Below are 57671 nucleotides of genomic sequence, written 5' to 3' on the forward strand. Positions count from 1 at the left end.
GGTATTTACGTCACCGATAGCGAAGGGAAAGAGGGGTTTACCGAGCTGACTTTGCGCACGCTGGAGAGCCGAACGCCGCTGCTGCGCTGTCATCGCCAGTATCTGGTCAATATGGCCCACCTTAAGGAGATCCGCCTGGAGGAGAACGGCCAGGCGGAGCTGCTGATGCGCGCCGGGCAAACGGTGCCGGTCAGCCGCCGCTATCTGAAAAGCCTGAAAGAGGCGATTGGGCTGTAAAACGGCGGAATCGTGGTAGACTTAGCGCCAGAATTTTTCATCATGAAGGCATTATGATCAGTAACGATATCTTACGTAGCCTGCGCTACATCCTGAAAACCAACAATAACGGCCTGGTGCGCATTTTTACTCTGGCAGATGCGCCGGTGAGTGCAGAGCAACTGGTACCGTGGCTGAAAAAAGAAGACGAAGAAGGGTTTGCGCGCTGCCCGGACATCGTGCTGGCGAACTTCCTCAATGGCCTGATTTACGACAAACGCGGTAAAGATGAATCCGCACCGCCGCTGGCGGTTGAGCGCCGGGTGAATAATAACATCGTGCTGAAAAAACTGCGTATCGCCTTCTCCCTGAAGACTGATGACATTCTCGCTATCCTTACCCAGCAGAAATTCCGCGTTTCAATGCCGGAGATCACCGCCATGATGCGCGCGCCGGACCATAAAAACTACCGCGAATGCGGTGACCAGTTCCTGCGTTACTTCCTGCGCGGCCTGACCGAACGCGCGCACGCGAAATCCTGATATGCTTCCCCGGCACAGCCCACCGGGAAGAAACGGCCCCGATGCATCAACCTGGCGCATTCCCCGGAGGCGGCGCTTGCCGCGCCTGTCCGGGCTACCCGGCCCGCAGACAACTGTGAGCCTGTAGCCCGGTCAACGCAGCGCCACCGGGAAGAAACGGCTCCTATGCATCAACCTGGCGCATTCCCCGGAGGCGGCGTTTGCCGCGCCTGTCCGGGCTACCGGCCCGCAGACAACTGTAAACCTGTAGCCCGGCTCAGCGCAGCGCAAGCCGGGAATTGACGTTATTTCACCTCTTTAAATCCCTGCGACGTCAGCATTTTTTCCGACTCGCTAAGCGAAATAAACTTTTGCGCGCAATCGGTAAAACTAGCACCCGGCAGTTTGCACAGGTCGCTGATTTTGACCTGATTAAAGTCGATGGAGAGATGCTCCTGTGCGTAGCTCTCCTTATAGTCCACCTTGTGCGTGACGCCTTTAATGCTGCCGTAAGCCGCACCGATGGGGTCGATAATCTTGCGCGCCTGCTCTTCGTTAGTCACCCCGAGTGATTTATAAGGAATGGTGTTGTCCGCATCCTGACGCGTCACGATGTCCCCTTTGTAGTGATAGGTGAACGTCAGCTCAACGCCGTTCATGGTGTTGCTAAAGGCTTTAACCTCGTCTTTTTTGTTATCGCAGCCGACCAGCGCCGTCAGCAACACGGTTGCGCTCAGGATAGTGACGATCTTGCGGTTGAATTGCATAACGATTCCCTTTGTTTAATATTGTGCCATTTGCAGCTGTAGATAGAGTAAAGCTAACGTATTCAATGTGTTGTCTGGTGTGGCTGATTTATTCTCATGCAGCTGGCGCAGCAAACGAGCCAACTGGTTAAAGCCTTGCTCCGCCAGTTCATCGGCCAGCGTACTCGCTTCGCGAAAAAGGTTCTGTTGTTGGTAGCGTAGACCATTATGCAGGAGTTGGATTAACACCTCCTGGCAACGCTGTAAAAGCAATCCTGTCTGAGATATCGATGTTGATAAATCGGCGGCGGGCAACGGCCCTGCGGGGTGCGGTTCGGCATCCAGCGCCCAGGCCCGCGAGCGGGTCATCATCACCAGCGGTTCCAGGGTGAGCTGTCCATGACTAAACGTGACCATCCCGGAAACCATCACCACCGGATCGTCTTCTTGCCCCAGCAGCACCGCCATTCGCTCAACAGCATAAGGCGCGCTGGCGGAAGCGGGGAGCGACAGATGCAGAAGATTATCTTGCCCCTCGCCGCTGATAACCTGCGCATCCAGCGTTTGCCGCGCCGCATCCCAGCCCACGGCAAGGCACGCCTCAATCGGCAAAATAAATAAATTATCCACCTGGTTGAGCGGACGTACGCAGGCCGGGGCGCGCTGGTGCAGATATTCGCGCAGCGCCGCCACGCCCGGCTGGCGCAGTGGCGCATTGAGCATAAGCCAGGCGTCCGGGGTGAGCGGAACGTTGCTGCTCAGGCGGTGGCGTGTGCCCAGCAGCAGTTCGCCATTGGCATTACGCCGCGCCGATTGGGAAATGATTTGCCCGCCCGCCAGCGCCCCAGCCTGAAAAGTAAACAGGCGACGCTGCCATGCCGGGCTTTGCACCCGTTCAGCCAGCGGCCAGCTGCGCGATAAATGCAGGATGCTGCCGGTGTCCGGATCGCTAAACCAGATGCGTAAACCATACTGGCGATTATCCTGCCAGCTGCGCATGCCTAAAGAGATAAGCCGCACGTGGTCGAGCTGTGCCTCACCGGCAACGCCCAGACCGACGATAGTGCGCCACGGCAGAGGCGGAACGGCAAGTTGCGCCATGTGCCCGGCGCTCTCAAGGCGGGCGTTAAGACCGGCGAGCTGAGCGAGTAGCTGCGCGGGGTGATAATAGCTGGCACGCTGCTGGAACGCATCGACGCTCTGGCGAACCTCGTCAAGCGCCCCGACGACCCAGCGCCAGTTGGCTGCATGCGCTGCACGCTGTGCGCGGGTAAACGCGGCGTCAAGATTGATCGGCGGCTGGCTGATACCGCCTTGCCACAGAAGATGGCTTAGCTGCTGGAGGCTATGCCGGCAGGCTTCGCCCTCCGGGGTATCAAACGGACCCCCGCTGGCGGCCACCTTGTGGCTGTGGGTTTGCCAGACCAGATGAGTAAAGCCGGGCTGCTGGGCTTCGGCGTCGGTAAATGCCTGTACCGCCAGCGCCACATGTTCGCATAGCGATCCTTCCACACAATCGCAGCGGGCAAAGCGGATGCTGCTGCGGGAGTAAAAACGCACATCGCTCATCGGCAGCTTTGCCGAAGGAATCTCGCCAGGTAAGCAAAACAGCTCCACAGCTAACCCTTTATCCGCTAACTGCTGCGCCCGCTTACGGACGGCGTCGGGTAGGGTCGCCAGCTCTTCCTGCCACAATCCAGGATGCCAGCGCTCGGTATTTTCCGCCGCCTCTTCGGGTACGTCGTCGCTGACATTGGCACGCTGATAGCTCAGCACCAGCATCACGCGATGGCGGCACATGCTGCTGGCGCCGCAGGTGCAGCTGGACTCTTTCAGCGCCTGGTCCTTTGCCAGTCGGGTGCGGACTCCATCGTTAAACAGAGCGGTGAGCGCACCAGCATCATCCTGCTCCAGCTCGGGAATATTACCGCTATCCAGCTCTTTGATACTGCGTTTAACGAATCCGGCATTGCTCAGCGCCATCAGCGCCTGCTGCGTAAGCTCGAGTAATTCAGGGCGTAAAGGCATCATGATTGCAAATTCTCCGCCAGCCAGGCAGCCAGTTCACCGGGGGTCATCGCGGCGATTTGCGCCCCAACATTAACCAGAGACTGAGCCATCTCGTGGTCATAACAGGGCGATGCCGTATTGTCTAAGGCCGCCAGCCCGAGGACTTTGATACCGCTTTGTACGCTCTGCTTCACCTGGTGAATCAACAGGGATGTCGCACCGCCTTCAAAAAAATCGCTCACCAGCACGATGACGCTTTTTTGCGGCTGTTCAATGAGCTGCCGGGCATACTCTACCGCCTGGGCGATGTTGGTACCGCCGCCAAGCTGGACTTTCATCAACAACTCGACCGGGTCGGCGACGTCGGCGGTGAGATCTACCACGCTGGTATCAAAGGCCACCAGGTGAGTGCGGATACCCGGTAGTTGCCACAAACAGGCCGCCATGACGGCGGAATGAATAACGGAATCCACCATCGAACCGCTCTGATCGACCAGCAAAACCAACTGCCATTTTTCGCTATGGCGCTTAATGCGGCTGATAAACTTCGGTGATTCAATGTACAGTTTGCCGCGCTGCGGGTCCCAGTGCTTCAGGTTAGCGCGCAGGGTGTTTTTGAAGTCGAAATTGCGCGCCAGCGGGATGCGCGAGGGACGCTGACGGTCGCGTACGCCGGAAAAAGCCTGGCGAACCTCTTTTGCCAGCCGGGCCATGATTTGCTCGACCACCTGACGCACCAGCTTGCGGGCGGCGTTTAGAACATCCGGGTTCATCAAATGTTTGGTATGCAGCACTGCACGCAGCAGGCTTTCGGAAGGTTCGATGCGTTCCAGCACCTCCAGATTAGTCACTACCTCATCAATGCCGTAGCGCAGCACCGCATCACTCTCGAGTCGTTCGATGACCTGTTGCGGAAAAAGCGTATGGATGGCGTTGATCCACTCGGGCGTCGTCAGGTTCGAGCCCTCCAGCCCGCCCTGGCGTTCGCCGCGCTGTAGGCGTTCAGGGTCGCGGCCATATAGCCACTCCAGCGCCTGGTCCATTTGGCAGGCGCGTTCATCGAGCCCGCCAAGGCTGTTTTCGGCGGCTTCGCCTAAAATCAGCCGCCAGCGCTGGAGTTCACGGGTGGTCAGAAGATCGGATAGCGTATGCATTAGCGAATTCCCCAGTGCTGCAGTGCTGCCAGCGCCTGCTGTTCTAGCTGCTGATGACGAGTAAAGCGTTCCGGCGAACAGGGGATCGGTGCCTGAAGCACCTGCGTCGGCAGCATGGTCATGTGATAGTGATCGAGTACCTGACGCGCCAGCGCACCGCGTTCGCGTGGTGGCAGCCAGGCCATCGCCGCGCGTAAATCCGGCAGGGCGAGAATGAACTCATCTTCTGCCAACCGAGAAAGCAATTCGCTGAATCCGGCGATAAACGCGGGCTGGCAGGTCAACTGATGGCGGGCTAGCGCCAGCATGCCGTGTACAGCTTCCCCCAGCCGCTGCGACGGCAACTGCGCCAATAACGTCAGGGCCGCTTCAGCAGTTGCAGCGGGATGCTCAAGGCGAAGCAGTGCGCCGAGCGCCGCGCCGCGGTCGAGCGGGGCGGCATCGAACGCTCTCATACGCCGTTCAAATAAGGCCAGGGCGGCACTGAGCGACACCCCGGGTAAAACGCTGCCGTTTGGCATATCGCGCAGAATATGGCACAGCGTCTGCCAGCTATGTAGATGGGCATGAAACTGCGCCTCTTCGGCAACGCCGCTGGACTCGCAGAGCCATAGCGTCCTGTCAAGCGCCGCGCAGAGCGTAGTTTGCAGCACCACGGCATCTTGCATACCGCTGATATCGTCCAGACGCCACAGCGCGTAAAGCACCTCCAGCGCCGGGCCCATTTCGGCGAACTGGCTCTCCCCGGCAATAAGCTGCGCCAGCTGATCCAGCATCTGCTGGCTGAAGGTAGATAGCCCTGCCAGTGCCGCCTGGTTCAGGCTGGCGGCCAGGCTACGGATGCCGATGGAATCCAGCATGTCTACCTCAAGCCGCTGGCGCGCGGCCTCTGCCAGGGAGGCACCGTAACAGGCGGCCTCAATCAGCGCGGCATGCTGTTCCAGCGGACGAAAAAGCGACCAGCACTCTTCGCCGTCGCCGGAAAGCGTCATTGCGCTGCCCTGTCGCCGCTGGATCCCTGGAATATCGAGGATGGCCAGCCGATGCAGTACCTGACTTTTCGCAAGCTCGCCGGGTTCAAAGCGGTTGAGGGTCAGGCTACCGGACAGGGTAATACCGACCCGGGCCAGCTCGCGCTCCACATCCAGCGGCAGTGGGGGCAGCGGTGTTCCCGACGCCAGCTTGCCGAAGCCAGAACCTGCCAGCGCATCGACCATTGTCAGCAGGATCGGGTCGGTATCCGGATGAATCACGCCGCGATAGCTCCATGGCAGCCGGGCGTTCAGCGCTTCTTTAATCAGCGACCCCGCCAGCGCATCAAGCCAGTCGCAACGTAGCGGCTGGGCGTGACCGCGAAGCTGCGCCAGCGCCATGGCGCGTAGATGGGCGGCGGCGAGATCGGCCGTGGAGGCGGGCAGGCGACGCTGGCGTAAACGGGTGAGCAGGGTTTTCAGCAACTGTTCACCAGCCTGCTGCTGGCCGAGCTGCCAGCACCATTTCTGCCACACTGGCGCGGGCATCCCGGAAAGATAACCTGCCAGCACATCCAGGCGCTTTTCGCTATAGGGCGTCAGATAGCAGCCGGTGATGGCCTCGGGCGTCGGCGAAGGCGGGCATTCAGGCTCCTGCGTTTGCGCCGGGCAGTTTCGCCATTGCGTGGCCAGCGCCGGGGCATGCCAGCCGCCGCACACCACCACTACCGCGCCGTCATTTTTCCCCATCGCCCATGCCAGCCAGCGGGCCATAAAGACTTCGCGCTGGTGGTTGTTTTCACCACCGCTTTCGTTGCCGCGCAGGCGGATAAAGTAAGTCTCCAGCGCCTGTTTCAGGTCAGCGCGCTGGGTTTCGTCTTCAAACAGGTGATCCCACAGGGTATCGGTATTCTCCATCCCGCAGGCCTGAAGCAGGCGCTGCTGGTCATCGGCGCGGCGAGCGTCAGGAACTTCTTCATCGTCCTCACTCTGCGCCCACACCGGCAGGTCGATAAATCGGACGTGCGCCCCGGTTGCGCGAGCGGCCAGCAGCGCCTGCCATTCCGGAGAAAATTCAGCGAACGGCGTCCAGGCACCGCGCCCAGCCGTGCCGCCGTCCTGATGCTGACAGTAGCTGTAGATGGCGATGGGCAACTGATGAGGTAAAAACAGCTCATCCAGCCGATGATTAAAATCCGCCGGGCCTTCAATCAATACGTAGCGCGGACGCGTTTGTTCAATCTGTTCCTTCACCAGCCTGGCGCAGGCCGGGCTGTGATGACGAACGCCGATAATTAACGGCTGCTCAGGCATGCGTGTTCCCTCACGGCAGGCGGTGACGGGCCTGATAATAGGCCTGCCAGTGGGCTTCTTTATGCGTGCCGACGCGTTGTTCAAAATAGCGACGCAGGCGGGCGCGGTCATCTTCATTATCTTTAATGATGGTCCCGGCGATGCAATCCACCAGATCGGCGGGCTCCCCGGCACGGCTGGCTAAAAACCACGCCCGCACCCCGACGGCGTGGGCGACGTTAACCGCTTCGGCGGTGGACATAATGGCGTTGAGGGTATCCATTGATGTTTTCTTGCCACCGTCGGCGCGCAGATCGCGGAAGGTATGCACCAGTAGCTCCAGCACGGCGTCGGGCACTTTATGCGGGATGCCGCTATGCTCCAGCAGCCGGGCCGAGGCGCTGGCCACCAGCTCCAGCTCCTGCTGAAAATCCATAATCGGAAAGACGGTTTCGAAGTCGAAGCGGCGTTTCAGCGCCGCGCTCATTTCGTTAACTCCGCGATCGCGGGTGTTGGCGGTGGCGATAATATTAAATCCGGCGCGGGCGTACAGCTGGCTGTCATCGCCGGTCAGTTCCGGGATCGCCATTACGCGATCGGAAAGCATCCCCAGCAGGCAGTCCTGAACTTCCAGCGGGGTGCGGGTGATCTCTTCAAAGCGAACGATTTTACCGTCGCGCATTCCCTGAGACAGAGGGGCGGGCACCAGCGCCTGCGTCGACGGCCCCTGGTTTATCAGTAATGCATAGTTCCACGCGTATTTGATTTGATCTTCCGTAATGGCCGCGCCGCCCTGGATAGTGAGCCCGGCGTCGCCGCAAACGGCGGTGGCCAGCAGCTCGGAGAGCAGTGATTTCGCGGTTCCCGGCTCGCCTACCAGCATCAGGCCGCGCCCGGTCGCCAGGGTTACCAGCATCCGTTCGACGGCGGCGGGGCTGATAACCACTTTGCGGCTAATATTGCGAGCGCTATCGCCAAGGATGAAAGCCCGCGCCGCTGGCAGGCTCAACTGCCAGCCGGGCGGGCAAGGGAGCGAGTCATCCTGCTTAAGCCGTGCGAGTTCGTCGGCATACAGTACGGCAGCCGGCGGGCGCTGAAGATGTTTTTCCTGTGGTGACATATTTCTTCCTTAAAGAGTTATATTTAGCGCAATATCTCCCTGCGTATTCTGAGGTCACAAAGGCGCGTTCGGTAAGTGGAGCTAAAAAGTCAATATTCGACTCATGTGGTGAGTCGAATATTGTTGCTAATTGACTCACCACGTTTGTCACACTAGCGGGAAATAATCTCTATTGTGTTTAGCGCTTCGCTGAGATCCTGAGGATCGAGCCGGGAGAATGCAACGGGTTGTTCGCCGTAATAGAGCGTTATCGCGCCAAACTGCTGAGGGGCTTTAGCGTCTATGCTGTAGTGAACAAACCCCGGCGTGATTTCCAGTATCAGCCGATGCTGAGCAACATCGTAACAGAAATAGCTTTCGCTACCTTGCCACCAGCCCCGGCTGCGAATCCCCAACAGCTGTCCGCAGGTGGTTGATTTGCCCTGCCAGCGAGTTAGCTTGCTTCGCGTTGCTTCTTCCTCACACAGCAGCACCGTCCGGCGCGCTAGCTGACGGAAGGGCTGCAACAGCAGGTAGTCGTTGAGGATTTGTTCGAACGCCGCGCGCGTTTCATCACCCATTTCCAGTGGATGGGCGATGCCGAACACGGCATTCTCCGGCAGCGTGATGGATTCATCCTGGCTATCGCAGAATTCGCCCTCCGCTGCGACGCGAAAGGCGTTGAGCAGACGTCGCGGTTCATTCGCTGCGTAAACTCCCCACACTAAGCGCCGGGTCAGATGGCTGGTCAGTGGGTGGTCGACAAACAGCGCCTGAAACTCAGCCCGGCTCCAGCGCCGCGCCAGCCGTAGCGCACTTTCCAGGTGTGGCAGCAGGCGTTTGGCTACCTGGGTCGCATCTTTTTTCAGGCCTTTCAGTCGGACCAGCGCTTCTTCGGCTTTGGTCTGCTCATCCTCGGCGCGCAGGCGCGGAATACTTTTTTGCCGCGCTCCCTGCTGGTCGTATATCACCGGCAGCAGGTTTTCATCAAAGCGCACGCTAAAGCTACGGGTACCAAAGTCAAAGGTCAGCGCACTGGCGTCGTCCAGCCCCAGCGTCGGCGTCAGCCGGTCTTGCAGTTGCTCTTCGCTCAGGTCGCGCGCTTCGGCAACTTCTTTAAGATACTGTTCCGCGCTCTCGCGCAGCGGGCGCGATTTGGCTCGCAGCGAGATATGGTGCAGCTGGAGTAATGACATATCGCTGCCGATGCGAGTGAGGAGATGCAGCCCGCTGGCGGCGCGGGCCGATTTCCCCTCCTGCGGCCAGGCGAGGATAAGCTGGGTTAAATCACGCACCGTGCTCTCATCGCCGAAGATACCAAGTGTCTGAAATGCCCAGTTCTCTTTGGCGGGAGCTCCGGCGTTTTGCCAGGCGTTAAACAGATCCCAGGCAAAAGCGGCCAGCGACTGGGGCTGACAGGCGGCTTTGACAATATCCAGCCCGCAGTAATGATGGCCGCCCTGGGCGAAGCGCAGCATCTCGCCAAGGATCTCCAGCGCGTCGTCGGTTAGCGGCTGGTCGTTGCCAATCAGTCGTGGCCTGCGCCAGAGCGCGGGCTGCCAGAAGTCCGGCGCTTTCGGCATCCGGGTCGGGTAGTTGTCCAGCGGGTCCTGCGTCAGGAGTAGTTTCAGGGTCGCCCACAGCTGCGGTTCGTTCCAGCGCAGGGCGACCGTTTGCAGCAGCGCTTCGTGACCTTGCTGGTACAGCACGCGCAGGGCGTTAATCGCCGCTTCGCGGTTATCGCCCGCTTTGTCGAACGCCAGCGGGATTAGCGCGGTGGCGGCGTGTTCCGGCCATTGCAGTAGCCACTCACGGGCGAGGTTGCTCTGCGCCTGGAAACGTCGCCAGAGGCGGGCGACCGGTAGCGCCAGTTCCGTTGCACCGATATGAATCAGCAGCGGAAAGATCTCTTTTGGCCGATGCTGAAGCGCCAGCTGCAGGCCGGGCAGGGCATCCGTCCCGAGAATGCTCAACATATATTCGGCCCCAACGAATTTGAAGTTCTCTTCATTGATGCGCTGCCACAGCGTCACAGCCTGCTCGCGGGGCAACTGCATCAGCAGATAAAGATTCCAGCAGTCGTTGGGTTTATAGCCTTCGTCAAGATAGTCTCGCCAGGCCTGCAGCAGCACCTCGCTATTACCGCTGTGCAGTGCCTTAACGGCAGCTTCACACCATCCCGTTTTATTACTGTAGACGCTATACGATGATCCCAAATGCCCTTGCCGCCCATTCAACGTATATTGATGGAACAGATAATCCATGTCCTCAAAGCCCAGCTCTTGTAATACAACGCCCCCTTTACGGCTAAGGCGCTCAGGCAGCGGCAGGTCGTTAAAGAAACAGGCTGGCTTGCTGGTGCCCAGCGCCTCTCTTTCCCCCGGTTGCCAGTATTCCTGCGGAGCAACCTGGAGTACGGGAAGCTCAAAGCGTGGGCTGGCGGCTTTTTTCTTTTTGCCGCGCCACGGCGGCGAGAGCAGGATTTCCGGCAGGCTGGCGTTATCGGTGGTTGTCGTTACGCCTGAAGAAGGCAATTGTTGACAGCTTGCCAGCAGGGCCAGCGCCTGCGAGCTTAGCCAGGGACTGACTTCTTCAGCCAGCTGCGGATGCGTATTTAGCAACGCCTGAAGCAGCATGCGCCAGCCCTCAGCGCGTTTTTTCTGCTGTTGCGGGAGCTTTTTCTCTTCGATATGAGGATATCCGGGGCGAGCGGGCGGTACCGGCAGCGCCAGCAGTTCCGCCAGCGCCGCCAGCGTCGAGGCGGGGAATTTTTTGGCAAACTTAGCGACGCGCTCCTGGCTGGGTTTGTTTTTGTCCGCCACCAGCAGCAATAGCCGGATAACCTGCGGATGGTTGATTTGCGCCAGCAGGCTGCCGCAGTCGTCCCGGTGCGCATAGGCCGCCAACCGGGACACCGCCGCCAGACCTTGTTCGCGTAAAACTGCGGCACAGGCGGCGTAGCCATAGCGGTTCTCGTAATACATATCGCTACCTTCGCGATCGGTAAAGATATCGTGCTCCCAATACTCCTCCAGCTCAGCCAGCGCTGTGGGAGTCGTGGCGACGGCTTTTAGCCACTCTTTTGATGATCTATAGCTTTCCTGGCCGTGAGTAACAGAAACTTTATTGGCGATATCTGGCCTTTCGGGCAGCAACAGGGCAATAAACGGTTGGCGGTATAGCGGCACGTCTGCAAGCGCAGTGGCGAGTTTGTCAGTGCAACGTTGCCAGATCTCTTCCTCCGCCAGCGACAGGTGTTTGCGCAGGCGTAGGTCGAAGGCATCGTAGGTTTCGGCGCGAAAACCGTATTTTCCCTTCTTATCCGGGTAGCAAAACACGATATTAGGCTGTTCGTATTTGTTATATGCCATCGCAATACTCTGGCGGGCAATGACTACCTCGGTGGCGTACTCGACGCCATACAACTGAACGATCTCATCCAGCAGTTCGGGGGTGTCGTCTTCCGTCAGGCGGGTTAACGTCGCCATGGTGGGGGCGGGCATGGCGGGTTTTGCCTTACCCACATAAGAAACTGCCAGAGCAATTGCCTGTTGCCACTCCGGCGTACATTTTTCATAGCCCCAGGTGAGGGAGCGATAGCGGGCGGGAATATCGTTCGCCAACTGCTGAATCCGCCCCTCTTCAACCAGCGGCACCGGCTCGCCCGGCCAGCGGCGGTGGCTTAACGCTTCTTTACCCTTTTTAAAGGTCAATTCCAGCTGTGCATCATCCGCCAGCCACGGTGGGGTTACTGCGTTGTGCATAAACGTTCCTTGTTCTATTCAAATAGTGCGTCAATGTCGTTAATCAGTTCGCTGGCGCTGACGCTATCCAGTACGGAAAACGTTGCTTTTTGCGGGCCGTTGCTGCCCCAGCCGTACTGGTGCGCTTTGCCTTCCCATAGCCAGATTTCACTTAACAGCTGCTCGGCGCTCAGCTCGTCCGGCGACATGCCCACGGCGAAGCCTTCGTCGATTTCCATTACTAACGTCCACTGTCCCAGCGGTTTGAGCATCCAGCCAATCCAGCCACCGTCCTGCGGATCGCCGTGCAGCCAGCCTTTATTCGCCATTCCCATAACCCGGCCGCTCGGACACTTACGCCCGGCCCAGCGGGTCAGCTCTGAGGCAGAAAGTTCAGCGGGCGTCAGGGTATAGCAGTTGCGATCGAGCTGACGGAACGGTGGCAGCAGTTCGTAATCGGCGAACAGTTGACCGAAGGCGGCGGCGTCTCCCGCAGGCATTTCCAGCACGTGTGGAATACCGATGCGGATCTCGCCGTCCGGCAGGGTAAAGAGATCGTCATCGGCGGTGCTGTAGCTGTTGTCTTCGGCAACGCGGAAGCAGGCCAGCAGTTTGTTGTCAGCACCATAGACGCCCCATACCAGACGACGGGTAAGATGGCGCACCAGCGGATGACTCACCAGGAACAGGTGGAAGTTCTCCGGCGTCCAGCGTCGGCGCTGGCACATGGCGGATTCCATTCGCGCGATTTGCTGGGCGGCGATGGTGCGGGCGTCTTTTTTCAGGGCTTTGTAGCGATTAACTGACTCTGTTGCCTGCGTGTCATCGTCACTCTTATTGGGTTTTGGCAGGTCTTTCAGACGATTGCCGCTTTCATCGCGCACGAATGGTTTGAGCGCCTCATCAAAGCTAACGATAAAGCGCCGCGGGCCAAAATCGAGGGTTAACGTTCCATCATCGTTCAATCCGAGATCCGGAGCGAGGCGGTCTTCCAGCTCGGCAACGGTCAGTTCGCGACTTTCGGCGATATCGCCGATTTTTTCCCGCGCGCGCTCCTGCAGGGCCTTGAACTTCAGCTTCTGAGCGATGCCGTTAAGCTGCATCAGGGCGATATCCGTGCCGATCGCGGCGAGAATATCTAACCCGACCGTGGCGCGTTTATGCTGGGATTCACCTGGCCAGACGCGGATCAGCGGCGTGAGCGCTCGGGCGGTGTCGTCGTTGCCAAGAATTCCCAGCGCGCTGAAGGCCCATCCCTCTTTGGATGGCGCTCCGGCAGTTTGCCAGGCGCTGAACAGGTCCCAGGCGAAGGCGGCGAGTGAATCGGCAGTGCAGAGATCTTTCACCTGCTGTAAGCCGGGGTAAAGGCCTTCTTCTGCCGGGAAGCGTAGCATTTCGCCGAACGATTTTAATGCTGCGTCCGGGAGTGCCAGGCCGTTTTCTCGCAGTATTGGACGTGCCCATAGCGCAGGTTGGTAAAACGCGGGCAGGGCCGGAATTTTGGTTGGATGGTTATCCAGCGGATCGAGTGAGAGCAGGGCGTTAATGGCGTCCATCGCCTCCGGCTGGTTATAGCGCTGCGCCACCTCTTCAAGCAGCGGCTGATGGCCGTTATCTATCAGCAGACGTAGCGCCAGACGTGCACTGTCCTGCGCTTCGCCCGCTTTACCAAAGGCTGCGGGCAGCAGGCCGGTAATGGCATGCTCAGGATAGGCCAGCAGCCACTCGCGCGCGCCTTCACGCAGCGTTTTGAGCTTGTTAAAGGCGCGGGCGACCATCGGGGCCAGTTCGCTGGCGGCAAACCAGATAGCGACGGATAAGTTCTCTTGCGGGTAACGTGAGAGAGAATGCATAAAGCCCGGCAGTCCGGCAAGACGCAGATACGTCATTACGTATTCCGCGCCGGTGTGCGGCTCTTTGCTCAGAGCGTTCCAGGCCACGATTGCCTGCTCGGTGGGCAGCGCGGTGAGCATATAGACTGCCCATTCGCGTGAGGAAGAACCGTGGCGGGCCTTAAACTCTGCAATCAGAGCGGGATAATCCTGCCGTTGCCAGGCGTTCAGTACGGAATCGGGGACGTCTTCAAAATTATGTCCATTCCAATGCTGAAACCCTAGTCGCTCCAGGTATTTTTTTTCGCCCTTTCCTGTACCCATTTCCACCTGGTGGGCATACCAGCTACGTTGTTCGAGAAGCTGCTTGCCCGCCTCTTCCGTCAGCATACAGACCGGGTCTAAGGCCAGCGGTGATAAATCCAGTTGGGGAATCGGCGATTTTTTCTTCTTCGTCGCCCACGGTGGGGAAACCAGCACCGACGGCAGCATATCGTCACTGGCGCAGTCGGCCTGCTGATTGAGTTGCTTCTGGCAGGTTTCCAGCAGCGCCGCGGCCTGCGAGGAGATCCACGGCGCGACCTGTGCGACCAGTTCCGGTCGGGCGCTCAGTTGGGTCATCAGCATAATGCGCCAGCGTTTCTCTTCTTTATGCACCAGTAGCTCAGCCAATGCCGCCAGCGCTGCATGTGGGAAACGGGTGCAGGCTTGAGTCATCCGTTCATGGCAGCGTTTTCCTTGTTCGCTCACGCGGATCAGCTGCGTCAGGGCCTGCGGATGATTAACGTAGCTTATCAGCTCGCCGCACAGGTCATCGTGAACGTAGGGCGCAAAGCGGGAGATTCCGGCGACTCCCTGTTCGCGCATCACCGTCGCGTTCCAGACGCTGCCGTGGTAATAGTCGTTAAAAACATTTTCTGCCTGGTAAGGCTCCAGTGCGTTGACGACCTGCGGGTCGCGGGCAACCAGCTTCAGCCATTCTGCCGTTCTGACATTTTTATGCGCCAGCACCCGGCGGGCGATGTCGTGGGCGATATCCGGGCGTTCCGGCAGCAATAACGCGACCAGCGGCTGCTGGCCGATAGGCATATCCGGCAATGCGGCAATGAGTTTATCCACGCAGCGCTGCCAGAGTAGCTCATCGGCAAGGGCCAGATGCGCACGCAGGCGAACGTCGAACATATTCGCTCCACGAGCCGATACTGGTTCTGCGAGAAAGGTGACCTGAACGGTTTGATAATTATATTCAAATTCAATGTGCTGTAGGGCGATAAACACTTCAACGGCGTATTCCAGCCCGTAGACGTGAACAATTTCGTCCATCAGCTCGGGATTGTCACCACTGCGCCAGCCACGGCGAGTTGCCACGGCGACCTGAACCGCCAGCGCGGCTGGTGATAGCTGGCCATCGGTGAGAGCTTCATTGATGACTTGCTGCCAGTATGCGGAGCAGTCGGCGCTATTGAAGGTGACGGTTTTACCGGATTGTTTGTGGATCTCTTTGCCGAGGTCCATCAGTTCACTGTCCTCAGGCGCAGCAATCGGTTCGCCGGGGAAGAGGCGCGAAGGGAGCGCTTGCGCAAGGAGTTCATCCGACAACGGCAATTCGGCATCGTCCGCCAGCCACGGGCGGGTAACGTCAACAGGCGTGGGAACGCGCTCCGGCTGTGGGGCAGCTGTCGTGGCGACTGGCTCAGAAGGCTGGCTGGCAACGGTGGGTTGCACTGCGGCGGTATCTTCAACATAGCCTTTTTTGGTTGTGCACAGAAAACCCCCAGCTAGGCTGGGGGTTCAGTAAAGCTTTCAGCTTTGGGCCAGTTATAAAAACCCCTTTTGATTTGTTAAAACAGTTTGCGGTCTGGCAACTGCAAACGTTCAACAAGAAATCAAAAGGGGGTCCCAATGAGGGACGAAAAGAGCTTAGCGCACACCCGCTGGAACTGTAAATATCACATAGTTTTTGCGCCGAAATACCGGAGACAGGTGTTCTACGGGGAAAAACGCAAAGCGATAGGGAGTATTTTAAGAAAGCTGTGCGAATGGAAAAACGTGAATATTCTGGAAGCGGAATGCTGTGTGGATCACATCCATATGCTTCTGGAAATCCCGCCCAAGATGAGTGTATCTGGATTTATGGGGTACCTGAAGGGAAAGAGCAGCCTGATGCTTTATGAGCAGTTTGGCGATTTGAAGTTCAAATACCGTAACAGAGAGTTTTGGTGCCGAGGGTATTACGTTGATACGGTAGGGAAAAACACGAGCAGGATACAAGAATACATAAAGCACCAACTTGCAGAGGATAAAATGGGCGAGCAGTTGTCGATCCCATATCCTGGCAGCCCGTTTACGGGCGGTAAGTAATCCATAGATGCAAATGTCAGGTCGTGATGCGCCTGTTAGGGCGCGGCTGGTAACAGAGCCTTATAGGCGCATCTGAAAAACCTCCGGCTATGCCGGAGGATATTTATTTTTTTCGTTAATCAGCTTCAGTTCGGCCTTGCTGGCGGCGACGCTATCGGCAAAGGTTTTAATCTGACTCTGACCACTGGTGTCGACCTTACCCCAGCTCAAATGCAGCTCGTTGTCCTGTTGCTCTACTGCCCAAAATTTGTGAGATTTTTCGTCGTGATAAATGAACGTTTTCATGACCAATTCCTTTTAATCGAATAGCGATTCGATATCGTTGATGAGTTCGCTGGCGGTAATAGCGTCGAGGGCGGAGAAAGCAAACGCTGGTTTTCCGAAGTAAATATCATCTTTAGCGACGATTTTGACCATATCGAGCGGGATGAGTTCGTCGTACCCCGTTTCTCCATACAGCAGGGAAAACGGCTCCATTTCCAGGATCAGTTCGCCGCAGGCAGATGGTTTATACATCCCACTGGTGCTGCCGCTTTCTTCTATTCGTTGCCAGCCTTTACGCTCCAGCCCGACGATGCGGCCTGCCTGGCATTGTCGCCCGTTCCACCGATTCAGCTCCATGGCGTCGCATTCGCTTTCCGCCAGGCTGTAGTGGTTACGATCGAGCTGGTGGAACGGCGGCAGCAGTTCGTAATCGGCAAACAGCTGGCCGAAGGCGGCGGTGTCTTCCGGAGCCATCTCCAGTACGTGCGGAATACCGATTTGCCCTTCCGGCAGGCTGAACGGATTATCCTCGGCATCGCTGTAGCTGTTGTCTTCGGCTACGCGAAAGCAGGTAAGCAGGGTGTTTTCTTCGCTATAGACGCCCCATACCAGGCGGCGGGTGATGTGGCGCACCAGCGGATGCTCGACAAGGAACAGGCGGAACTGCTCCGGCGTCCAGCGGCGGCGCAGGCACATGGCGGATTCCAGGCGCATGATTTGTTGGGCGGCGACGGTGCGGGCATCTTTCTTCAACTGTTTGTAGCGGCTGACGGCTTCGGTCGCCAGCGTCTCGTCATCGTTTTTGTTGGGCTTCGGCAGGTCCTTCAGGCGGCTGTTGCCGTTTTCGTCGCGCACAAAGGGTTTGAGGGCTTCATCGAAGCTGACGGTAAAGCGGCGCGGGCCGAAGTCGAGGGTCAGAGAGCCGCTGTCGTCCAGGTCGAGATCCGGAGCCAGGCGATCTTCCAGCTCGGCAATAGTCAGCCCGCGGCTTTCGGCAATTTGCTGGATTTTGTTCTGTGCATTCTCCTGCAGCGCCGCAAATTTGATTTTTTGCGCAATGCCGTTGAGCAACATCAGGGCGATGTCGCTGCCGATTTCCGCCAGAATATCCAGCCCAAGCGCTGCGCGTTGATGCTGTGATTCTCCAGGCCAGGTGCGGATGAGTGGCGTCAGCGCTCGCGCGGTATCGTCATTACCGAAAAAGGCTAATGTCGTGAAACCCCAGTTTGCTTTTGAGGGGCCTCCGGCTTCAATCCAGGCGTTAAAAAGATCCCAGGCAAAGTTAGCCAGAGATGTCGGAGTGCAGATGCTTTTTACGGTATTCAGCCCAGCGTAAAGTTTCACTTCGCGTGGGAAATTCAGCATATCGCCGAGGTAACGCATAGCGTCATCTGGCAACGGCAGACCCGTGCTTTTGAGCTGTGGTCTGCGCCACAGAGCAAATTGATAAAATTCAGGTAGAGGCTGAATTTTCGCCGGGAAATCGTGTAAATCCCTTACGTCGAGAAAGGCTCCCAGGGCGGCGATAATCTCCGGTTGTTGATAGCGCTGCGCTATTTGGGTTATCAGAGAACGGTGATTGTTATCGGCCAGTAATCGCAAGGCTTGTTGAGCGTCGTCCCTGTCTTTGCAAGCTTTCCCTAGCGCTGCGGGCAATAATCCGGCAATGGTATGTTCGGGATACTCAAGTAACCAGCTGCGGGCGTCTTCGCGCAGCGTTTTTTTGCGGCTGAAGTTTTGTGCCATCGGCAGTGCCAAATCGGTTGTGCCGCAATAGGGGGTAAACGGCCACAGCGACTGGCGATCGTGTTTAAGATAACGGACAAATATTGGCAGGGCATCGATACCAAAAATGGGCAAGATCCCCTCTTCGCCTTTGTGAGGTTCATCAGCTAAGGCATCCAGTAAGGCCAATGCTTGCTCGCGCGGCATCCAGGCCAGCAGATGCAGTTTCCATTGCGAATACCGCTTACCCGTATACTGATGGAATTCATTTATCAAGGTGGCGTAGTCATTGCATTGCAGGGCATTGATGGCGTTTTGCGGAATGGGCATTTTTTGCGATGTGCCAGGGTCTAACTGTTGCCAGTTTTCAAATCCCAGGCGCCACAGAAAGTTTTGTTCCGGGGTGAATGGCTCTGTCACTTTTTCCCAACGATAGCTTTCAAATGGCGGTAGGTCCGCGTAATTGAATTGGGATTGGTAATCACTGTAATCGTAGCCAGTGAGTTCTTCCGCTATTGCCGGCGTCAGGCTCAGCGTAGAAACGACGGGGAGCACCAATAGCTTGAATACGGGTGGTGCGCTTTTTTGATTTTGCTTTAGCCACGGTGGGGATACCAGTATTTCTGGTAGGGTCTCCGGGCTGGCATATTCTGCTGATGAATCGCTAAGCGGTTGTGTCGTGGTTAACGTTTCTGCGGCGTGTGCGTCAATCCATGGCAAGACCTGCTCTACCCGGGTGGGGTCAGCGCTGATGAGTATCGTTAGCGCTCTGCGCCAGATCGGATCTTCATAGCTCGTCAGCAGCGACACATATGCGGCAATGGCCGCATGAGGATATTTTTGGCAGGCCTTACTTAAATATCCCAGACGCTTATTTTTGTTGCCGGCGCCAAGAATTAATATCTTAAGCGCATCCGGATGGTTCGTTTTAGCTAACCACTTAGTGAAATAGTCAGTAGCTTCCAGCTTTGGTAATTGGATGTTTGCTTCTTTTTCGTCCAAATCGTTGACGAGTTGGCTTACCCCGATCACGCCATGATTGGCTATCAATGTGGCAACATAGGAGAGAAAGTGAGAGTAAAGCGGAGGCAACGGATATTTTTCTAGCGTAGTCAGTGCTGAAGGGGCATCGACGACCATTTTCAACCACGCCATTGCCGGGATCTCTTCGGCGGCGAAACGCAATACTATCTCGTTGGCGATATCCGGGCGCTCTGGCAACATCAATGCGGCAAACGGCTGCATAGCGGGAGAAAGCCCAGGAATAGCAGCGAGCAGCTTTTTGACGCAGCGCTGCCACTCTTCCTCAGGCGCTAATGAAAGATGATGACACAAACGCGGGTGCCAGTCGGGCAGATATTCTATTTCGTTAACAGGAAAGTCGCTACCTACGACAGTTTTTTTAAGGTCATCATCGTACTTGCATGCCACTTGTAGGGTATGACAGGCGATCTCAACCGTGGTTTCAAGTCCGTATCGCGTCACAAAAAGGTCGATTAAATCATCAGAATAATAGCCCATTTGCCCGAGAAGAGCCGCTTCAGAAAACAGGCTTCCGGTGGATTGGTTATGTTTAATCCGCTGGTGTAGCTCAGCGTAAGCCTGTTCCCAGACCGGTGATGTAAAATGGTAGTCGGATGGCCTGAATGTGGCTTTGTCATTCTGGGTAATGCTTTGCCAAATCTGATTGCCATCCGGTGTGGTATTAAACGGTCTGGAGCGGTTCCGGTGATGGAAAGCAAACCAGTCGATCTCCTCCGTTAGCGGTATATGAGCATCATCAGCGAGCCAGGGGCGGTTATTCGCTGGGCTAGCGACTGCCTGGGGCGGGCGTTTTTCCGCCACGGTATTTTCGGCGTACCCTTTTTTTGTTTTCTCATTAATCAGCTTCTGCCTGGCTTTACTGGCTGCGGCGCTATCGGCAAAGGTTTTAATCTGGCTCTGGCCGTTGGTGCCAACCTTGCCCCAGCTCAGGTGCAGCTCGTTATCCTGTTGCTCGACCGCCCAGAATTTGTGTGATTTTTCGTCCTGATAAATAAAATATTCCATTTTCTTCCCTGTGTTTTTATCCAGTTTGGATTTGATGCTAGCAGTTATTGCTAAGAACACAGAGGGGGAGGACGGCAGGAATGCGATTTTCAGAATTTATAAAATAAAAAGCGCTGCCGGAGCAGCGCTTTATGCGGGGTTACTTGACCTGTTGGCCTGGCTGAGCGCCGCTGTCCGGGCTTAACAGGAAGATATCCTTCCCGCCGGGGCCTGCAGCCATCACCATGCCTTCCGAGATGCCGAAGCGCATTTTACGCGGCGCCAGGTTGGCGACCATCACCGTCAGGCGACCAATCAGCGCCTGCGGATCTGGATAGGCGGAGCGGATGCCGGAGAAGACGTTGCGTTTCTCGCCGCCGAGATCCAGCGTCAGGCGCAGCAGTTTATCGGAACCGTCAACGAACTCGGCGTTTTCGATAAGCGCGATACGCATATCGACTTTGGCGAAGTCGTCAAAAGTGATGGTTTCCTGAATCGGGTCATCCGCCAGCGGACCGGTGACCGGTGCTGACAGCGCTTTCACCTCTTCTTTCGACGCTTCAACCAGCGCTTCAACTTGCTTCATCTCAATGCGGTTATACAGCGCTTTGAAATTATTGACCTTGTGAGCGAGCAGCGGCTGCTGAATGGCATCCCAGCTCAGTTCACTGTTAAGGAAGGCTTCTGCACGTGCAGAAAGCTCCGGCAGAACCGGCTTCAGCCAGGTCATCAGCACGCGGAACATGTTCAGACCCATGGTGCAGATGGCCTGCAGGTCGGCGTCGCGGCCTTCCTGTTTTGCCACAACCCATGGAGCCTGCTCATCAACGTAGCGGTTCGCGACGTCGGCCAGCGCCATGATTTCGCGGATGGCTTTGCCGAATTCGCGGCTGTCCCATGCTTCGCCAATGCTTGCAGCTGCATCGGTGAAGGTTTTGTACAGCACCGGGTCAGCCAGCTCAGCGGACAGCACGCCGTCGAAGCGCTTAGCGATAAAGCCCGCATTACGGGACGCCAGGTTCACTACTTTGTTGACGATGTCGGCATTCACGCGCTGCACGAAATCTTCCAGGTTCAGGTCGATATCATCGATGCGTGAAGAGAGCTTGGCAGTGTAGTAGTAGCGCAGGCTGTCGGCGTCAAAATGCTTCAGCCAGGTGCTGGCCTTAATAAAGGTACCGCGCGACTTGGACATCTTCGCACCGTTGACCGTCACGTAGCCGTGAACGAACAGGTTGGTCGGTTTGCGGAAGTTGCTGCCTTCCAGCATCGCAGGCCAGAACAGGCTGTGGAAGTAGACGATATCTTTGCCGATAAAGTGATACAGCTCGGCGGTAGAATCTTTCTTCCAGTATTCGTCAAAGCTGGTGGTGTCGCCGCGCTTGTCGCACAGGTTCTTGAAAGAGCCCATGTAGCCAATTGGCGCATCCAGCCAGACGTAAAAATATTTGCCCGGCGCGTTGGGGATTTCGAAGCCAAAGTACGGCGCATCGCGGGAAATATCCCACTGCTGCAGGCCGGATTCAAACCACTCCTGCATTTTGTTCGCCACCTGCTCCTGCAGCGCGCCGCTACGGGTCCACGCTTGCAGCATTTCGCTAAATGACGGCAGATCAAAGAAGAAGTGCTCAGACTCGCGCATCACTGGCGTTGCGCCGGAAACCACCGATTTCGGCTCGATAAGCTCGGTCGGGCTGTAGGTTGCGCCGCACACTTCGCAGTTATCGCCGTACTGATCCGGTGATTTGCACTTCGGACAGGTGCCTTTTACGAAACGGTCCGGCAGGAACATGCCTTTTTCCGGATCGTAAAGCTGCGAAATAGTACGGTTTTTAATAAAACCGTTCTCTTTCAGGCGGCCATAGATAAGCTCCGACAGCTCACGGTTTTCGTCACTGTGCGTGGAGTGATAGTTATCGTAGCTGATGCCGAAGCCAGCAAAATCGGTCTGATGCTCCTGACTCATTTCGCCAATCATCTGTTCCGGAGTGATCCCGAGCTGCTGCGCTTTCAGCATGATCGGGGTGCCGTGGGCGTCGTCGGCGCAGATGAAGTTGACTTCGTGGCCGCGCATTCGCTGGTAACGGACCCAGACATCAGCCTGGATGTGCTCCAGCATGTGGCCGAGGTGGATTGAGCCGTTTGCGTACGGCAGCGCGCACGTTACCAGAATTTTCTTCGCGACTTGAGTCATAGTGGGCATTACATCTTCTATTGTAAAAAGGGCTTTCGATGTTACCGCAAAGGCAATAATTTGGTAAGCCCAAAGCTTATTGTGGGGGAATTATTCCCTTTAAGGTAAACTTAACGGACAAGATTCAACTCACAATAACAAAGGAGTCGGGATGAGTTCGCAATCCCAGGCCAAATCCCCCGAGCGCCTACGTGCGATGGTTGCCGGGACCCTGGCTAATTTCCAGCACCCAACCCTGAAACATAACCTCACCACGCTGAAGGCGCTGCACCACGTCGCCTGGCTGGACGAGACCGTGCACATCGAAATTCAGATGCCGTTCGTGTGGCATAGCGCGTTTGAGGTGTTAAAAGAGCAGTGCAGCGCTGAGCTGTTGCGCATTACCGGCGCTAAAGCCATTGACTGGAAGCTGACGCACAGCATCGCCACGCTTCAGCGGGTAAAAAATCAGCCCGGTATTAACGGCGTAAAAAACATTATCGCCATCAGCTCCGGCAAAGGTGGGGTGGGGAAATCGTCTACGGCGGTTAACCTGGCGCTGGCGCTGGCGGCGGAAGGGGCGAAAGTGGGTATTCTCGATGCCGATATTTACGGCCCGTCGATTCCGACCATGCTCGGCGCGGAAGACCAGCGTCCGACGTCACCGGATGGCACTCACATGGCGCCGATTATGAAATTCGGTCTGGCAACCAACTCCATCGGCTATCTGGTGACTGACGATAACGCCATGGTATGGCGCGGCCCGATGGCCAGCAAAGCGCTGATGCAAATGCTGCAGGAAACGTTGTGGCCGGATCTCGATTATCTGGTACTGGATATGCCGCCAGGCACCGGCGATATTCAGCTGACGCTGGCGCAGAACATTCCGGTAACCGGCGCGGTAGTGGTCACTACGCCGCAGGACATCGCACTGATCGACGCCAAAAAAGGCATCGTGATGTTTGAAAAAGTGGAAGTGCCGGTACTGGGTATTGTGGAAAACATGAGTATGCATATTTGCAGCAATTGTGGACACCACGAACCTATCTTCGGTACCGGTGGCGCGCAAAAGCTGGCGGATAAATACCACACTCAGCTACTGGGCCAGCTGCCGCTGCATATCACCCTGCGTGAAGACCTCGATAAAGGTACCCCGACGGTGGTCGCGCGCCCGGAAAGCGAGTTTACCGAGACTTACCGCCAGCTAGCGGACCGCGTCGCGGCGCAGCTGTACTGGCAGGGCGAAGTGATCCCCGGCGAGATTGCCTTCCGGGCGGTGTAATCACCTTTCAAGGCTAAGCCGTGCGGCATTTTACGTCGCGCGGTTTTTTTATGTCTGCAGATAACTACGCTTTTCTGCCTTATAAGTTAATCACCAAATGAATATCATTGATGTTAACTATTACTTATTTTTATTCACATTCAAACGTGTTGAGATTTATCAATAAAACATATTATTAACATTGTATTCTTCCGGCAATTGTGAGAGCTTCATTAACATAGAAGTGAAATATTTTTTATTCGCCAGGGTGAGGTGTTTTTTTACAGGAATCTATTTTCCTCATCTAATTTTTTTGGGGCGGGAAGTTGTCATCATTAGTCATACGTAGATAAAAACGAGGTAAGGAATAAAATATCCGTAATAGATTTTCGGAGTGAATGATGAATAATATTGCTCTAATCGTTAAGTTACGAGAACTGCTGGTTATTTTTATGCATACGCGCTCTTTGCCGGAGAAAGCAGCCGATGCGTTGCGTTATTGCCAGGAAAACATCCCGCTAACTGAGGTTCCGATTGGCGCTTATGGTGAATATAATGAAATTTTCGAACAAATCACTTTTTTATCAGGTGATCAAAGCCGCACTGCGCCGGATGATTTACTGCGAAGCGGCGGCGATCTGATATTAAGTATTCTGATGTTATATGAGCAAATTGCTTCATATATTGCCGTCGAGGAATTTATGCAAAAGCAAAACCGTTTTAACGAATAGAAACGAGAAACGCCAGCGGCTGGTAGCGCGCTGGCGTTCGGTTTTTAACGATGGTAGAAAATCTCGCCATCGTAGATTTTGAGGATTTTCCCCTCAGTATCGGTAATCAGAACGTAGCTCCCACCCATATAGGTCCAGTGAGTACCGGCGTCCGGTGCGGGCAGATTGCGCTGCTGCCACTGCTTAATGTTGTATTCTGGCGTGAGGTACAGCGGCGGTACGGTATCGCCGATGTGGAATTGTTTGAAGTCTGCGGTAACACCATCCAGCTCATATTTCTGTATAGCGCCGCCAGCAGCCCACGCTCCGCTGGAACAGGCCAACAGTACGCCCAGAAGCATCATTTTTGTTTTACGCATAATTTCCTCATTATTATCCTGGACACAAAATCGCAGCCTCGTATCATTCCTGATACATCAAGGAAATGGCAAGTGTTGGTTTGGTTAAAAGTGTAAGCAAACAGTGATGCTGCGACGTTTTTCGGCGGATCGCGTCGGTTTTGAGAATAATCCTGATTCGGGAGCTCCTATGTTCAGGCTGGAAGATCTGGCGTTGTTTGTCCGCGCCGCGGCATTAAGCAACTTTAGCGAGGCGGCGCGAGAGGCCGGGCAGCAGCCCGCGCAGGTGAGTGCGGCGATAAAACGCCTGGAAACGACGCTGAACATTCGTCTTTTTGCCCGTTCAACGCGTAGTTTGCGTCTGACCCCTGAAGGGGAGACCTGGCTGCCCTATGCCACGCAGATGCTGGATACGCTGTACGCCGGACTGCAAAAAATCCAGGCTCCCGATGACGAAGTTCGCGGCACGTTACAAATTGCCGTGCCGTCCGATCTGGGGCGTAACTTGCTCCTGCGCGTGTTTCGCGCTTTTCGCCAGCGCCATCCCGCGCTGAGTTTACGGATCCTGTTTTCCGATCATCGGACCGATGTGTTTAAAGACCCGGTGGACGTGGCATTTCGCTATGGCGATAACGACGACGCCTCGTTTATTTCCCTGCCGGTTGCGCCCGAGAACCGGCGCGTGCTGGTGGCCTCGCCCGGTTGGATAGCCGAGCACGGTGAACCGCAGACGCTGGATGATTTAACGCGGCATAATGCGCTGACCTACGTGCTGCGCGGCAGGCCGTTCGATCGCTGGCCGCTTAGTTTTGGGGGCGAAGTTCACCATGTGCAGGTTTCCGGCACGATTGTGAGTGATGACGCTGAAGTTATTCGCCGCCTGGCGGTTGCCGGGGAGGGGATTGCGTATAAATCCACGCTGGACGTGAGTGATGACATTCGAGAAGGGCGGCTACAGGTGCTGTTGCCGCAGTATCAGGGTGATGTCGTGCCGCTAAATATGATTTGCCCGCACCGCAAACAGCTTTCTCCTGCGGTGCGGCTACTGTATGAGGCGGTTAAAGCGGAGTGCGAGAAAGTATAGGCTCTAACGCTGGTGTCATTCCCGGCGGCGCTTCGCCTGGCCGGGCTACGGGTCCACCATCGTCTGCGGACCGGTAGCCCGGACAGGCGCGTCAAGCGCCGCCTCCGGGAAAATGAGCGGCATGAACCTTAATGCTTCACCAGCGTCGCAAAGTAGTACACCAGCGGAATGGCGAGGATCCACAGGCCAATCGGGATTTCTCGCCACTTGCCAGCAATAGTCTTAATCACCACATAAAACAGCAGCCCACCGGCAATTCCGGTACCGAAGCTGTTGGCAATCAGCGTAATCATCACCATCATCAGTACCGGCAATCCGTCGGTGAAATTGCCTAAATCTACTTTGCGCAGGCCGCTGAACATATTCAGGCCGATCAGAATTAGCGCTGGCGCGGTGGCTTCTTTCGGGATCATCAATGCCACCGGCGTAAACAGCAGCATCAGCAGGAACATTACCGCCGCCGACAGCGCAGTTAACCCGGTTTTGCCGCCAGCTTCCGCCGCCGCCGAAGATTCAATCAGCGCGGTCGCCGCCGGAATACCCAGCCACGGGCCGATAGCCGCCGCGATGGAATCGACCATAAACGGGCGATTGATATGCGGCATGTTGCCTTCTTCATCCAGCAGGCCCGCTTCGCCGCCCACCGCCAGCGTGGTGCCCATCGTGGAAAAGAACTCTGAGGCGAAAAAGACGAACAGGAACGGCAGGAAAGCGATATTCAACGCCCCCAGCATATCGATTTGCCCCAGCACCGGCGTCAGCGAATGCGGCATATCGATAATGCTGCCCGGCAGTTTAGTGACGCCCATGGGGATACCGATCAGGGTAGCGACCAGGATGGCCCATAGAATAGAACCGGGGATCTTTCGTGCCTGTAGGGCAATCGCCAGAAACAGCCCGCAGAGCGCGACCAGTGCGCCCGGTGAAAGAAAATCCCCGAGCATCAGGGCATTGGTTTTGGCATTTGCCAGCACCAGCCCGGCGTTACGAAAGCCCAGTACCGCAACGAACAGGCCGATCGAGGCGGTTAGCCCGAGTTTAATAGATTGTGGCACCGAGCGGGTGACCACTTCGCGCAGGCCGAATTTTGTCAGCAGGAAAAACAGGATCCCTGACCAGCAGGCGATACCGAGGCCGACCTGCCAGCCAATCCCCTCGCTGCCTGCAAGCGTTACGCCAACCAGCACCGAGCCACCGATGCCCGGCCCAACGATAAACGGCAGATTGGCGTAAAACGCCATCAGCAGGGTGCCGCCGACGAATACCAGAATCGTGCCGGTGGTCGCTGCGCCTTTATCCATCCCGCCCACCGCCAGCAGTCCGGGGATAACCACCAGCAGATAGGCGGCGGCAAGAAAGCCGGTGATCCCGGCCAGGCACTCGGTACGCAACGTGCTGCCGCGCGAATATAAGGCAAAACGGCGCTCCAGCCAGCTTCCTTGCGCGGATGAATGAAGGGTGTTGTCGGCCATGCTTAGGCTCCCTGATGTTTATTGTTGTGCTCTGTGTGTTTTATGTATTCCGGGATTTCCCGGCAGTCTATCAGCGGGTCGACAATCTGGCGGGTACTGCCGTCGGTCAAACCCAAATCGGTCAAATGCGGTCCGGCGTTACAGGCGAGGCAGGTGCCTTCGATAGCCTTAAACACACGGTACGGTGGCTCCCAGTCGGCGACTTCTGCGCTCAGGTCTCGCAGCTGGCGGAACTGTTGCGCCAGCTCCGGGGCTGGTAAATCGGAAAGCATCCCGGCAATCGGCATTGCCACGTGAGCGAGGATTTTGCCCTGCTGCGCCAGCGCCATACCACCGCCGGATGCGATCAACTGATTTGCCGCCAGCGCCATATCGTCGGCATCGCGGCCCAGCACCACCAGATTGTGTGAGTCGTGCGAATAGCTGGTGGCGATCGCACCGCGCAGCTCACCCCAGCCTTCCAGCAGCGCAATTTGCGGCTTCGCTTCGTGGCGGCCGTGGCGATGCTTAACCCAAATCAGGCTAAACCCGTCCGGGATTTGCACTTTGCCGTCGCGAACTTGCACTTCCACTTCGCCCCACTGGGTAAAGCGCGCGCCGCGAATATGCCTCAGGCGGGCGACGCCGTGGCGGATATCTTCGACGCGGAGGATAAAATCGTCAGGATTTAGCGGTGTCAGCTGAAGCGTATTGCGCGGTGGCGTCACGCCCGCCGCCGCTGAAACAGGTTGGAGCAGAGTCCCTTTGCGGGCAATCAGCTTCCCGGCGACGTAGACTTCCTGCGCTTTTAGCTTTTCTAATGAATCGAAAACGACAAGATCGGCGCGACGTCCGGCGGCAACCAGCCCCAGATCGTTACGCTGTAGACGGATCGCTGCGTTTAAGGTGGCGAAGCGTAATACGTCGGTCGCCGCCAGACCATGCTCAATCAGCAGGTTGAGCAGGGCGATGATGCCGCCTTTTTCCAGCAGCATATCCGGTGGGACATCATCGGTGCAGACGGTGATCTGCGAGGATAGATGCGGCAGCGTTTTCAGCGCCTTGACGATATCTGGCAGCAGGTAAGGGTGCGAACCGCGAATTTCTACGGTCAGCCCGGCGCGCAGCTTTTCCAGTGCATCTTCCGCAGAAGTCAGTTCGTGATCGGATGTCACCCCGGCGGCGAGATAGGCCTGGAGGTCCGCGCCGCTTAAACCGCGCGCGTGGCCTTCAATCAGCTTGCCGCTGTTCAGACCGGCCTGGACAATCTCCTGCATCCGCTCGCTGCCGTGCAATACGCCGTGCATGTCCATAACTTCGGCGACGCCGCGTACTTCCGGCCACGCCAGCATGGTTTCCATTTCCGCGCCGGCAAAATCCGCGCCGGACATCTCCAGCCCCGGCGTGGACGGCACGCTGGAGGGCGCGGCGACCATCACCTGTAGCGGCAGATCGCGGCTGGCGGCGACGGCATAGCGCACACCTTCAACGCCAAGCACGTTGGCCAGCTCGTGCGGATCCCAGAACACCGCCGTAGTGCCCTGAGTCAGGACGATTTCGGCATAACGCTCGGGCGGCAGGTGGGAGCTTTCGAGGTGAACGTGTGTATCCATCAGCCCTGGTGACAAAAAATATCCCGCCAGAGAGCGACGTTCGTGGGCATCGGATCGGCTACCGCGCGGGTGCACGCTGGCGATCATTTCGCCAACGATGCCGACATCGGCCTCACGGATCTCGCCGCTCGCCATGTCGACGATCTGTGCGTCGGTCAGTAATAGATCGAACGGGGATTCGCCGCGTGCGGCCTGGACGGCGCGGCGGCGGGTTTCAGCACTGCTGGACATAACAACTCCGGCACAAGGATAATGCAGATACTCTAGGGACAGAGCAAACGTTTGCCCAGATGAATAAATTTATCGCCCGATAACCTCGGGTTATTCTACGTAATGACCGTTGACGAAAAACACTATGACTGAACCCTGGCAGCGTCTGCCTGCACTTTCGCTTAAACAGCTCCAGTATTTTGTGACCCTGGCTCAGCTACGCCATTTCACCGATACCGCTAATCGGCTGGCTATCAGCCAACCGGCGCTAAGCAGCGCGCTGCGGCAAATTGAGGCCGTACTGGGCGGTAAGCTGGTTAACCGCACGGCGTCGTCAGTGACGTTGACCGAGTTGGGGGCCGCTATTTTGCCCCATGCCCGGCGGGTGTTGAGCGTGGCGCAGCTGGCGTTTCAGGATATGCAGCAGATTGTCGAGGCCGGCGGGGATGGCACGGTGCGCATTGGCCTGGTGCCTTCGGTGAGCTCGCTGCTGTTTCCGCTGCTGCCGCAGACGCTGGCTCAGGCTTTTCCGCGCCTGAGGGTGGAGTTTCACGATCAGACCAACGATGCCCTGTTTTGCGAGCTGCAGTCGGGGAAAATAGATTTTGCCATTGGCGCAATTGATCGTTCTTTGCCGCCGGAACTGCTGGTTTATCCTCTGCGCGAAGATCCGTTCGTTGCGGTGCTGCATTGTGACGATCCGCTGGCCGGGCAGCCGCATCTGCCGTGGAAGCTACTGGCCGGGCGCGATATCGCGGTGTTCTCAAAGGGCAATATTCAGCGTCTGGTCGGCGCGCTGGCAGAGAGTCATCGCCTGACGCTTAATACGCGCTATCAGGTTGATTATATTGAAACGCTCTATGGTCTGGTGCGTTCCCGGCTGGCAGTGGCGATTCTGCCTGCGCTTTATACCACCCATCTTCAGGATCCTGTGTTGAAGATTGCCCAGCTTCAGCAACCTGCCTTAACGCGGACCGTGGCGCTGATGCGCGGGCCACAGCCTTTGCCGCCGCTGATTGAAGCGTGTTTTGCTTTACTATTGAGTTCGCTGCGGGAAGTTAATCTATAGGATGCCATTATCGCGGTTCATTTCAGTGAAAGTGAAAGAGCTAACGAAATACTTTATCGTATCTATTAAAATCAAAGGGTTATCGCTCTTTAATAAAATCAATTTGTTGCAAAAATGTCGGTAGATTGTTTTGAATGAAAAAATTTATTATAAAACAAAAAGATATATTTAGTACGTTCCCCACGGCAACGGGGATAATTAATCAACTAACAACCGCGCTATGCAATCGCCGAAAGTCTCTTATTAGCGTAATGTCGACCGGGCTGGAAGCCCATGCTGTGTGGGTAGGGTAGCCCGGACAAGGCGCGCCAGCGCCGCCTCCGGGGAGAACTTGCTAAGGGAGATGCTTAATCAGCACATCGACGGTGAGATGATTAATATACTCCAGAGAGTGGGAAGCGAGGACGCCCAGCAACCGGTTGTGATGTCCGGCGATAATCAAATCGATATTTCTCTGGCGCACACACTCTTCAACATCGGCAAAACGGCGAGCGGTCACCAGCGATAGCGTCTGCACGGGTAGAGATACCGTTGTTGCCAGCTCATTAAGCAGCGCTTTTGCCTGAATCACCTCCTGCGAAACGTCATCATCCAGCAGGCTATCGGAGACGTAATTCAGTGCCCGGTAGTCGGTACTGATATGGGCAATGGTAATGCGCATAGCGCTTTCTTCCGCCATTTTCGCAGCGTGCTGAGCAGCGGAACGCCATCCTGGCTGCTGTTGATCAGCACCAGGACATGGTGATAAACGGGCATAACGAGACCTCAACACAAGACGGCACCTTGATATCATTCTGTGCCCGCCATGAGGGGAAAGCAAATCGGACAATAGGCAGATTAAGACCCCGCGACCGACTGCCGCGGGGTGACTTATTTACGGCGTCACAATATTGAACCAGAACTCAAACTTATCCATATAACCCAGCATTTCGTCCAGCTTCGCGCCGTCGCCGGTCACTTTCACTTCACCCTTATCCTGCGCCTGCTTGAGCGTTTCCTCTTTCAGAATGATTTTGTTCAGCGTAGCGCGATCCAGCGTAATGGTGGCATCGGCGTCTTTCGCCTCGGAATCGGCCGTGTGGTTTAACACGCCGTTTTCCAGCTCCAGCTTATATTTACCGCCATCGTTGCCGAGGTCGATATTGAACACCGATTTAGCCGTACCGGCTTTCTCGCCGTTGATATGTACCGCCAGATAGTCGAAGAACATCTCAGGCGTCATTGCCCGCACGGTATCCGGGCTGGCAGTGTTCGGCGTCGGGCCTTTCACCACGCCGTTACGCAGCTCCTGCGCGCCGGTCAGGTAGAAGTTACGCCATGGCCCTGATTCTGCCTGATAGCCCAGTTGTTCCAGAGCATCGGCTTCCAGATTACGCGCCTCAAGATTACCTGGGTCGGCGAAGACGATTATGCTCACGACCTGAGCCACCCAGCGGTAGTTACCCTGGTCGTAATCCTCTTTTGCTTTCTTAAGGATGGCATCGGCACCGCCCATATAATCAACGAATTTCTTCGCCGCTTCTTCTGGCGGCAGTTCATCCAGGGTTGCCGGGTTGCCGTCGAACCAGCCGAGATACAGCACGTAGGTTGCCTTTACATCATGGCTGACGGAACCGTAGTAACCGCGGTTGGCCCAGGTGTTTGCCAGGCTGTCCGGCAGCTTGAATTTGGCGGCGATTTCATCGCGAGTCAGGCCTTCGTTAGCCATGCGCAGGGTCTGGTCGTTGATGTAACGATACAGGTCGCGTTGGCTTTTCAGCAGGTTAACAACGTTCTCATTGCCCCAGGTCGGCCAGTGGTGTTGCGCCATGATGATTTCGGCTTTGTCGCCCCAACGCACGATGGCGGCGTTGATATATTTCGACCATGGCAGCGGCTCGCGAATTTTCGCGCCACGCAGAGAGTAAGTGTTATGCAGGGTATGGGTGACATCTTCTGCGGATTCGATCAGCTTCTTCTCTTCGATATACCACAGCATTTCTGACGGTGCTTCCGATCCCGGAGCCAGCATAAAGTCATAGGTCAGGCCGTCGATAGTCTCTTTTTGGCCATCTTTCTCAATGATGTTGGTCGGGGCAATCAGGGTGACGGTACCGGCAGAGGTCGTCGTACCCAGCCCTGCACCAACCTGACCGGTGGCTTCCGGCTTCAGCAGGTTACCGTACATATAGCTGGCGCGGCGGCTCATCACGTTACCAGCCATGATGTTTTCCGCAACGGCGGCTTCCATAAAGCCGGAAGGCGCGTAGATTTTGACTTTGCCGGATTTCACATCAGCTTCATCAATCACGCCGCGCACGCCGCCGTAATGGTCAACGTGGCTGTGGGTGTAGATCACTGCAACCACCGGTTTATTGCCGCGATTTTTGTAATACAGATCCATACCGACTTTGGCGGTTTCCGCCGACACCAGCGGATCCACAACGGTAATGCCTTCTTTACCTTCGATGATGGTCATATTGGAGAGATCGAGGTTGCGAATCTGGTACACACCTTCGGTCACTTCAAACAGGCCGCTGATATTAATCAACTGGGACTGACGCCAGAGGCTGGGGTTGACGGTATCCGGTGCTTTTTCACCCTCTTTAATAAAGTCATACTGCTGCGGGTTCCAGATGACGTTGCCCTGTTCGCCTTTGATTATCTCGGTGGGCAGTGCGGCGATAAAACCTTTATGCGCGTTGGTAAAGTCGGTGTTATCGGAGAAGGGAAGTTGTTTGTACAGCGCGTCGTTCGCTTGTTTGGTTGCCGCTGTCGCTTCTTTAGGGGAGGTCTCCGCCCAGCTTGTCAGGGGGAGGGTAGAGAATATTCCAGCCAGGGCCAATCCTTTCATTATCGGGGTTAATTTCATTGGGATCCTCGAGGTTTTTACGCTGATTTACTCACTAATTTCGATATGACGTTGGGTTACATCCTGTAATGACTCCTCAAACTATAATCGCGTATCTGAAAAAGTGTTTATTTTGTTAATGAATTGTTTTTTTTGTTGTTGATTGTAATCAGTGGGCATCCCCAGGCCAGCTTGCGTTGTCCGGTGACTTCCCGTAACCTGCCCGCTGAGAACGTTTTATCTCTCAATGACTCGGGGTGCCCTTCCTTGTGAAGGCTGAGAAAAACCCGTACCACCTGATCTGGATAATGCCAGCGTAGGGAAGTCAGAGACCGCAGGGTCGTCGCTTCTTCATCGCCTGGCGGGAGCAAACGATGTCTGACCTGCTAAACCCCGCGCATATTGCCCATCTGCGGCATCTTTTTCGCCGCCATTCCCCCCTTGTTCACTGCATGACTAACGACGTGGTGCAGACCTTTACCGCCAACGTGCTGCTGTCGATTGGCGCATCACCAGCGATGGTTATCGACCCCGATGAAGCCAGTCAGTTTGCTGCGATTGCCGATGCGCTGCTGATTAACGTTGGCACGCTGACCGTTGAGCGCGCGACGGCGATGCGGGCGGCGGCGCATAGCGCAAAGCAGGCGGGCAAACCGTGGGTGCTGGATCCGGTGGCGGTCGGCGCGTTGACTCTGCGCACTGAATTTTGTCGGGAGCTTCTGGCGCTACAGCCTGCCGCTATTCGCGGTAATGCCTCGGAAATTATGGCCCTTGCCGGGATGAGCGGCGGTGGGCGCGGCGTTGATACTACTGATACCGCCGCAGCCGCGCTGCCTGCGGCTCAGGCGTTAGCTCGCCAGTTGAATACCGTGGTCGCAGTAACCGGAGAGGTCGATTACGTCACCGATGGTCAGCGTACGCGCATGGTCACCGGCGGCGATCCGCTAATGACTCGGGTGGTGGGTACCGGCTGCGCGCTGTCGGCGGTGGTTGCCGCCAGCACGGCGATGCCCGGTGAACGTCTGGAAAACGTCGCTGCCGCCTGTGGTCTGATGAAGTTCGCGGGTGGAATCGCGGCGCAGCGGGGCGGTCCCGGCAGCTTTACTCCCGCATTCCTGGATGCACTGTACGCGGAGGGCGGCCTGTGAGACGAATCAATGCTTTAACCATCGCCGGAACCGACCCGAGCGGCGGCGCGGGGATCCAGGCGGATCTCAAAACCTTCTCAGCGCTGGGCGCTTACGGCTGCTCGGTCATCACTGCGCTGGTGGCGCAAAACACCCGAGGCGTGCAGTCGGTGTACCGTATTGAACCTGATTTTGTCGCCGCGCAACTGGATTCGGTGTTCAGCGATGTGCGAATCGATACCACTAAAATTGGCATGCTGGCGGAAACGGATATCGTCGAAGCGGTGGCGGAGCGACTGGCGCGGTACCAGATTAAAAACGTGGTGCTGGATACCGTGATGCTGGCGAAAAGCGGCGATCCGTTGCTTTCGCTCAGCGCAGTGCAAACGCTGCGTCAGCGCCTGCTGCCGCAGGTGTCGCTAATCACCCCGAACCTGCCGGAAGCGGCGGCGCTGCTGGATGCGCCGCATGCCAAAACTGAAAAAGAGATGCTGGAGCAGGGCAGGGCGCTGCTGGGAATGGGCTGCGGCGCGGTATTAATGAAAGGCGGTCATCTTGATGATGCCGAGAGCCCGGACTGGCTGTTTACCCGCGAAGGTGAGCAGCGCTTTACCGCGCCAAGAGTGCAGACCAAAAATACGCACGGCACCGGTTGCACGCTATCGGCGGCGCTGGCGGCGCTGCGTCCTCGTTACGATGATTGGGGGCAAACGGTAGCGGAGGCTAAAGGCTGGCTCTCTGCGGCGCTGGCGCAAGCGGATTCTCTGGAAGTCGGGCACGGGATTGGCCCGGTGCATCACTTCCACGCCTGGTGGTAAACGGCACGACAACGTGCCAGCAGACTGTGCTGAAAAAATACGCTCCCGGCTGGAAAATATGCTGAGTCGGTACCAGGCTTAACCTGCCCAAAATAATTGGGTTGGGAAAATGCATGCCGGTTTCGACCGGCACTTACGGGAGATCGCTATGACTGATATTACGCAGTTACTTGGCAAAGATGCCGACACGCTTTTACAGCACCGTTGTATGACTATTCCAGCCGACCAACTCTATTTGCCGGGTTCGGACTATGTCGATCGGGTGATGGTTGATAACAACCGTCCGCCAGCGGTGCTGCGTAATATGCAAACCCTGTATAACACCGGACGCCTGGCGGGAACCGGGTATCTGTCTATCCTGCCGGTTGACCAGGGCGTAGAGCATTCTGCTGGCGCTTCTTTTGCCGCCAACCCGCTGTACTTTGATCCGAAAAATATCGTCGAACTGGCTATTGAAGCCGGTTGTAACTGCGTGGCCTCCACCTATGGCGTGCTGGCCTCGGTGTCACGCCGCTACGCGCACCGCATCCCCTTCCTGGTCAAACTGAACCATAACGAAACGCTGAGCTACCCGACTGAATACGACCAGACGCTGTACGCCAGCGTTGAGCAGGCGTTCAATATGGGAGCCGTGGCGGTAGGGGCGACGATCTATTTCGGTTCTGAACAGTCTCGCCGTCAGCTTGAGGAAATTTCTGTGGCCTTTGAGCGCGCGCATGAGCTGGGCCTGGTGACCGTGCTGTGGGCCTATCTGCGTAATCCGGCGTTCAAGAAAGATGGTGTCGATTATCACGTTTCCGCCGACTTAACCGGCCAGGCCAACCATCTGGCAGCCACTATCGGCGCGGATATTGTGAAGCAGAAGATGGCGGAGAATAACGGCGGCTATAAAGCGGTGAACTTCGGCTATACCGATGATCGGGTTTACAGCAAATTAACCACCGAGAACCCGATTGATTTGGTGCGTTATCAGCTGGCTAACTGCTATATGGGCCGCGCCGGATTGATTAACTCCGGCGGCGCGGCGGGTGGCGAAACCGATCTGAGCGACGCCGTACGCACGGCGGTTATCAACAAACGCGCGGGTGGCATGGGGTTGATTCTGGGCCGTAAGGCGTTTAAAAAATCGATGGCCGACGGCGTGAAGCTGATTAACGCCGTGCAGGACGTTTATCTGGATAGCAAAGTCACCATCGCCTGATAAGCACCTGCGGCGTCGAATTTCCCGGAGGCGGCGCTTGACGCGCCTTGTCCGGGCTACCGGTCCGCAGAAGGCTGTGAACCCGTAGCCCGGGTAAGGCGTTTACGCCGCAACCCGGGGATCCTGCTTATTCGCGAATCAGCCGTGCCGTGTGCTGGAGCGTTTTGTACGCTTCGTAACGACGCTGATGATCGGCGCTAAATTGCTCTTCGCAGCGGTAAGTTTTATCCACTCGGGTAAACTGCTTCATCGCTTCCGGCAGCGAAGGGGCAATTTTACCCGCCACGGCACCGAGAATTGCCGAACCTAACAGCACCGGTTCGCTGGACTCGGTACTGACCACGTTAATGCCGCAAGCATCTGCCAACAGCTGGCGAACTAAAGGATGTTGACCTGCGCCGCCGCTGATGACGATATTTTCGCTATCAATCCCGCAATTTTTCTGCGCATCAATAATTTGCCGCAGACCGTAGCCGATACCGCACAATCCCGCGACGTACAGCGCAATGAGGTTTTCCAGATCCCGCTCCATCCCCAGCCCGGCGATAATCGCTTTCGCGTTCGGGTCCGCCAGCGGCGCACGGTTGCCTAAAAACTCCGGCACCACGTGCAGACCGGCAGCGAGCTTGACTGCTTCGGAAGGATTATCCACCTGCGCCAGCACTCTATCGGCAAGATACACCGGTAGCGGAACACCGGCTTCTTTTGCCAGCGCTTTAGCCTCTGTGGCGGCGGGATGAAAACTCAATAACTGGTCGATAGCCGCACCGGCCGCGCTCTGGCCGCCTTCGCTTAACCAGAACCCCGGCACCATGGCGGAATAGTAAGGCCCCCACACGCCGGGCACAAAGACGGCATCCTGGGTGGTGGTCATAGTGCAGGAAGACGTGCCGAATACGTAGGCCATATTGTTGACCGCGCCGTTAAGCACGCCAACGGTACCAATCCCGCCCGCGTGGGCGTCAATCATGCCGACCGCCACCGGTGTGCCGACGGGCAGGCCCATCTCATCTGCCGCTGTTGCGCACAGACCGCCCTCGCAGGGCGTTCCCGGATCGACAATACGCTGGCCGATGCGGACAAAATCTTCATCCGCCAACTCCTCAAGGCCAATCTGGCGGAAGTAACCGGCATCCCAGCGTTTTTCATGCGCCAGATAGGTCCATTTACAGGTGACGGTACACACCGAGCGGGCTAAATCGCCGGTTGAGCGCCAGGTGAGATAATCCGCGAGGTCAAAGAAGTGGCGCGCCTGTTGATAGATTTGTGGACGATTCTCCTTCAGCCACAGGATCTTCGGCGTTTCCATCTCCGGCGAAATTTTACCGCCGACGTACTGCAACACCGCGTGGCCCGTGGCGTTGATCTTTTCTGCTTGCCCGGTAGCGCGGTGATCCATCCAGACGATGATGTTGCGGTCCGGGTCTTCCGAAGGGCCAACTGCCAGCGGCGCATCGTTTTCGCCAATCACCACCAGCGAACAGGTGGCGTCGAAGCCGATACCGGCAATCGACGCGGGAGCGACGTTCGCGTTCGCTACCGCCGTTTTAATGCAGTAGCACACCGCCTGCCAGATCTCGCGGCTCGACTGTTCAACCACGCTTCCGGCGCTGCGGAACAGGGTGATTTCTCGGGTGGCATGGGCCAGCAGCTCGCCCTGCAGATTGAATACGCCCGCACGAACGCTGCCTGAACCAACATCCACGCCAATAATGTTTTGAGTATTGCTTTGCATAAAATCCTCTTCAGCAGTCTGGTTGACGGTTAGAGATCCACACTGTTAGGCAGGATAACAATGTCGCGTACGGTGACGTTTTTCGAGCGGGTCACCATAAACAGCACTGACTCGGCTACTTCAATGGGTTGCATCAGGCTACCGTTGGCCAGCGCTTCGTCCATTTTGGCTTTTGGCCAGTCGTCCAGCAGGGCAGTAACCACTGGGCCCGGCAGCACGGCACCGACGCGCACGCCGTGCTGTGAAACCTGACGGCGGGTGGTATGGACAAATGCCTGGACGGCAAATTTCGACGCGGTATAGATAGGTTCCCAGATAACCGGCACCACGCCGGCAATAGAACTGGTGAAAATAATATCGCCGGATTTTTGCGCGATCAGATGCGGCAGGACGCTACGCACGCAGCGGAAAGCGGCGTTGATGTTGAGATGCAGCACGCGATCCCATACATCCGGATCTCCCTCGGCGACCGGCCCGCCGATGTAGGCTCCGGCGTTGGCGTGGAAAATATCAAGACCACCGGCGAGGTTAACGATACCCGTCAGAATATTATCGACCTGGTCGGCTTGCATCAGATCAACCTGTAGAGCAAAGGCGTTTTCGCCCAGCTCGGCGACGATTTTGTTGAGCTTTTCGCCTTCGCGGTCGATAAGCACCACTTTTGCGCCAGCCCCCAGCAGGGTTTTAGCGCATTCGAGGCCGATACCGGATGCCGCGCCGGTGACGGCGGCGACTTTGCCAGCAAGAGAAGTATTCATAGAGGATACAGAGTGGTTCATTTTATAATCCTTTATCGAGTCTGGTTGGCGGCTTCAAGCGCGAGGGCATCGCGTTGAGGTTATGTACTATTTTTTTTAAGGTATTGAATATAAGCATTATTTCTTCATTATCGCTGGAGTATTAACGCTGAATACGTTAATACTCTCTTGGAGTGAAGTTGGTGCTCAATCGATGAAGCTCATGTTGCGCTAGCTTCATCGATTGAGCAAGTGGGGAAATTAACAGCGAAATGAATTTGTGACGCAAGTTGGGAAAATGAAGAAAATCACGATTTACGACCTGGCGGAGCTATCCGGCGTGTCGGCAAGCGCAGTGAGCGCCATCCTTAACGGCAACTGGAAGAAGCGGCGTATTAGCGCGAAGCTTGCCGAAAAGGTGACGCGGATTGCTGAGGAGCAGGGCTATGCGGTTAATCGCCAGGCCAGCATGTTGCGCAGTAAAAAATCACACGTGATCGGCATGATTGTCCCCAAATACGATAACCGCTATTTCGGATCGGTTGCCGAGCGTTTTGAGGAGATGGCCCGCGAGCGCGGCCTGCTGCCGATTATTACCTGCACACGTCGTAGCCCGGAACTGGAAATCGAAGCGGTAAAAGCGATGCTCTCCTGGCAGGTGGATTGGGTGGTAGCGACCGGGGCGACCAACCCGGACAAAATTACCGCGTTATGCCAGCAGGCGGGGGTGCCGACGGTTAATCTCGATTTACCCGGTTCTCTTGCGCCATCAGTGATTTCGGATAACTACGGCGGTGCCAAAGCACTAACCCACAAGATCCTCGACAACAGCACCAGGCGCTGGGGGGAGCAGGCTCCGTTGACCTTTATCGGCGGGCGCAGTAGCGACCATAACACCACCGAGCGTTTACGCGGTTTTCATGATGCCCATCAGGAGCTGGGGCTGAGCGTGCCTGAAGCAAATATTCTGGCTCCAGGCTATTCAAAAGGAAAAGTCGAGGCTTGCCTGCAAGAGCGGTTTGGTCCGACTGATATTCATCTGCAGGGGTTGTTCGTTAACTCAACCATTTCTCTGGAAGGCGTGGTGCGATGGTTGTCGCAGGCGGGGCTCACCGGTAGCGCTCAGCCGCCAATGGGCTGCTTTGACTGGGACCCGTTTGTTTATCTGCTGGGACACGATATTGATATGGTGCAGCAGAACGTCCCGGCGATGCTGGAGGCGGTATTTAGTATCATCGACTCCGGCGATGCCAGCCAGCAGCGGATTGAGATCCCGCCGCTGTTGATGAGCAGCCGCTGATTCGGCTGTTGACGTTAACGCGTCAGCAGCCAGCGGGCGGTGTGTTCATCGGTCACCAGGCCGTTGACCCAACCGCCTTTAAGCGCCGCCAGAATGGCCGGGCGCTTGTACTCTCCGCACGCCACCGCGATCCGTGGGCACTGGTTCTGGCGAATGTCGTAGCTGGTGATCATTCTGTTGATTTCGCTGTCGACCACGCCGCCTTCGGCATCGATAAAGCGTCCCATGATCTCGCCGATCCCGCCACACGCCGTTAGCTCATCCATCTGCGCCTGACTAATAAAGCCGTCTTTAAAAATCGGGCTTTGTGTGCCCAATGGACCAATCCCGACGAAGATAACGTCTGCCTGCCGGGCAACGGCGGAAACGTTGCGAAACAGTCGGCTGGTGCACCACATATCGTACTCCTCCTGGGTCTGCGCATAGCGCGGCGCGGGCCATTGATAGTACTTCGCTTTGATTTTGCTGGTCAGCAACAGAGGTACATCATCGTAATAGTTACACTGTCCATCGGCGTCCATGGCGCTGATCAGCGCCACGCAGCGGGTATTCAGGCTATCGAAATCGATACGCTGGAGGGTTTTTTTCAAGGTCAGGCCGGAACCGAGGCCGATGATTTTCTCTTTATCATCCTGTAAATAGCGAGCCATCAGCTGGTAGCAGCCAAACGACACGCTATCCAGCGTACTTTCTTCGCTAAAGGCAGGCACGATATTGCATTCGATAAGTTGGTACTTTTCCTGCAATAATTGCGCATAATCGAGGCAATTCGCTACCGGATGGTGCAAACTAATCGATACGATCCCTTCTTCTTTCGCCGCCGCAATCAACCGCTGCACCACTGGCCTTGAAGTACCAAGCTGACTGGCGATTTCGCTCTGGTTTTGTCCGGCGATGTAGTACATCCATGCGGCGCGGACCTTCTGATCCAGCCGGATATCATCTTCTTTACTCATGGTTTCCTGCCCTAAGTTTCTGGCCACAGCGATAAATTCGCCTGGCGAATAACCGCATTCTGGCTGCGGTCGGGATAACTGGCAAGCTTTTGCTCTTTACTGGTCATTTGCAATTTAATTGGGTAATTGTTCTTTTGTGATCCATCGCTCTTATTTAGGTCAAATGATCAATTACAGTGAGCCCATCAACTCAAGGAGAGCAGAACATGAACAATCAATTCACATGGCTTCACATTGGTCTGGGTTCTTTTCATCGCGCACATCAGGCGTGGTATCTGCATCGTCTGATTGTTTCTGGAGATAAGCGTTGGCACATCGCGGCGGGGAATATTCGCAACGATGCCGAGCAGGTAGTCCAGGCGCTGGCGGCGCAGGGTGGGCGTTACGTGCTGGAAACCGTCAGCCCGGAAGGTGAGAGTGAATATGAAGAGATCACCTCAATTCAGAAACTGCTGCCGTGGCAGGCAGGGTTGCAGCCGCTGATTAACGAAGGGGCAAATCCGCAAACTAAAGTTATCGCCTTTACCGTAACGGAAGGGGGTTACTACCTGAACACCAGCCATAAACTGGAAACCAACAACCCCGATTTGATCGCTGACCTTAAGGGCGATTGCAAAACCATTTACGGCACTATCGCGCGGATTCTGGAAAAACGTATGGCCGATAACGCCGGGCCGTTAACCCTGCTGAACTGCGACAACGTGCGTCACAACGGCGAGCGGTTCCACGATGGTATGGTTGAATTCCTGGCGCTGACCGGCAAACAGGCGGTGATTGACTGGATGGCAGCCAACACCACCTGCCCGAACACCATGGTGGACCGCATTACACCGCGTCCGGCGGCTGAACTACCGGCACGCATCAAAGCGCAAACCGGCATTGATGACAAAGCGCCGGTGATGGGCGAAACCTTTATCCAGTGGGTAGTGGAAAATAACTTCCGCGACGAACGCCCGAACCTGGAAGCGGTCGGCGTGGAAATGGTGGAGTCGGTTATCCCTTATGAAGAGGCGAAAATCCGCATTCTGAACTCTTCCCATAGCTGCATTGCGTGGGCGGGCACCTTAATCGGTCAGCAGTATATTCATGAAAGTACGCTAACGGATTTCATCTACGCCATTGCCGACCGCTACGTTACGGAAGATGTGATCCCATGCCTCGGCGATAACGGCATTGATTTACCGACCTATCGCGATGTGGTCCTGAAACGCTTTACCAACCCGTACATCCAGGATACCAACCAGCGCGTCGCTGCCGATGGTTTCTCGAAAATTCCGGCGATGATCGCGCCGACTCTGCAAGAGTGCTATCGCCGCGGCGCGCGCCCGGAAGCAACCGCCATGCTGCCCGCACTGTTCTTCGTCTTTATGGAGCAGTGGCATAAAGGAACCCTGCCATATGAATACCAGGACGGGATCCTCGACGCTCAGGCGGTACATGAAATGTTTGAAGCCAGCGACCCGGTAGCCGTCTATGCTCGCGATAAAGCGCTATTTGGCGAACTGGCCGACAACGCTGATTTCCTGGCGCTGATGCGCGAGAAGATCGCCGCCGTTTATGCACTGATTAAATAAGAGGTGGCTATGTATCTGGGTATCGATCTCGGCACGTCGGAAGTCAAAGCGCTGGTCATTGATGAGAACAATGAGGTTATCGCCAGCCATAGCGCGCCGCTGAGTATTCAGCGGCCCCATCCGCACTGGTCAGAACAATCGCCGCAATCCTGGTGGGAGGCGACGGAGTACCTGATGACCACGCTGCGGGAAAAATGCGCCCAGCACTGGCCGGCAATCAAAGCCATTGGCCTTTCCGGGCAGATGCACGGCGCGGTGCTGCTGGACGCGGCGGGGGAGGTGATTCGCCCGGCGATTCTGTGGAATGACACCCGCTGCGCCCAGGAGTGCGAAGAGCTGGAAGAGATGGCGCCGGAGCTGCATCAGGTGGCAGGAAATCTGGCAATGCCGGGCTTCACTGCACCGAAGCTGCTGTGGGTTCGCCGTCACGAGCCGCAAAACTTTGAACGTACCGCGACGGTGCTGCTGCCGAAGGATTATCTGCGCTACCAGATGACCGGCAAGAAAGTCTCCGATATGTCAGACGCCGCCGGAACCCTGTGGCTGGACGTGGCGAAACGCGACTGGTCTGATTCGCTGCTGGATAAATGCGGATTGTCGCGTGGCCATATGCCAACGCTGGTTGAGGGCTGCGAGGTTTCCGCCACGCTTGACCCGCAGGTAGCGGAGCGCTGGGGGCTGAACGCCTCGGTGGTGGTTGCCGGTGGCGGCGGAGATAACGCGGTCAGCGCCATTGGCGTTGGCGCGGTCTCGCCGGGCGATGCGTTTATTTCGCTCGGCACTTCCGGGGTGCTGTTTGTGGTGACTGATGCCTATCGTCCGGCCCCGCAGTCGGCGGTACATGCTTTCTGTCACGTGCTGCCGAATCTGTGGCATCAGATGAGCGTGATGCTCAGCGCCGCCAGCTGTTTGCAGTGGTTCTGTCGCCTGACCGGCACCACGGAAGTGGCGCTGCTGGAGGAGATTGCTGAATTAAGTGACGAAGAGAAAGCCAATGCGCCGTTCTTCTTGCCTTATCTCTCAGGGGAACGCACGCCGCACAACGATCCTGAAGCGCGCGGAATGTTCTGGGGAATGACCCATTCCAGCCTGCGCGCCCAGCTTGGTTACGCGGTGCTTGAAGGGGTGAGTTTTGGCATTAACGATGGCCTGCGGGTGCTGAAAGAGAGCGGTACGCAGATCGATCAATGCTCGCTGGTTGGCGGTGGTGCCCGCAGTCCATTCTGGGCGCAACTGCTGGCCGATATCCTCGATATGCCGGTGGTGACCCACAAAGGCGGGGAGACCGGTGGCGCACTGGGCGCGGCGCGGCTGGCCTGTCTGGCGGCGGGTAAACCGCTCGCGGCGGTGTGTGAAAAACCGGAAATCTGGCAGACCTGGCATGCTGACCCGGTTCGCCATCAAACCCTGATGCAACGCTACGCGCAGTTTAACGCTCTGTATTTAAACGACCTGAACTTCCGTCAACACTAATTTTAAAAACATACCCTAAATAATTCGAGTTGCAGCAAGGCGGCGACGCAGTGAATCTCCAGGAGCTTACATAAGTAAGTGACTGGAGTGAACGAGGAAGGCAACACAGCTGCGGTTTGAATTATGACGGGTAGAATGGCCCTCCGGTGAAATCGCCGGAGCGGCCTCCTGTACCCTGAATACGAGGTCATTATGTCCGTAAATAATAAACAGTGGCTCGGTTTACCCCTGAATCTTATATGGGGATATGTCGCCATTGCCGTGTTTATGACCGGTGACGGTTTCGAACTGGCATTCCTGTCGCACTACATTAAAGAGCTTGGTTTCACCCCGGCGCAGGCCTCATTTGCCTTTACCCTGTACGGACTAGCCGCCGCGCTGTCGGCGTGGATTTCCGGCGTCGTAGCGGAAATTATCACCCCGCTAAAAACCATGATGATTGGCTTCGTGCTGTGGTGCGTATTCCACGTACTATTCCTGGTTTTCGGCCTTGGACACGCCAACTATGCGCTGATCTTGATTTTCTACGGTATCCGCGGCTTCGCGTATCCGCTGTTCCTCTACTCGTTCATCGTCGCCATTATCCATAACGTCAAAAGCGATAGCGCCAGTTCGGCCATCGGTTGGTTCTGGGCGGTTTACTCTGTTGGTATCGGCGTTTTCGGCAGCTATATTCCGAGTTTCACCATCCCGCATATCGGCGAGCTGGGGACATTGTGGCTGGCGCTGGCTTTCTGCGTGACCGGTGGGATTATTGCGCTGGCCTCGTTGCGTAACATTCAAACTCCGCACCATATGCGAAATTTGACCACTCGAGAGAAATTTTCCGAACTGGGACGCGCGGCGACGCTGCTCTATACCAACCGCAATATTATGTTGTCCAGCATGGTGCGTATCATCAATACGCTGTCATTGTTTGGCTTTGCGGTAATCATGCCGATGATGTTTGTCGATGAACTGGGTTTCACCACTTCTGAATGGTTGCAGGTGTGGGCCGTCTTCTTCTTTACCACCATTTTCTCCAACGTACTGTGGGGGATTCTGGGCGAAAAACTGGGCTGGATTAAAGTGGTGCGCTGGTTTGGCTGCGTCGGTATGGCGCTCTCTAGCCTGGCGTTTTATTACATCCCGCAGCACTTCGGGCATAACTTCGCCATGGCGATGATTCCGGCCGTTGCTCTGGGGATCTTTGTTGCCGCTTTCGTGCCGCTGGCTGCCGTTTTCCCGGCGCTGGAACCGAAGCACAAAGGTGCGGCTATTTCGGTATATAACCTGTCTGCGGGGATGTCGAACTTTCTCGCCCCGGCGATTGCGGTGATATTGCTACCGTTCTTCAGCACCATCGGGGTGGTTATCGCCTATACCGCGCTGTACGTGGTGGCCTTTTTCCTTTGCGCATTTATTCGCGTCGAGCAGCCGGGATTTTCCCACAAGGAAGCGCCCGCCAGCGAGCAGGTTGAGTTTTCTTAACGTTGTGCGGCTGGCATGAGATTCATGCCAGCCTTATTGAGGTGGATGATGAGTATTAAAGCAGTTATTTTTGACATGGATGGTGTGATTATTGATTCCGAAATCCTGTGGCGACAGGCGCAAATAGAAGCGCTGGCGCAATGGGGGGCAACGGTAAGTATCGATGAGTGTGAAACGCTGACCAAAGGTAAACGCCTTGACGACATTGCGCGCACCTGGTGCCAGCATTGTCGACTTGATGTTGCGCCACAGCGGCTTGAAGAAGCGATACTGCAGCGCATCACTGGCCTGATATCTGCCGAAGGTGAGCCGATGAACGGCGTGCGCGAGGCGTTAAGCTATTTCCGCCATGTCGGGTATAAAATTGCGTTGGCAACCTCATCATCCCATCAGGTTATTTCCGCAGTACTGAACAAACTCTCCCTTTGGCACTATTTTGACGTGGTTTCCAGCGCGGATGATGAGGAATGCGGCAAACCTCATCCGGCGGTTTACTTGTCAACGCTGCGCAAGCTCAACCTCAACGCCAGTCAATGCCTGGTGATTGAAGACAGCTTTAACGGTTTTAGCGCCGCTCAGGCAGCAAATATCCCCACTATCGTTATCGCCGAAGATTGCCTGCATGGTCGTTTTCAGGCCGCCGAGGGTCGCTATCGGGCGTTACCTGAACTGCTGGAAGCTCTTTCTGCAGAGCCAGAGGCGGCGGTATAAGTCAGTAATTTGTGAGCGCAGAAAGTTTCAGGATGTACCCGGTCGGTTAATCTCTTTTCTGCGCTCACGCTCCTCTTTTTATCATGCCGATCGCCCTCACATTTCGCCCTTCTTTTGTGAAAACAATCACGCCCCGTCGTGCCAATGCCCAAATTTAATCTCTTGCTTAGCGGTGATTGTCCGAGGCACTGCTGCGTAATTGTGCTTAGATTAGATATTGAAACGTTTTTTCAATAATGTGAAACCGCTTTGCCGATTTGCGTCTATAGATCGGGTTTGGCTGCGATAAGGACTGAGAATGAAAATTGAATCTGTAAATGTCACCGTTTTCCAGTATCCCACTCGTCGGGTTTCCGACAGCGCCGGGCACTCCCATCCGGGAGCCGAAAGCATGGCAAAAATGGCGATGCTGACCATTACTGCCGATGATGGCACCCAGGGTTTTTCGTTTGCGCCGCCGGAAGTGGTGCGCCCGTTTGTGGTGAACACTTTTTTCCGCAAGGTGATGGTGGGGCAGGACCCGTTCAACCGTGAACGCATCTGGCAGGATCTTAATCACTGGCAGCGCGGTAGCGCCCATCAGTTGACCGAACGCGCGCTGTCGTTTGTCGAGCAGGCGCTGTGGGATCTGATTGGTCGCAAACTCAATATGCCGGTTTACAAACTGCTCGGCGGCTATCGCGACACGGTTCCGGCCTATGGCAGCACCATGTGCGGCGACGATCTGCCTGGCGGACTGTCGACTCCGGATGAGTATGCGTCATTTGCTGAAACGCTGGTGGCCCGTGGCTACAAGGCCATCAAGCTGCACACCTGGATGCCGCCGATCTCTTTTGCGCCAAATCCGAAAATGGACATCAAAGCCTGCGCAGCGGTGCGTGAAGCGGTAGGGCCGGATATCGACCTGATGATTGATGGCTATCACTGGTACAGCCGTGCCGAAGCGCTGTGGATTGGCAAAGAGCTGGAAAAACTGAATTTCGCCTGGTTTGAAGAGCCGATGGAAGAGGATTCGATGTCTTCTTACGCATGGCTGGCGGAAAACCTGTCGATTCCCATCGTCGGACCGGAGAGCTTCGGCGGCAAACACCATATGCGCGCCGAATGGGTGAAAGCCGGAGCCTGCGACATCCTGCGCGCCGGATCCAACGGCGTTGGCGGTATTACGCCAACGATGAAGGTGGCGGCGCTGGCGGAGTCGTTTGGTATGGATTGTGAAGTCCATGGTAACGGCGCGGCGAGCCTGGCAGTGGTCGGCGCGATCCGTAACTGTCGCTGGTACGAGCGCGGCCTGCTGCACCCGTTCCTCGATTACGATGAGCCAGCCGCGTATCTCAACAGCATTGTCGACCCGATGGATGACCAGGGATTAGTGCATTTGTCACAACGACCAGGTCTCGGTGAAGACATTAATTTTGCGTATATCGAAGCCAATACCGTTAGCCACGACTGATTAATAAAAATTCCAAAGGCTTAAGGCTTATTGGGTTTGGGCGAACGGATAAAAAATATAAACCAGGCCCTAAATCAGTCGTGTTGCAGCAAGGCGGCAAATCAACGAATCTCCGGGAGCTTACATCAGGTAAGTGACCGGGGTGAGGAGATGAAGCCAACGTAGCTGCGGCGCGAATGATGACGGGCGTGTACCCTACAGGCGATAGATATGAAAAAAACCTCTTTACTGGGAGCGTGCTTACTCGCGCTCGCCATGTCGATGGGGAGTGGGGCGGCAATAGCGAAAACACCGCCCGACCAGCTGATCATTGGCATGAATATGAACAACCTTCTGACGCTTGACCCGGCAGCGATGACCGGTAACGAAGTCGTTGGGATTGTGGTCAATCTCTATGACTCGCTGGTGGAGCTTGATCCTAAACAGCTAACCAACGTCAGGCCCGCGCTGGCGAAATCCTGGGATATCAGCCCGGATGGTAAAACCCTGACGTTCCATTTGCGCGATGACGTGAAATTTCACTCTGGCAATCCGCTGACCGCCGCCGATGTGGTGTGGTCAATGCGGCGTATTTTGCATCTCAACCTCGCCCAGGCATCGGTGTGGAAATCCTACGGCTTCAGTAAGAAAAATATTGATAACCAGGTGAGCGCTCCGGACGACGTGACGGTACAAATCGTGTTACCGAAAGATAACGACCCGCAGCTGGTGATTTACTCGCTGGCGGCGCTGGGCAACCTCGGTGTGCTCGACAGTAAAACGGTGCAGAGCCACGAGCAGGATAAGGACTGGGGCAACCGCTGGCTGACCACCCATGAAGCCGGTTCCGGGCCGTTTACCCTCGAAACCTGGCAGGCGAAAGATGTCCTGCGCATGAAGCGCAACCCTGACTACTGGCGCGGTGAGGCGAAAATGAGCCGCGTGGTGCTGCGCCACTTCCAGGAGTCGCAAACTCTGCGTCTGATGGTAGCGAAAGGCGATCTCGATATTGCTAACAACATGGCGGTCTCCGATATCAATGCCCTGCGCAGCGACCCGCAGTTGACCGTCGATGCGGTGCAGCGTGGGACTATGTACTACGTCGCCATGAGCATGAATGAAGATCATTTTGCCAATCCGAAAGTGCGCGAAGCGGTACGCTATTTGATTGATTACCAGGGCATCAATAAAGCGCTGATGCCGGGCTATGGCGTGCTGCATCAGCGACCGATCAAAGCCGGCATGCCGTCCACGCTGCCTGACCCGGGCTACACGCTTGACGTGGGGCGGGCGAAAAAGCTGCTGGCGGAAGCGGGCTATCCCAACGGATTTGATACTACGCTGCGGGTGCTCTCCGATCAGCCGTTCCTCAATATCGCCATTGCCGTGCAGTCGACGCTGATGCAGGCGGGGATTAACGCCAAAATCATCACCGGCACCGGCAACCAGATTTACGGCGCGATGCGCGAACGTAAGTTTGATCTGCTGGTCGGGCGCGGCGGGAGCGGAATGGAACCTCACCCACACTCCAGCCTGCGTGCGCTGGTCTATAACCCGGATAATAGCGCTGAAGCTCGCCTGACCAACTTCCAGGGCTGGCGTACCGGTTTTTACGACCCGCAGCTGAACTCCATGATTGACCACGCTCTGCTGGAGCGTAACCCGCAGCAACAGGTAGCGAGCTATCAGGCGATTCAGCAGCGCTATGACCAACTGATCCCGGCGTTAATTCCGCTGTCTCAAATGGTCGATTCCGTCGTGGTACGCAACGAGGTGCAGGATTATCAGCCGCACCCCTCCGCCACCACTTTTCTGCGTGAAGTCTATAAAACCCGCGAAGGAGAGAAAGGATGAGTACGGCAATCCTTGCGCCCGGCTCCCGCACCCGGCGCTTATCAAAACGACTGCTGCAGGTAGCGATTACGCTGTTCGGCCTGCTACTGCTGACCTTCACCATTGGGCGCGTGATGCCCATCGACCCGGTACTGGCGATTGTTGGGCCGGACGCCGACCAGAGCACTTATCAGCAGGTTTATCAGCAACTGGGGTTTGACCAGTCGTTGGTCACCCAGTTTGGCATCTATTTTGTCAACTTGTTGCATGGCGATTTGGGCAATGCATTGCTGACCGGGAAACCGGTGGTAGACGACATTATCCGCGTCTTCCCGGCCACCATGGAGCTGGCGACGATGGCGATTATCGTCGGCGCAGGCCTTGGTATTCCGCTGGGCGTGCTGGCGGCGGCGCGGCGTAACAGCCTCTCCGATTATGTGGTGCGTATTATCAGCCTCGCCGGCTATTCAACGCCGATTTTCTGGGTTGGGATGATGGGGCTGCTGGTGTTTTACGCCTGGCTTGGTTGGGTTGGCGGTGCTGGACGGGTAGACCTTGGTCTGGACGGTATTGTGCCACGTCGCACCGGCCTGATGACCGTCGATGCGCTGCTGGCAGGTAACAGCCAGGTGTTCTGGAATGCCATTAACCACCTGATTTTACCGGCCTCGCTGCTCGGTTTTCACTCGCTGGCTTACATCAGCCGTATGACCCGTAGCTTTATGCTGGCCCAGCTGTCGCAAGAGTTCATCATCACGGCGCGCGTCAAAGGTCTGACCGAGCGTCAGGTTATCTGGAACCACGCGTTTCGTAACATCCTCGTACAGCTGCTGACGGTAGTGGCGCTAGCCTACGGCGCGCTGCTGGAAGGGGCGGTACTGATTGAAACCGTCTTCTCCTGGCCGGGATTTGGCTCTTACCTTACCGGCAGTCTGCTGCTGGGCGATATGAATGCGGTGATGGGCTGCGTGCTACTCGTCGGGGTTATCTTCGTGATGCTCAACCTGCTCTCCGACATGCTGTATCAATTCTTTGACCCGAGGACAAAATCATGACCGTTTCTCTGGATACGTCGCTTTCGGGCGGGGCGGGCGAAGGCCGCCAGCGGCTGCAACGTGCGGCGACACGGGCTGCCGGGTTTATCGGCAAAATGGTGCGCAACCCGCTAACGGCTATCGGCGGTGGGATTATCTTCCTGTTGATCGTCGTGGCGGTGTTTGCGCCTCTGATCGCGCCTTATAACCCGCTGGTACAGGACCTGAACAGTGCATTGGTGGCACCGAACGCCCAGCACTGGTTCGGTACCGATGAGTTTGGCCGCGATATTTTTAGTCGTCTGGTGTACGGCTCGCGTATCACGCTGTATATCGTGCTGCTGGTGTCGGTCACCGTCGGCCCGCTTGGGCTGCTGCTCGGCGTCAGCGCCGGATATTTTGGTGGCAAGGTGGATATGGTGCTGATGCGCGTCACCGATATCTTCATTTCCTTCCCAAGCCTGGTGCTGGCGCTGGCGTTCGTCGCTGCTTTAGGCCCGGGGCTGGAGCACGTAGTTATCGCCATTACGCTGACTGCCTGGCCGCCGATTGCTCGTCTGGCGCGTGCTGAAACGCTGTCACTGCGTCAGGCTGATTTTATCTCCGCCGTGCGTTTACAAGGGGCTTCACCGGCTCGCGTGCTGTGGCGGCATATTGTCCCGCTGTGCCTGCCTTCGGTCATCATTCGTATCACCATGAATATGGCGGGGATCATTCTGACCGCCGCCGGTCTGGGCTTTCTTGGCCTTGGCGCACAGCCGCCGGAGCCGGAGTGGGGTGCGATGATCTCCAGTGGACGCACTTATATGATGGAGTGCTGGTGGGTGGTAACGATTCCGGGGCTGGCGATTCTGATCAACAGCTTAGCGTTCAACTTCTTAGGAGATGGCTTACGTGACATCCTCGATCCTCGCAGCGAATAATGCTCCACTGCTCGACGTGCGCGACCTGTGCGTCGACTTTGTTAACGGTAGCGCGGTGACCCATGCCGTGCGCGGCGTCTCCTTCCAGTTGGGGCAGGAAAAACTGGCGATTGTTGGCGAGTCCGGCTCGGGTAAATCCACCGTCGGGCGTGCGTTGTTGCAGCTGCATCCGAAAAAGGCCCGCGTCACCGCCAGTCGGATGCAGTTTGCTGACCTTGATTTACTGCATCTCAGCGAGGCGCAAATGCGCGGCGTACGCGGCAAACGCATCTCAATGATTATGCAGGACCCGAAATACTCGCTGAACCCGGTAGTTTGCGTCGGTAATCAGATAGCGGAGGCCTGGCTCACGCACCATCCGGGGCGTAAAGATGAGGCTAAAGAAAAGGCGCTGGAGATGCTGGAAGTGGTGCGCATTCGCCAGCCGGAACGCGTGTATCAGCTCTATCCACATGAGATTTCCGGTGGTCAGGGGCAGCGCATCATGATTGCGATGATGCTGATCACCGACCCGGAGCTGGTGATTGCCGATGAACCGACCTCGGCGCTGGACGTGTCGGTGCGTCTGCAGGTGCTGGGTCTGCTGGATGACCTGGTGAAATCGCGCGGTCTGGGGCTGATTTTTATTAGCCACGATATCAACCTGGTGCGCAGCTTCTGTGACCGCGTGCTGGTGATGTACGCCGGACGGGTGGTGGAGTCCATTGCTGCTAAAGACCTCGATAACGCCCGTCATCCCTATACTCAGGGACTGATTAACTCGCTGCCGGATATGCAGCATCGTCGCCCGGTTTTACCGGTATTGCAGCGCCAGACCAGCTGGTTGACGGACTAAGGAGTGCATGATGATTGAAGTCAAAAACCTCAACCTGGCGTTTGGCGAAGGAGAGAAGCGCAACCAGGTGCTGTATGACGTGAATTTTCACGTTAAGCCAGGCGAAATCTACGGTCTGGTGGGGGAATCTGGTTCCGGCAAAACCACGGTGCTGAAGTGCCTCGCCGGGCTATTTACCCACTGGAAGGGCGAGCTGGCGATAGATGGACAACAGTTGGCTCACGAGATCAGTCGCGAACGCTGCCGTCAGGTGCAGATGGTGTTTCAGGACCCTTACGGCTCTCTGCACCCGCGGCATACCATCGGCGACATTCTGGAAGAACCGCTGCAGATCCATAACATTAACGATCGCGACCGGCGGATCAATGCGCTACTGGACAAGGTCGGTCTGAACCGTGCCTTTCGCGAACGTTATCCGCACCAGCTCTCCGGTGGTCAGCGCCAGCGTGTGGCGATTGCCAGAGCGCTAATTCTTGAACCTCAGGTGCTGCTGCTGGATGAGCCAACCTCAGCGTTGGATGTGTCAGTGCAGGCGGAGATCCTCAATCTTCTGGCGGAATTGCAGAAAGAAGCTAAGCTGACTTACCTGATGGTGACCCACGATCTGGGCGTTATCGCCCACTTATGTCAGAAGGTTGCGGTGATGCAGTACGGTAAGATCCTCGAAACCCTGACCGTGGATGCGCTGGTGAACGGCGAGGCGCAAACGGCCTATACGCAGATGTTGGTCAACGCCAGCCAGCAATATACGCGTGAAATGGCGCGAGAAGTGGCAGCGTACTAGTCTATACGGCGCATTCTCTTTCGAGAGATGCGCCATTTTTTATATAAAACAGTGAGGGGAAATGTATTCATAGCTATAAATGTTGTCTTTTAGTGTAAAGATGGTGCTTAGATCTAAAACAGAAATATATACTGCATCTAACCAATTGTTATGAAATTATAATTCGCATGCGTGATTGAAAGTGAAATAAATCACTATTTAATGTTTCGTTTTCCAGATATCCAAAAATGTAAACTCAGTTAAACCTTGCATATAGCAAGGAAAAACTGTGTATTGCACCTCCAGATCCTCTCCGTAATAGAGTAAACTCGCTGGCGAATAATCCTAAGATGTGGTCTACGTAAGGCGAGTTATCTAAATTACAGCCTGGTTTTCATGCCGCTCTCATCCAAATGGTTACAATACTCAGGGAACAGGATGGAAAAAAAATATATCATCAACGGAAAAATTAATTTTATTCCTCAGCGTAGCGTTTTGTTACTTATTGCTGATGATACGAAGAATGTATCATTAAATATTCCCGTTAGCCGTTGCCTGATGCTCCTTATTCAGCAGCACGGTGCAACGGTTGCTCGTGAAACCTTTTTTCAGGAAGTATGGATAAAGCATGGCTCACAGGTGACCAGCAATGGTTTTTATCAAAATATTTCTTTATTACGTCGGGCCTTTAAGGAACTGGGTGTTGACGAAGAAATTATTGTAACGGTGCCCAGAGTCGGCGTCAGGCTGGAGGCAACATTATCCGTAATTGAATCCCAACCAGCTGAGTCAGAAGCCGCGCCGATTACAGAACCCATCGTAAAGCCCGTGGCAGAGGAGGTCGCTGCTGCGAAGTTTGCAGAAAAAAAGCGGTTACGGCTACGGCGTCCCGCCTTATGGGGCATCGCAGCATTACTGAGCTGTCTGGTCGTTGGGGTTGTTACCTGGCAAGCTGAATTCGAATCTTATTTGCAAAACTATTTGCCCATTAATGTAAAATATTCGCAACAATGTCACTTCTTTGCCAATAGCGATGTGGTTGAGCACAAGCGACATGAACAATTCATCAACCGAAGGGAATTTGAATGTGAAAAATACCCTTGGGTCTATTTGACACTCTATCCCGGCCAGGCCCGCGTCTCGGTGATAAGCTGCCGTCAGCAATTTAGTCAATGGCGTGATAATCAATGCCTCACCAATTATTATATTAAGGAGGTACTGAATGCGCAGAAGTGAAATTAAATGGTTAATAGCAATCATATTTATCTGTGTACTAACGGCATTAGCAATAAAATCCTGGCAATATTGGCAACGAAATCATTTTCAGTGCAGCGGTGAGTTGAGTTTATTTAGCTCGGGTTTTCAGGGAGATATTTCTGTACGCTACATATTTGATGATGAGCGCGGTCTGGCGATCGTCCGTGGGGAAATTACGCCGCCGCAGGGTAAGCCGTTCACTATCAATCAGAACATCTGGTTTAGCTTTACCCGCGATGGTCAGCACTACTTCCTGCGTTCCGAAACGGTCTCTGCCAGTATCGGTAAGCTTGAGGAAGAAGAGCAGATCAAATCCATTCTGCCGACCTTCTTCATCCAGCCGCAGGTGCCGTTTTACCTGAATATCCAGCGCTTGAACGAACGTACCCGGCTGCTGTATACCAGCCGGGCACCCTCTTTGCTTTGCGAGACTTGAATTAACGTAACAGCACGCAGTCTGGCGGCAGTCGGCAGCGTAGCGCTGCCGGCAAAATTTCCATGCGGAAGGTTTTGCCGCTCAGCGGCTCGCCATCAAGGTTAAACGTCATCTCGTGGGGGGCGGTTATCTCAAACCATGAGGAGACGCCATCGATGATATTCGGCGAGGTTTCCGGGTTTGCCAGGGTACTGAACAGCGCCGGGATCAGCTCTTCGCCGGTAAAAATGCGCAGATGCAGCAGGCCGTCGTTGATTAACGCCTCCGGGCAAAGTTGCTGGCCGCCACCGGCCTGGCGTCCGTTACCGATACCTATCACCAGCGCATCGCCCTGCCAGTGAAAATTCTCACCGCGGATTTCACAGCGGTCTGGCTTAAGGGTATCCATGCGCATCAGGCCGTGGATCAGATAGGAGACGCCACCGAGGGCGGCTTTCAGTTTCTCCGGCGTTTCAGTGGTAATACGGGTGCCGAAACCACCGGTAGCCATATTAATAAATCCGCTCTGGTCGTTGACTCGCGCAATATCGATAGCCACATCGCGCCCGACAATCGCCAGTTTCAGGGCGCTGGCCAGATCCTGAGGAATGCCGACGCTGGTGGCAAAGTCGTTCGCCGTACCCAACGGTAAAATCCCCAACGCCATCTTGCCATCGCGCTCGACCAATGCCGTGGCGACCTCGTTGATGGTGCCATCACCGCCGCCAGCAATGACCGTCTCTACGCCCAGCCCGAGGGCTTCATCGACAAAGCGCACGGCATCACCTTTTTCCCAGGTGACACGGACGTGAATGTCGATACCTTCGTCGCGCAACAGTTTAACCGCTTCGCGCAGCTGCGGTTCATTGGCGCCTTTGCCATTCAGGATCAGTAAGCTGGCTGGAAATGTTGACATCATCAAGGGGACCTTTATTGCACAGTAATGCATAAAGTGTACCGCATGCAGGAAGCGAAGGCCGGGGAGATAGATAAAAAATAAGCCCGCGTAAGGGAGATTACGCAGGCTAAGGAGGTGGTTCCTGGTACAGCTAGCATTTATGGGTTATGTTTTTCAGCGAAATGGATGATATCTGCTTTGAACGAAACGGTATGTGATCCGTTTCTAATATCTTTACATCGCGAAAAATTAACCCAATTTATACCTTAAATAATTCGAGTTGCAGGACAAGGCACTTGTGCCTTGAACAGCGCTTGCGCTGGCCCCGGAGGGGCGAGGCCACAGGCCGAGTAACGCGGCCAACGCACATGCAACTTGAAGTATGACGGGTATAACTAGTTACTATGCGGGTTTCTGGTTGTCTGATCCGTAAAGTTGCGCATCAGCAGTGCATACTGCAGGACCATATCTTCCGGAACAGGCAACCATACTGTGTGACCATCGCCCGGCGCGACCGGCATGATTTCGCCTTTGCCGTTTTCCATATGTTCGAGCGTAAAGTTGACGTTGCCCTGCGGGGTCATCAGCTCAAGGCTGTCGCCGACGGAGAATTTATTCTTCACCGCCACAGCGGCAAGCTGGCCGTTGCGCTCGCCGGTAAATTCACCGACAAACTGTTGGCGCTCGGAGATGGAGTAGCCATATTCGTAATTCTGGTAATCTTCATGAGTATGGCGACGCAGGAAGCCTTCGGTGTAGCCACGGTGAGCGAGGTTTTCCAGGGTTTCCAGCAGATTGGTATCGAACGGTTTGCCCGCCGCCGCATCGTCAATGGCTTTGCGGTAAACCTGGGCGGTACGTGCACAGTAGTAATGTGATTTGGTGCGTCCTTCGATTTTCAGCGAGTGGACGCCCATTTGGGTCAGACGCTCAACGTGGGCAACCGCGCGCAGATCTTTTGAGTTCATGATGTAGGTGCCGTGCTCGTCTTCAAAGGCGGTCATGTACTCGCCCGGACGTTTAGCTTCTTCAATCATAAAGACCTGGTTGGTCGGCGCGCCAATACCCAGCGTCGGTTCGACGTTCTGCACCGGGATCGGCTCATGCTTATGCACGATATTGCCGACGTCGTCCTCTTTGCCTTCCTGGACGTTATATTCCCAGCGGCAGGCATTGGTGCAGGTGCCCTGGTTCGGGTCGCGCTTGTTGATATAGCCGGAGAGCAGGCAGCGGCCGGAGTAGGCCATACACAGCGCACCGTGAACGAAAATTTCGATTTCCATTTCCGGCACCTGGCTGCGAATTTCGGCGATTTCATCCAGCGACAGTTCGCGGGAGAGGATCACGCGGGTGAGCCCCATTTGCTGCCAGAATTTGACCGTCGCCCAGTTAACGGCGTTAGCCTGTACTGACAGGTGAATAGCCATCTCGGGGAAGTTTTCCCGCACTAGCATGATTAAACCCGGGTCGGACATAATCAGCGCATCCGGACCCATTTCCACTACCGGCTTCAGATCGCGAATAAACGTTTTCAGCTTGGCGTTATGCGGCGCAATGTTGACGACCACATAGAATTTTTTGCCCAGCGCATGGGCTTCGTTGATGCCGAGCTGCAGGTTTTCGTGATTGAATTCGTTATTGCGCACGCGCAGGGAGTAACGCGGTTGGCCCGCATAAACTGCATCTGCGCCGTAAGCGAAAGCGTAACGCATATTTTTCAGCGTTCCCGCCGGGGAAAGGAGTTCCGGTTTAAACATGATTTTCTCGTTCTGATGACAGGTCAGATTCGCCGCACCCGGTGCGACGAGTTGGGGAGTTCCCCCACATTAAGGGCGGGCATTGTAGCGCTGTGGGGGGGGGGGAGTAAACCGTCCGGCTTAATCAACGCGCAGATAGTGTCCGTCAGCGCTGACGTTCATGCCAAAACCGCAGTTCATGGGAGTATCGGTGCTAGCGTCGATGGCTTCGGAAGAAAACGCCAGCGAGATATCGCAGTGAATGTAGTCTCCTTCCCGAAGCGCCACGACGCCTTTGCCATTTTCAAGCAATACCGATTCAGAAAATTCGCCAATATTGGGGCCAACGTAGATCCCCATCATGCCGAAATAATAACCCTGAAAATCAACTTGAAAGCGCGATGGCTGGGGCAACGTTTTTATGGTCAGTACGTTCCAGGAGGCGCGCCCGGAATAGTTCCAATATTCACCCGCAGCGGAAGCTGGAGGCGGCAGAGCCGCCAGCTTATCTTTAATAAGCCCCAGATTGTAAATCGACTTGCTATCGTCCGGTCTTATCATCAGCCAGGCGCGGGCTTTACGCCATTGACCTTCGCGCATCCAGGTCAACGCCACGTTGTTGTAGGCCGTGGCGATGGCGCTGTCGTCAAGGGTGCAGCTTTCGCTCCACGCGGCCTGCTGCTCAAAAGCTTTACGCGCTTTGGCATAGTTTTTCGCTTT

General features: G+C 55.9%; 42 protein-coding genes, 2 pseudogenes and 1 riboswitch (2 of these 45 only partly in view). Of the genes and pseudogenes, 23 read left to right on the forward strand and 21 right to left on the reverse strand.

Annotated features, from left to right (window positions below; translation table 11 throughout):
* Window positions 1-237, forward strand: the end of a protein-coding gene (gene btsR / locus AC07P6_RS10010) for a two-component system response regulator BtsR (RefSeq protein ID WP_182207358.1). It extends 483 nt beyond the left edge of the window; 237 of the gene's 720 nt are visible here — the last part of the coding sequence; the start codon falls outside the window, past its left edge; the stop codon is at window positions 235-237.
* A 53-nt stretch (window positions 238-290) separates the two neighbouring features.
* Window positions 291-758 carry a YehS family protein gene (locus AC07P6_RS10015; protein ID WP_110277433.1) on the forward strand — a complete coding sequence of 156 codons (468 nt, stop codon included), beginning with the start codon at window positions 291-293 and terminating at the stop codon, window positions 756-758.
* Window positions 759-1042: 284 nt separating this feature from the next.
* Here the strand turns inward: AC07P6_RS10015 and AC07P6_RS10020 are convergent, their stop codons facing one another.
* From AC07P6_RS10020 to AC07P6_RS10050, 7 genes are all read right to left on the reverse strand, one after another.
* Window positions 1043-1504: a YehR family lipoprotein gene (locus AC07P6_RS10020; RefSeq protein WP_478316133.1), complete on the reverse strand. Its 462-nt coding sequence runs from the start codon at window positions 1502-1504 to the stop codon at window positions 1043-1045.
* 15 nt (window positions 1505-1519) lie between these two features.
* Entirely contained in the window at window positions 1520-3514 is a 1995-nt protein-coding gene (locus tag AC07P6_RS10025) for an SWIM zinc finger family protein (RefSeq protein ID WP_478316134.1), read from the reverse strand.
* Window positions 3511-4647: a vWA domain-containing protein gene (locus tag AC07P6_RS10030; protein ID WP_434662434.1), complete on the reverse strand. Its 1137-nt coding sequence runs from the start codon at window positions 4645-4647 to the stop codon at window positions 3511-3513. The genes AC07P6_RS10025 and AC07P6_RS10030 overlap by 4 nt, the downstream gene beginning before the upstream one ends.
* Complete coding sequence (locus AC07P6_RS10035) at window positions 4647-6932, reverse strand: DUF5682 family protein (RefSeq protein WP_478316135.1); 2286 nt, start codon at window positions 6930-6932, stop codon at window positions 4647-4649. The genes AC07P6_RS10030 and AC07P6_RS10035 overlap by 1 nt, the downstream gene beginning before the upstream one ends.
* Window positions 6933-6942: 10 nt before the next feature.
* Window positions 6943-8031: an ATP-binding protein gene (locus AC07P6_RS10040; RefSeq protein ID WP_478316136.1), complete on the reverse strand. Its 1089-nt coding sequence runs from the start codon at window positions 8029-8031 to the stop codon at window positions 6943-6945.
* Window positions 8032-8183: 152 nt separating this feature from the next.
* Window positions 8184-11774 (reverse strand): DUF4132 domain-containing protein, encoded by a 3591-nt coding sequence (locus AC07P6_RS10045; RefSeq protein ID WP_478316137.1) that lies wholly within the window; start codon window positions 11772-11774, stop codon window positions 8184-8186.
* Window positions 11775-11788: 14 nt separating this feature from the next.
* A complete protein-coding gene (locus AC07P6_RS10050) occupies window positions 11789-15310 on the reverse strand; it encodes a DUF4132 domain-containing protein (RefSeq protein WP_478316138.1) in 3522 nt (1173 codons plus the stop codon).
* 177 nt (window positions 15311-15487) lie between these two features.
* Here AC07P6_RS10050 and tnpA point away from each other — a divergent pair, with 177 nt between their 5' ends.
* Window positions 15488-15946, forward strand: coding sequence for an IS200/IS605 family transposase (gene tnpA, locus AC07P6_RS10055; RefSeq protein ID WP_478313671.1), 459 nt, complete (start codon window positions 15488-15490; stop codon window positions 15944-15946).
* 102 nt (window positions 15947-16048) lie between these two features.
* Here tnpA and AC07P6_RS10060 read toward each other — a convergent pair.
* The 3 genes and pseudogenes from AC07P6_RS10060 to metG form a co-directional block, all read right to left on the reverse strand.
* Window positions 16049-16231, reverse strand: a pseudogene (locus AC07P6_RS10060) (WGR domain-containing protein); the annotation flags it as partial.
* A gap of 12 nt (window positions 16232-16243) precedes the next feature.
* Window positions 16244-19984, reverse strand: a complete 3741-nt coding sequence (locus AC07P6_RS10065) for a DUF4132 domain-containing protein (RefSeq protein WP_478316139.1) — start codon at window positions 19982-19984, stop codon at window positions 16244-16246.
* A gap of 139 nt (window positions 19985-20123) precedes the next feature.
* Window positions 20124-22157, reverse strand: coding sequence for a methionine--tRNA ligase (metG, locus tag AC07P6_RS10070; RefSeq protein ID WP_182207653.1), 2034 nt, complete (start codon window positions 22155-22157; stop codon window positions 20124-20126).
* Between the two features lie 151 nt (window positions 22158-22308).
* On the opposite strand from metG, the gene apbC reads away from it, so the two are divergent.
* Window positions 22309-23418, forward strand: coding sequence for an iron-sulfur cluster carrier protein ApbC (gene apbC, locus AC07P6_RS10075; RefSeq protein ID WP_110277441.1), 1110 nt, complete (start codon window positions 22309-22311; stop codon window positions 23416-23418).
* Between the two features lie 380 nt (window positions 23419-23798).
* Complete coding sequence (locus tag AC07P6_RS10080; protein ID WP_142513110.1) at window positions 23799-24128, forward strand: hypothetical protein; 330 nt, start codon at window positions 23799-23801, stop codon at window positions 24126-24128.
* A gap of 44 nt (window positions 24129-24172) precedes the next feature.
* Here the strand turns inward: AC07P6_RS10080 and AC07P6_RS10085 are convergent, their stop codons facing one another.
* Complete coding sequence (locus AC07P6_RS10085) at window positions 24173-24487, reverse strand: RcnB family protein (protein ID WP_110277442.1); 315 nt, start codon at window positions 24485-24487, stop codon at window positions 24173-24175.
* 169 nt (window positions 24488-24656) lie between these two features.
* Between AC07P6_RS10085 and AC07P6_RS10090 the strand changes: the two genes are divergently transcribed.
* The gene (locus AC07P6_RS10090) at window positions 24657-25550 is read left to right on the forward strand and encodes a LysR family transcriptional regulator (protein ID WP_434662455.1); all 894 of its coding nucleotides are present in this window, start codon (window positions 24657-24659) and stop codon (window positions 25548-25550) included.
* Window positions 25551-25678: 128 nt separating this feature from the next.
* Here the strand turns inward: AC07P6_RS10090 and AC07P6_RS10095 are convergent, their stop codons facing one another.
* Together AC07P6_RS10095 and AC07P6_RS10100 are read right to left on the reverse strand one after the other, a co-directional pair.
* The gene (locus AC07P6_RS10095) at window positions 25679-27022 is read right to left on the reverse strand and encodes an NCS2 family permease (RefSeq protein WP_182239898.1); all 1344 of its coding nucleotides are present in this window, start codon (window positions 27020-27022) and stop codon (window positions 25679-25681) included.
* A gap of 2 nt (window positions 27023-27024) precedes the next feature.
* Window positions 27025-28845, reverse strand: a complete 1821-nt coding sequence (locus tag AC07P6_RS10100; protein WP_478316140.1) for an adenine deaminase — start codon at window positions 28843-28845, stop codon at window positions 27025-27027.
* A gap of 124 nt (window positions 28846-28969) precedes the next feature.
* Here AC07P6_RS10100 and AC07P6_RS10105 point away from each other — a divergent pair, with 124 nt between their 5' ends.
* The gene (locus tag AC07P6_RS10105) at window positions 28970-29893 is read left to right on the forward strand and encodes a LysR family transcriptional regulator (RefSeq protein ID WP_478316141.1); all 924 of its coding nucleotides are present in this window, start codon (window positions 28970-28972) and stop codon (window positions 29891-29893) included.
* A 334-nt stretch (window positions 29894-30227) separates the two neighbouring features.
* Here the strand turns inward: AC07P6_RS10105 and AC07P6_RS10110 are convergent.
* Together AC07P6_RS10110 and AC07P6_RS10115 are read right to left on the reverse strand one after the other, a co-directional pair.
* A pseudogene (locus AC07P6_RS10110) lies at window positions 30228-30649 on the reverse strand (universal stress protein).
* Between the two features lie 118 nt (window positions 30650-30767).
* On the reverse strand, window positions 30768-32744 hold the full coding sequence (locus AC07P6_RS10115; RefSeq protein ID WP_478316142.1) for an alkyl/aryl-sulfatase: 1977 nt from the start codon (window positions 32742-32744) through the stop codon (window positions 30768-30770).
* Window positions 32745-32966: 222 nt separating this feature from the next.
* Window positions 32967-33063: riboswitch (TPP riboswitch) on the forward strand.
* A 34-nt stretch (window positions 33064-33097) separates the two neighbouring features.
* On the opposite strand from AC07P6_RS10115, the gene thiM reads away from it, so the two are divergent.
* The 3 genes from thiM (at window position 33098) to fbaB (ending at window position 35869) form a co-directional block, all read left to right on the forward strand.
* Window positions 33098-33871, forward strand: a complete 774-nt coding sequence (thiM, locus tag AC07P6_RS10120; RefSeq protein ID WP_478316143.1) for a hydroxyethylthiazole kinase — start codon at window positions 33098-33100, stop codon at window positions 33869-33871.
* On the forward strand, window positions 33868-34668 hold the full coding sequence (gene thiD / locus AC07P6_RS10125; RefSeq protein WP_304260530.1) for a bifunctional hydroxymethylpyrimidine kinase/phosphomethylpyrimidine kinase: 801 nt from the start codon (window positions 33868-33870) through the stop codon (window positions 34666-34668). The genes thiM and thiD overlap by 4 nt, the downstream gene beginning before the upstream one ends.
* Before the next feature lie 148 nt (window positions 34669-34816).
* Window positions 34817-35869 (forward strand): class I fructose-bisphosphate aldolase, encoded by a 1053-nt coding sequence (fbaB, locus tag AC07P6_RS10130; protein WP_112213138.1) that lies wholly within the window; start codon window positions 34817-34819, stop codon window positions 35867-35869.
* 127 nt (window positions 35870-35996) lie between these two features.
* Here the strand turns inward: fbaB and AC07P6_RS10135 are convergent, their stop codons facing one another.
* Together AC07P6_RS10135 and AC07P6_RS10140 are read right to left on the reverse strand one after the other, a co-directional pair.
* Window positions 35997-37604: an FGGY-family carbohydrate kinase gene (locus AC07P6_RS10135; protein WP_478316145.1), complete on the reverse strand. Its 1608-nt coding sequence runs from the start codon at window positions 37602-37604 to the stop codon at window positions 35997-35999.
* Between the two features lie 29 nt (window positions 37605-37633).
* Window positions 37634-38383 carry an SDR family oxidoreductase gene (locus AC07P6_RS10140; RefSeq protein WP_181485635.1) on the reverse strand — a complete coding sequence of 250 codons (750 nt, stop codon included), beginning with the start codon at window positions 38381-38383 and terminating at the stop codon, window positions 37634-37636.
* A 256-nt stretch (window positions 38384-38639) separates the two neighbouring features.
* On the opposite strand from AC07P6_RS10140, the gene AC07P6_RS10145 reads away from it, so the two are divergent.
* Window positions 38640-39641, forward strand: coding sequence for a LacI family DNA-binding transcriptional regulator (locus tag AC07P6_RS10145; RefSeq protein WP_434662472.1), 1002 nt, complete (start codon window positions 38640-38642; stop codon window positions 39639-39641).
* A 14-nt stretch (window positions 39642-39655) separates the two neighbouring features.
* Here the strand turns inward: AC07P6_RS10145 and AC07P6_RS10150 are convergent, their stop codons facing one another.
* Window positions 39656-40597 carry a sugar-binding transcriptional regulator gene (locus AC07P6_RS10150; protein ID WP_181485637.1) on the reverse strand — a complete coding sequence of 314 codons (942 nt, stop codon included), beginning with the start codon at window positions 40595-40597 and terminating at the stop codon, window positions 39656-39658.
* Between the two features lie 206 nt (window positions 40598-40803).
* Between AC07P6_RS10150 and dalD the strand changes: the two genes are divergently transcribed.
* From dalD to AC07P6_RS10210, 12 genes are all read left to right on the forward strand, one after another.
* The gene (gene dalD, locus AC07P6_RS10155; RefSeq protein WP_182239882.1) at window positions 40804-42171 is read left to right on the forward strand and encodes a D-arabinitol 4-dehydrogenase; all 1368 of its coding nucleotides are present in this window, start codon (window positions 40804-40806) and stop codon (window positions 42169-42171) included.
* A 9-nt stretch (window positions 42172-42180) separates the two neighbouring features.
* Window positions 42181-43644, forward strand: coding sequence for a xylulokinase (gene xylB / locus AC07P6_RS10160; protein WP_478316148.1), 1464 nt, complete (start codon window positions 42181-42183; stop codon window positions 43642-43644).
* Window positions 43645-43836: 192 nt separating this feature from the next.
* A complete protein-coding gene (locus AC07P6_RS10165; RefSeq protein WP_182207338.1) occupies window positions 43837-45114 on the forward strand; it encodes an RbtT/DalT/CsbX family MFS transporter in 1278 nt (425 codons plus the stop codon).
* Between the two features lie 48 nt (window positions 45115-45162).
* On the forward strand, window positions 45163-45825 hold the full coding sequence (locus AC07P6_RS10170) for an HAD family hydrolase (RefSeq protein ID WP_478316150.1): 663 nt from the start codon (window positions 45163-45165) through the stop codon (window positions 45823-45825).
* Between the two features lie 298 nt (window positions 45826-46123).
* A complete protein-coding gene (locus AC07P6_RS10175; protein ID WP_181485641.1) occupies window positions 46124-47278 on the forward strand; it encodes a mandelate racemase family protein in 1155 nt (384 codons plus the stop codon).
* Window positions 47279-47488: 210 nt separating this feature from the next.
* Window positions 47489-49111 carry an ABC transporter substrate-binding protein gene (locus AC07P6_RS10180; RefSeq protein ID WP_478316151.1) on the forward strand — a complete coding sequence of 541 codons (1623 nt, stop codon included), beginning with the start codon at window positions 47489-47491 and terminating at the stop codon, window positions 49109-49111.
* Window positions 49108-50145 carry an ABC transporter permease gene (locus AC07P6_RS10185; protein ID WP_112213149.1) on the forward strand — a complete coding sequence of 346 codons (1038 nt, stop codon included), beginning with the start codon at window positions 49108-49110 and terminating at the stop codon, window positions 50143-50145. The genes AC07P6_RS10180 and AC07P6_RS10185 overlap by 4 nt, the downstream gene beginning before the upstream one ends.
* Window positions 50142-51047: an ABC transporter permease gene (locus AC07P6_RS10190; RefSeq protein WP_182207336.1), complete on the forward strand. Its 906-nt coding sequence runs from the start codon at window positions 50142-50144 to the stop codon at window positions 51045-51047. Before AC07P6_RS10185 ends, AC07P6_RS10190 begins: the two co-directional genes overlap by 4 nt.
* Window positions 51019-51882, forward strand: a complete 864-nt coding sequence (locus AC07P6_RS10195; RefSeq protein WP_182207650.1) for an ABC transporter ATP-binding protein — start codon at window positions 51019-51021, stop codon at window positions 51880-51882. The genes AC07P6_RS10190 and AC07P6_RS10195 overlap by 29 nt, the downstream gene beginning before the upstream one ends.
* A gap of 10 nt (window positions 51883-51892) precedes the next feature.
* Entirely contained in the window at window positions 51893-52666 is a 774-nt protein-coding gene (locus AC07P6_RS10200) for an ABC transporter ATP-binding protein (RefSeq protein WP_434664004.1), read from the forward strand.
* 417 nt (window positions 52667-53083) lie between these two features.
* A complete protein-coding gene (locus AC07P6_RS10205; protein ID WP_434662485.1) occupies window positions 53084-53881 on the forward strand; it encodes a winged helix-turn-helix domain-containing protein in 798 nt (265 codons plus the stop codon).
* A 103-nt stretch (window positions 53882-53984) separates the two neighbouring features.
* Window positions 53985-54338: a hypothetical protein gene (locus tag AC07P6_RS10210; RefSeq protein WP_228288601.1), complete on the forward strand. Its 354-nt coding sequence runs from the start codon at window positions 53985-53987 to the stop codon at window positions 54336-54338.
* A gap of 1 nt (window position 54339) precedes the next feature.
* Here the strand turns inward: AC07P6_RS10210 and yegS are convergent, their stop codons facing one another.
* The 3 genes from yegS to AC07P6_RS10225 form a co-directional block, all read right to left on the reverse strand.
* Window positions 54340-55236: a lipid kinase YegS gene (yegS, locus tag AC07P6_RS10215; protein WP_181485646.1), complete on the reverse strand. Its 897-nt coding sequence runs from the start codon at window positions 55234-55236 to the stop codon at window positions 54340-54342.
* Between the two features lie 374 nt (window positions 55237-55610).
* Window positions 55611-56972 carry a prephenate-dependent tRNA uridine(34) hydroxylase TrhP gene (gene trhP, locus AC07P6_RS10220; protein ID WP_181485647.1) on the reverse strand — a complete coding sequence of 454 codons (1362 nt, stop codon included), beginning with the start codon at window positions 56970-56972 and terminating at the stop codon, window positions 55611-55613.
* Window positions 56973-57092: 120 nt separating this feature from the next.
* Window positions 57093-57671 carry the 3' portion of a tetratricopeptide repeat protein gene (locus tag AC07P6_RS10225; RefSeq protein ID WP_181485648.1) on the reverse strand. It continues 144 nt past the right edge of the window, so only the last 579 of its 723 coding nucleotides appear in the window; its start codon lies beyond the right edge, outside the window — the gene reads right to left on this strand; it ends in the stop codon at window positions 57093-57095.

The sequence above is a fragment of the Klebsiella sp. GFKo11 genome (assembly GCF_056490265.1).

Excerpts from the sequence above, each read along its gene's own strand:
- AC07P6_RS10015 (WP_110277433.1), top strand. The coding sequence starts at position 291 with ATGATCAGTAACGATATCTTACGTAGCCTGCGCTACATCCTGAAAACC.
- AC07P6_RS10020 (WP_478316133.1), bottom strand. The coding sequence starts at position 1,504 with ATGCAATTCAACCGCAAGATCGTCACTATCCTGAGCGCAACCGTGTTG.
- AC07P6_RS10025 (WP_478316134.1), bottom strand. The coding sequence starts at position 3,514 with ATGATGCCTTTACGCCCTGAATTACTCGAGCTTACGCAGCAGGCGCTG.
- AC07P6_RS10030 (WP_434662434.1), bottom strand. The coding sequence starts at position 4,647 with ATGCATACGCTATCCGATCTTCTGACCACCCGTGAACTCCAGCGCTGG.
- AC07P6_RS10035 (WP_478316135.1), bottom strand. The coding sequence starts at position 6,932 with ATGCCTGAGCAGCCGTTAATTATCGGCGTTCGTCATCACAGCCCGGCC.
- AC07P6_RS10040 (WP_478316136.1), bottom strand. The coding sequence starts at position 8,031 with ATGTCACCACAGGAAAAACATCTTCAGCGCCCGCCGGCTGCCGTACTG.
- AC07P6_RS10045 (WP_478316137.1), bottom strand. The coding sequence starts at position 11,774 with ATGCACAACGCAGTAACCCCACCGTGGCTGGCGGATGATGCACAGCTG.
- tnpA (WP_478313671.1), top strand. The coding sequence starts at position 15,488 with ATGAGGGACGAAAAGAGCTTAGCGCACACCCGCTGGAACTGTAAATAT.
- AC07P6_RS10065 (WP_478316139.1), bottom strand. The coding sequence starts at position 19,984 with ATGGAATATTTTATTTATCAGGACGAAAAATCACACAAATTCTGGGCG.
- metG (WP_182207653.1), bottom strand. The coding sequence starts at position 22,157 with ATGACTCAAGTCGCGAAGAAAATTCTGGTAACGTGCGCGCTGCCGTAC.
- apbC (WP_110277441.1), top strand. The coding sequence starts at position 22,309 with ATGAGTTCGCAATCCCAGGCCAAATCCCCCGAGCGCCTACGTGCGATG.
- AC07P6_RS10080 (WP_142513110.1), top strand. The coding sequence starts at position 23,799 with ATGAATAATATTGCTCTAATCGTTAAGTTACGAGAACTGCTGGTTATT.
- AC07P6_RS10085 (WP_110277442.1), bottom strand. The coding sequence starts at position 24,487 with ATGCGTAAAACAAAAATGATGCTTCTGGGCGTACTGTTGGCCTGTTCC.
- AC07P6_RS10090 (WP_434662455.1), top strand. The coding sequence starts at position 24,657 with ATGTTCAGGCTGGAAGATCTGGCGTTGTTTGTCCGCGCCGCGGCATTA.
- AC07P6_RS10095 (WP_182239898.1), bottom strand. The coding sequence starts at position 27,022 with ATGGCCGACAACACCCTTCATTCATCCGCGCAAGGAAGCTGGCTGGAG.
- AC07P6_RS10100 (WP_478316140.1), bottom strand. The coding sequence starts at position 28,845 with ATGTCCAGCAGTGCTGAAACCCGCCGCCGCGCCGTCCAGGCCGCACGC.
- AC07P6_RS10105 (WP_478316141.1), top strand. The coding sequence starts at position 28,970 with ATGACTGAACCCTGGCAGCGTCTGCCTGCACTTTCGCTTAAACAGCTC.
- AC07P6_RS10115 (WP_478316142.1), bottom strand. The coding sequence starts at position 32,744 with ATGAAATTAACCCCGATAATGAAAGGATTGGCCCTGGCTGGAATATTC.
- thiM (WP_478316143.1), top strand. The coding sequence starts at position 33,098 with ATGTCTGACCTGCTAAACCCCGCGCATATTGCCCATCTGCGGCATCTT.
- fbaB (WP_112213138.1), top strand. The coding sequence starts at position 34,817 with ATGACTGATATTACGCAGTTACTTGGCAAAGATGCCGACACGCTTTTA.
- AC07P6_RS10135 (WP_478316145.1), bottom strand. The coding sequence starts at position 37,604 with ATGCAAAGCAATACTCAAAACATTATTGGCGTGGATGTTGGTTCAGGC.
- AC07P6_RS10140 (WP_181485635.1), bottom strand. The coding sequence starts at position 38,383 with ATGAACCACTCTGTATCCTCTATGAATACTTCTCTTGCTGGCAAAGTC.
- AC07P6_RS10145 (WP_434662472.1), top strand. The coding sequence starts at position 38,640 with ATGAAGAAAATCACGATTTACGACCTGGCGGAGCTATCCGGCGTGTCG.
- AC07P6_RS10150 (WP_181485637.1), bottom strand. The coding sequence starts at position 40,597 with ATGAGTAAAGAAGATGATATCCGGCTGGATCAGAAGGTCCGCGCCGCA.
- dalD (WP_182239882.1), top strand. The coding sequence starts at position 40,804 with ATGAACAATCAATTCACATGGCTTCACATTGGTCTGGGTTCTTTTCAT.
- xylB (WP_478316148.1), top strand. The coding sequence starts at position 42,181 with ATGTATCTGGGTATCGATCTCGGCACGTCGGAAGTCAAAGCGCTGGTC.
- AC07P6_RS10165 (WP_182207338.1), top strand. The coding sequence starts at position 43,837 with ATGTCCGTAAATAATAAACAGTGGCTCGGTTTACCCCTGAATCTTATA.
- AC07P6_RS10170 (WP_478316150.1), top strand. The coding sequence starts at position 45,163 with ATGAGTATTAAAGCAGTTATTTTTGACATGGATGGTGTGATTATTGAT.
- AC07P6_RS10175 (WP_181485641.1), top strand. The coding sequence starts at position 46,124 with ATGAAAATTGAATCTGTAAATGTCACCGTTTTCCAGTATCCCACTCGT.
- AC07P6_RS10180 (WP_478316151.1), top strand. The coding sequence starts at position 47,489 with ATGAAAAAAACCTCTTTACTGGGAGCGTGCTTACTCGCGCTCGCCATG.
- AC07P6_RS10185 (WP_112213149.1), top strand. The coding sequence starts at position 49,108 with ATGAGTACGGCAATCCTTGCGCCCGGCTCCCGCACCCGGCGCTTATCA.
- AC07P6_RS10190 (WP_182207336.1), top strand. The coding sequence starts at position 50,142 with ATGACCGTTTCTCTGGATACGTCGCTTTCGGGCGGGGCGGGCGAAGGC.
- AC07P6_RS10200 (WP_434664004.1), top strand. The coding sequence starts at position 51,893 with ATGATTGAAGTCAAAAACCTCAACCTGGCGTTTGGCGAAGGAGAGAAG.
- AC07P6_RS10205 (WP_434662485.1), top strand. The coding sequence starts at position 53,084 with ATGGAAAAAAAATATATCATCAACGGAAAAATTAATTTTATTCCTCAG.
- yegS (WP_181485646.1), bottom strand. The coding sequence starts at position 55,236 with ATGATGTCAACATTTCCAGCCAGCTTACTGATCCTGAATGGCAAAGGC.
- trhP (WP_181485647.1), bottom strand. The coding sequence starts at position 56,972 with ATGTTTAAACCGGAACTCCTTTCCCCGGCGGGAACGCTGAAAAATATG.